Genomic DNA, 53,454 nt, shown 5'->3' with positions numbered 1-53,454 from the left:
CCCGCGCCCCGCCGGCCGGGGTCGCCTGCGGCTCGCCCGGCTCGGCTTCGCGCGACGCCGGCTCACGCGGCAGCAGGACGGCGACGGCGATCGCGACCGCGGCACCGAGGCCGGCGACGATCCACAGCACGGCGCGCCATTCGGTGCGGATGAGGAGGAAGCCGACGAGGGGCGGCAGCGCCGCCTTCCCGAGGTCGCCGGTGAAGTTGTAGGTGCCGAGCGGCCCGCGCGCGGCCTTTCCATACGCCCGGGCGATCACCGCCGAGGCGAGCGGATGCTGCGTGCTGCTGCCGGCCCCCGAGAGGGCGAGGGCGAGGCACAGGGTGACGAGGCCGCCCGACGCGCCGGCGAGAGCGTAGCCGGCCGCGCCGAGCAGCGTCCCGAGCACCAGCACGGTGCGCAGGCCGAGCCGGCGGGCGACGGCGGTGGCCGGCATCTGCAGCCCGGCCAGCGCGCCGACGTAGAGCGAGCGCAGCACGGCCAGCGCGACGTAGCCGAGGCCGAACTCCGCCTGCCACACCGGCAGCAGCACGTAGATCAGGTCGGTGTAGCCGTCGTGGAGCGCGTGGTTCAGGCCGACCACCGCGAGCGAGCGCCCCGCCTCCGCGACCTGAGCCGGCTCGGATGGGGCGGCGAGGTTCGGTGGGCGCGCGGAGCGGCTGTCCGTGTTGCTGGCCGTGTTCATGGCCGGCAGGATGCCGTCCTCGCCGCCGGCTGACAAACGCCTTATGTTGACGTGCGTGTGAGGAAAGCTGACGCGCATGCATCGCCGACTGCCGCCGCTTAATGCGCTCAAGGCGTTCGAGGCCGCCGGCCGGCACCAGAGCTTCACGCTGGCCGCGGCGGAACTCGGCGTGACGCACGGTGCCGTGAGCCGACACGTCCAGGCGCTCGAGGCCTGGCTCGGGACGCCGCTGTTCGAGCGCCACAACCGTCGCGTCGTCCTGACGGAAGCCGGGCGGGGCTACCTCGCCGAGATCGGGGCCGCCCTCGACCGCGTCGCGCTCGCGACCGCGCGGCAGATGGAGCGGGGGCAGGCGCGCGTGCTGCACGTGAACGCGCTCGCGACCTTCACGCTGCGCTGGCTGATCCCGCGCCTCTCGGCCTTCCAGCGCGGCAACCCGGCGATCGAGGTCCGGCTGACCACCTCGAACGTGCCGCTCGCCCACATCGTCGAGCCGTTCGACGTTGCGATCCGCGGCGGGCCGGACACGTGCCCCGGCTATGTCCGGCAGCGTTTCCTGACCGAGCGGCGCATCCCCGTCTGCAGCCCGGCGCTGCTGCAGCGCCTGCCGCTCCGCACGCCGGCGGACCTGGAGCGCCACACGCTGCTGCACGCGGCGACGCTGCCCGAGGTGTGGCCGCACTGGCTGCAGGCCGCCGGCGTGCCGGACCTCGGCCCGGCGCGCTCGGTGACGCTGGAGCACTTCTACCTCACGCTGCAAGCCGCCCTCGACGGGCTGGGCGTGGCGATGGGGCCGGAGCGGTTGATCGCCGACGACGTGGCGGCCGGCCGGCTGACGCTGCCCTTCGACGGCCCGGCGCTGCCGGCGCGCAGCTACCACGCCTACGTCCCGGAGGCCCGCGCCGAGGACCCGGCCGTGCGCGCCTTCTGCGACTGGCTTCCGAAGGCCGCCTGAGCCTCGCCGACGGAAGCCCACCGCATGCAACCGGACTGACGCTGGATACCGACGACGCGCATTAGCGGTTGCCATCCGGACGCGGCCTCGGGCATGGCGGGGCGACGACGATGAGCCGGCCTCCGGGGGCGGAGCCGGGCGGCGGGGTGGCGATGGCGATCAATCAGGAAGCAGTCGAGCGGCTCGCGGAAGCCTCCGCCCTGCGGGTGCTCGTCCAGACGGTCGCGGTGCTGGTGTTCGAGCAGAGCGGCCTGCCGCCGGACCGGGTGCGCGCGCTCGGGCGCAGCCTCAGCGCCGAGATGTCGGACATCGAGATCCCCGGCGCCGGCGGCCCCGACCTCGACGCCATCCGCCAGGCGAATGCGCAGGCGGTGGTGGCCGCCTTCGAGAGCGTCGCCGAGGCGATGCGGGACGGCGGCGCGGCGACCTCCGGCGCCTGACCGGTTCCGGACCGGCCGCGGCGCCTCCGGATCGGCGTCGGCGAGGATGCCGACGGCCACGTTGCGTGCGGTCCCGATCACGGCCGACGCCGCCGACGAAGCGGCTTCCCGCCGGCGTATCGCGACCCGGCACAGCCGGCACGATCGCCGCAGCGCGCGGCGCCGCCGGCCCTCAAGCCCCGGCCGGGTCCATCGCGCGGCGAACGAGCGCCCCCATTCAGCAGCAGCGCGCCGACGAAACATCGCGTCTCGCCGATGACGTTCCCCCGACCTGCGGAAGTGCGCGTCACGGACGATCTCGGCAGAGACAATTGCCTAGACATACTTTTTTGTATTATCTATATTTTATAAATTGAAATTCTATATCAGAATATGATGCTATTCTGAGTGCCGCATCACGAAGCTATTCAACCGATCGTCGACGATATTCGTCGGCTCCGACGATCGCGGATAAGTGATGCCTGCCATCGTCGCGGGATTCGGGCAAAACAGATAGCTCGTTTCGCATAGACAAAGGTCGATCGTTGCAACGGTAGAAAAGTCGGAAGCTACAACCGACTTACGATTGTTTCATGAGATGTGGCACGATTCAGTAACGTTCGGCATCCCCTCGCGCGGATACGCCGAGGGTCGCGGATCGAAACGTCGGGGATCTTGGATCAGCTCGATCCGTGTCCTCGAAGCGCCTCGCGACGGGGGCCGCCGCAGGTCTTTCGACGGGCGTTGCATGCAGCCGAAGAGATCGCGGCTCGGAGATCCCGATCCTCACGTCCTTCGCGGAATGATCGTCGGTGCGGTCGGGAGATAGGCCAGGGCAAGAACAGGGCACGATGAAGGGCAAGGCGAATTCGAGGTCGGGGATCTGGCGACCCAGGGGACGCATAGCCGAGTCGATCGGCTCCGCGACGAACGTCCGGGATTTCAACGATCGGGACATGGTCCCGGTGCAGTTCGAGATCGGGCGGTCGTCGGAGATCAAGATCGAGCTCGTCGGCAGCCAGAGCGATCTGCTCAGTTTCTGGGACGTGAGGTCCGTCGGTCCCTACAGCAGAAGGCCGAAATCCGCTTACGACATCGTGACCATCAACTTCACGTTGGGCGGGCATACGAATTACGTCTTCCAGGACGGTCGTGCCATGGGGGCGCCGACGACCGCGATCCTCGCCGATCATCAGGATCTGAGCGATGCGCAATCGTCGGACGGGTTCCACCTGTTCGGCTGCTCGATCTCGAAACGGGCGTTGACGACCATCAACGCGGCTCTGACCGGCGGCGAAGCGACCGGTTTCCCGCCCTTCGCCCGGGGCGCCGACATGGGGGCGCCCGGCATCAGAGCCTTGTACTGCGCGATGCGGCAGATCTATCGCCGATGTCTCGAGGTCGAGCCTTCGGGCGATCACACCCTGGCGCTGATGCAGGAGATCCTGGGGTATCAACTGCTTTCGGCCTGGCCGAGGCGGGCGGAGGCGATCGCCGACGTCCGGCGGCAGGCCCGGCCGTCGCGCCTGAGCCTCGCGAAGGACTACATTCAGACGTATCTCGCCACGCCCCTGGCGTTGAGCGACATCGCCGCGGCCGCCGGGCTGAGCGTCCGGGGGTTGCAGGACAACTTCCGCCGGTCGGTCGACCAGACGCCGTTCCAATACATCATCCAGCAGCGCCTGATGCGCGTCCACGAAGATCTCGTCGCGACTTCGAACATGAATCTCTCCGTCGGAGACATCGCAAGACGGTGGGGCTTCGTCCACATGAGCGATTTCGGACAGCGCTATCGCCGCATGTACGGGTGTGCACCGACCCAGACCCGTCGCGAGGCATCCGGTCGCCCCTGACCACCGACATCCCATCGCGGGCGAGGCGGTGATGCCGCGGTGGAACCCAGGATCACCCAATGTTCAACCAGAGGTATGGAAAGTCGAGGAAAGTATCAATTTTGCGATGCGTAGTATCATAAACGTGATCTCCTCGGCGGATCGTCATGTCGACGTCAATTCTGACAGGAGTATAAGCCGGTCTTAACTATTTATAGTCTAGGTTGTGCCTGGAATTCATCGCCTGCCTGTACGAATTCTCGCCCCGAAGGACGAGCACGCTGGGAAGCCGATGATTGGACGGGGGGACGGCATGTTGACATTTCGAAATCATCGCGCCTCGATCGCGGCGGATCTGCTGGACAAATCGCAGGCCGTGATCGAGTTCGACCCCGGCGGCAAGATCCTCACCGCCAACGCCAACTTCCTCGCGGTGATGGGATACGGCCTCGACGAGATCCAGGGGCGGCATCACAGCCTGTTCGTCCCGCCGTCATACGCGACCAGCGAGGCGTATCGGCAGTTCTGGGCGGATCTGGCGCAGGGCAAGTCGCAACAGGCCGCCTTCAGGCGCATCGCCAAGGGAGGCCGCGAGGTCTGGGTCCAGGCCTCCTACAACCCCGTGCTCGACCGCGCCGGCAAGACCGTCAGGATCGTGAAGTTCGCGACCGACGTCACCGCCCACAAGCAGGAAGCGCTGGAGCTCGAGGGTCAGATCGCCGCCCTGCACCGGTCGCAGGCCGTGATCGCCTTCGAGCCCGACGGCACGATCCTCACCGCCAACGCGAACTTCCTCGATGCCGTCGGCTACCGGCTCGACGAGGTGAAGGGCCAGCACCACAGCATGTTCGTCACCGAGGCGGATCGCGCCACGGCCGCCTACCAGGAGTTCTGGAAGGCGCTCGCCCGCGGGGAATACCAGTCCGCCGAGTACCTTCGGATCGGCAAGGGCGGACGCGAGGTCTGGATCCAGGCGACCTACAACCCCGTCACCGATGCGGAGGGGCGCACGGTCAAGGTCGTCAAGTTCGCGACCGACATCACCGAGCAGGTGCGCGAGCGGCAGCGCCGCGTCGAAGCGCAGCGGGCGATCGGCACGGATCTCGATGCGATCGGCGCGGCGACCGAGGACGTCATGCGCCAGACCTCGGAGGCCGCCACCACGGTGGCGCGCGTTTCCGGCGACATCCAGAGCGTGGCCTCGGGCGCGGAGGAGCTCTCGGCCTCGGTCGGCGAGATCAGCCAGCAGGTCAGCCACGCCGCCCAGATCGCCGGCCAGGCCGTCCACCAGACCGAGCGCACGGGCAACATCGTCGCCGGCCTGAGCAGCCAGGCCGCCCAGATCGGCGACGTCGTCGCGCTAATCCAGGGCATCGCCGCCCAGACCAACCTGCTCGCGCTGAACGCCACGATCGAGGCGGCGCGCGCCGGGGCGGCGGGCAAGGGCTTCGCCGTGGTCGCGGCCGAAGTGAAGGCGCTGGCCGAGCAGACCGGCAAGGCCACGGATCAGATCCGGGGCCAGATCGTCGCGACGCAGAACGCCACCCGCGATGCCGTCGACGCGATCGCCTCGATCCAGACCACGATCCAGACGCTCAACGACGTGTCGAACGCGATCGCGGCGGCGGTCGAGGAGCAGTCCGCGGTGACGCAGGAGATCTCGGGCAGCATGCAGACCGCCTCGCGCGGCGTGTCGGTGATCGCGTCGGGCATGGACATGATCGCCCAGGCCAGCGAGCGGGTGGATCACGCGACGCGGCAGGTCCGCGAAGCGTCGCGGGCACTGGGATGATCTCGAGCATGGATCTGCCGTTCCCGGCGCCAGACCTCGAGATGATGGGGGAGGTCTATCTGTAATCTGTCCAAGATGAGCGCGACAACGAAAATCCAACATGGACCGCCGTCATGGCCGAGCTTCTTCTGATCAGCGACGACCCGGCCCGCACGGCACGGCTGGCCCGGGACCTGCGAGACTTCGAGGGCTCGACCATCTACGACCTCTACGACGACAAGCCGTATCCGGGGCCGCCGCGACTGATCGTCAGCGACGTGAAGGCGCTGACCTCCGAGGCGCTTCAGCGCCTGCGCCAGGTGCTCGAGCGGGTTCGCGGCCAGCACGTGCCCTACGTCTGCCTGCTGCACGACGACGGCGGCCGCACGCGCGCGTACGCCGACCTCCTGGGCGCCTCCAGCCTGCTGAGCGCCGCCGCCGGCGCGGGTGCCCTGGTCGATACCCTGACGGGCCTGCTGGAGCGGGCGGCGCCGATACCGGCGGCGATGCAACGCTACGGCGAGATGGCCGAGCAGTTCCTGCGCAAGACCTTCGTGCCCGGCCGCTCGGTCACGCCGGCCGAGATCGAGGCCGGAACGAAGCTCGTGGCGAGCGCGGTGGAGGAGGTCGACATCCGCTCCTGGGTGCGCGCCGTCCGGCGCTTCGACGACGCCACCCACCGGCACTGCATGCTCGTGGCCGGGCTGTCGGCGGCCTTCGGCGGCATCCTCGGCCTGAAAGCGGCCGACCGCCATCACCTCGTCAAGGCGGCCCTGCTGCACGACGTCGGCAAGATGGAGATCGACCCCGCCATCCTGAACAAGCCGGGCAGGCTCGACGACGGGGAGATGGCCGTGATGCGCACCCACGCCGCGCTGGGATACGCCATGCTGGTGGGGCGCGGGTTCGACGACACCCTGCTCGCGGTCGTGCGCTCGCATCACGAGATGCTCGACGGCTCGGGCTATCCCGACGGGCTCGCCGGCCGCGCGATCCCGGATCTCGTCCGCCTCGTCACGATCTGCGACATCTTCGGCGCGCTGATCGAGCGCCGCCCCTATCGCGCGCCGATGCCGAACGCGAAGGCCTACGACATCCTGGTCGGGATGGGCGGACGGCTCGACACCGACCTCGTCCGCGCCTTCAGGCCGGTCGCGAACGCGTTCTGACGCCGACGCCGCGCGCGCGCTCGGCGCGCCGCCGCTCAATGTGCGGCGGGCGCGTCGTGGACGAGGTCGGCGAGCGGGACGCCGACCTTCGCCAGGGACAGGGGCGGCGTCCGGCCGCTCGGGAACGTCGTCTCCCACCCGCCGCCGAGCGCCCGCGACAGGGAGACGAAGTCGGTCGAGATCGCGGCGGTGGCCTGAGCCAGGTTGACCTCCGCCTGGAGCACGGTCTGCGACGCCTGCAGGACCGTGGTGAAGGTGTCGACGCCCTGCTCGTAGCGCGACCGCGACAGCGACAGCGCCTGGCGCGCATCGCCGACCTGCCTGGACAGGCGTGCCCGCCGGCCCTCGTCGGCGCGCAACGCGGCGAGCGCGTTGACGATGTCGTGCCAGCCCTGGAGCACGGCCTTCTGGTAGGCGATCGCCGCCTCCTGCTGCCGGGCGCGCTGGAGCACGAGGTTCGCCTTGAGCCGGCCGCCGTCGAAGAGCGGAATCGAGATCGACGGGCCGACGTTCATGTACTGCAGCGACGACACCCGGAAGATCTTGCCGGGATCGACCGCGTTGCCGGTCGGGCTGGCGCTCAAGGTCACGGTCGGGAAGAACTGCGCCTCGGCGACCCCGATCTCGGCCACGGCGGCGTGCAGGTTGGCTTCCGCGGCTCGGATGTCGGGACGGCGCAGGACGAGGGTCGACGGGATGCCGACCGGCACCCGCGGCGGCACCGGCGGGATCGCCCGGGCGGTGACCAGCTCCTGCGACAGGGCGAGCGGCGCCTCGCCGAGCAGGAGCGAGATCGCGTTGATCTGCTGGATCTCCTGCTGCTGCAGCCCGGGCAGCTGCGCCTTGATCGCCTCGACCTGCTGCGCCGCGCTGGCGATGTCGAGGCCGGTGACGAGGCCCTTCTGCTGGCGCACCCGCACCACGTCGAGGATCTGCTCGTTGACGCGGATGTTGGCGAGGTTGATCCGCATCTGCTCCTGGGTGCCGCGCAGCTGCACGTAGTTGCGGGCGAGGTCGGACTGGCTCGAGACCAGGATGTCGCGGCGCTGATCCGCGGACGCGTCGGCCTGGGCCTCCGCGGCCTCGACCGAGCGGCGGACCCGGCCCCAGAGATCGAGCTCCCACGATGCGTCGAGCCCGAGGGTGTAGCTCTCGAACCCGTTGGTCAGCGGTGCGGTCGGGTTAGCGCCCCCCGCCCCGCCGCCGGTCAGGCCGCCGAGGGAGCCGGACAGGAGGCCGATCGTCCCGTTCTGGCTGTACTGCATGCGGTAGGCGTTGCCGGTGCCGCCGATCGTCGGCAGCGTCGCGGCGTTCGCGGTGGTGAGCTGGGCCCGGCTCTCGAACAGGCGCGCGGTCGCGGTCTTCACGTCGAGGTTCTGCGCGGCCACGCGCTCCTCGAGCCGGGTCAGGATCGGATCGCGGAAGGCCTGCCACCAGGCGATGTCCGGCTCGGCCTGGCTGGTGCGCGCCGTCAGGCGCCGTGCCGCCCGGGCCGGGACGCCGGTGTCGAGGTAGTCGCTCGCGTCGGCGAGCGGCGTCGGCGGAACGGAGAAGTCGGGGCCGACCGTGCAGCCGGCCAGGCCGAGCATCGCGCCGAGCGCGAGGAGGGAGACCCGGCCCGACAGCGCAGCCGAGGCCTTCGCGCGGGACCGGCCTTCGAACATTCGGCGGGATGTCATGTCAGTGTCCTCCGCCCTCGGCCTTGGCGGTCCGGGCCGATATCAGGAAGCAGAGCGGCACGACGAGGAACGCCAGCAGCGCCACGTATTGGTACACGTTGCTGTAGGCCAGGATCTGAGCCTGCTTCGTGTAGGTCTGGTAGGTCTGCGCGACGGCCTGCTGGTGCACCACCGAGGCGGCACGCCCGAGCGAGCGCAGCGTCTGCTCGGTCTCCTGGATCAGCGTGGCGTAGCCCTGTCGCAGCGGCGTCATGAACGTCGAGAGGTGGGCTTGGTCGGCCTGCGTCCGCTCCGTGACCGCGGCGGTCGAGAGCGAGATCCCGACCGAGCCGAACACGTTGCGGAACATCGAGAACAGCGCCGACGCGTCGCTGCGGTACTTCTGCGGCAGCGTCAGGTAGGCGACGGTGGAGATCGGCACGAACAGGAAGGCGAGCGCCGCCGTCTGGAGCGTGCGCATCCAGACCAGGGTCCGGAAGTCGATGTCGGGCGCGATCAGGCTCGAATAGAACATCGCCGCGCCCATGAAGGCGAACCCGAACATGATCAGGTAGCGGGTCTGCACGACCTTCATCATCAGGCCGACGAGCGGGATCAGCACGATCACCGCCACGCCGCCCGGCGACAGGATGAAGCCGGAATCGAGCGCGGTGTAGCCCAGCACCTGCTGCGCGAATTGCGGGATCAGGACCGAGCCCGCGTAGAGCAGGGCGCCGACCGCGCCGATGAGCAGGCAGCCGACGGCGAAGTTCCGGTCCCGGAACACCATCAGGTCGACCACCGGCGCCTTGGCCGTCAGCAGCCAGCAGATGGCGCCGAAGATCCCGAGGAAGGCGACGACGGCCATGATCCGGATGAAGGACGAGCTGAACCAGGCGTTGACCTCGCCGCGGTCGATCATGATCTGCATGCAGCCGATGCCGACGACGATCAGGGCCAGGCCGACGTAGTCGAGCCCGCGCGCGCGCTTCTCGGCCGCGGCCGGCGGGTCCTGGACCAGGTAGGCGTTGACGAACAGCGTGAGGATGCCGACCGGCACGTTGATGAAGAAGATCCAGCGCCAGGTCGCGTGCTCGACGAGGTAGCCGCCGAGCGTCGGCCCGAGGACGGGCGCGACCACCGTCGCCACCGCCGTGACCCCGAAGGCCGCCCCGCGCTTGGCCGGCGGGAAGGTGTCGAGGATGATCGCCTGCTGGCTCGGCTGCAGGCCGCCGCCGAAGAAGCCCTGCATCAGCCGGAACAGGATGATCTGCCCGAGGCTCTGCGACAGCCCGCACAGGAACGAGGCCACCGTGAACATGCCGATGCAGATCAGGAAGTAGCGCTTCCTGCCGATCGTGTCGGAGAGCCAGCCGGCGATCGTGAGGACGATGCCGTTGGCGACGAGGTAGGCGGTGAGCGTGTAGGTCGCCTCGTCGTTCGAGGCGGCGAGCGAGCCCGCGATGTAGGGCAGGGCCACGTTGACGATGGTGGTGTCGAGCACTTCCATGAACGCCGCCAGCGTCACCGCGATGGCGATGAGCCAGGGGTTGTGGGCGGGTTTCCAGTCGTCCGAGGCCCCGCTCACTTCAGCATCACCGTCGGCACCACGCTGATGCCGAGCGGCAGCGGCTCCTCCTTCCTCAGGCCGGAATCGATCACGATCTTCACCGGCACGCGCTGGACGATCTTGATGAAGTTGCCGGTGGCGTTCTCGGCCGGGAAGGCGGAGAATTTCGAGCCCGACCCGCGCTGGATCGACTCGACGTGCCCCTGCAGGTCGAGGTCGGGATAGGCGTCGATCGCGATCCGCACCCGCTGCCCGGTCCGCATGCCGTCGAGCTCGGTCTCCTTGTAGTTGGCCGTCACCCAGACGTCGGTGGTGACCAGCGACATGACCTGCTGGCCGGCGGTGAGGTAGTCGCCGGCGTTGACGTTGCGCTTCGTCACCCAGCCGTCCTGCGGCGCCCGCACCACGCTCCATTCGATGTTCAGGTTGGCCTGCTCGACCTGCGCCCTGGCCTGCTCGGCCTGGCCCTTGATCTGGTCGACCTGCTGCTCGGACTGGCCGATGTTCTGCTGGACCGGCATCGCCTGGACGAGGCGGGCCTGGGCCTGCTCGACCTGCGCCTTGGCCTGCTGGTAGTTGGACGCGTTGGTCTCGACCTCCTGCTGCGTCGTGGCCAGCTTGGGCAGGCTCCTCTGCCGGTCGTAGTTGGCCTGCTGCAGGGCGAGGTTGGCCTTGGCCGAGTCGAGGTTCGCCTGCGCGAGCTGGAGGGCCGCGGGGAAGTTCTTCTTGGCGATCTCGACGCCGAGCCGCTGGCTGGCGATCTGGGCGTTGCTCGCGGCGAACTGGCCCTGGGCCTGCTCGCGGCTGTAGACGAACTGGCGCTGGTCGATGCGGAACAGCGTGTCGCCCTTGTGCACGAACTGGTTGTCCGTCACCTCGAGCGCGATCACCTGCCCGGCCACCTGCGGCGCGATCGTGACGATGTTGCCGTCGGTGTAGGCGTCGTCGGTGCTGATCGTCCCGCGGGTCGCGAGCCAGTAGGTCACGCCGCCCCCGGCGAGCAGCAGCAGGACCACCACGGCGATCCCGATGACCCAAGGCCGCCGCTTCCTGCGCGCGCGCTCGTCGGTTCCCTGGTCGTCCCCGTCCGATTTCTTGCCGCCGCGGTCGTCCCGGTCCTTCGCGTCGCCGCCCTTCCGATCATCGTCGTCCTGCCGATGGTCGTCTCGCCCATCGTGGTCTTGCCGATCGTCGTCGCCGTGCCGATCGTCGTCGCCTTGCCGCTCGCGGGCCTGCCAGCCCTCGGAGCGGTGGTCGCGCGCGTCGCGGCTGCGACGGGGATCTCCGTGATCCCGCTCGTCCGCGTACGGCTCCTCGTCCCTGCCGTCGCGGGGCCGATCCCGGACGACGCGCAACGCATCGCGGGCGGGGCGACGGCGGTCGTCGGCATCGCGGGCTGGCCCGCCCTGCCGGGGCGGCGAGCCGACGTCGAGCAGGTCGCGTCGACTCCGCGACGGCCTGGACAGGCCGGACGAGGTGCTTGCATCGACGTCACGCATGGAATGAATGCAAACCTTTCGTCCCACCGCACGTTCAGCGAGACGGCGTGGGCGATCGTCCGTACGGTGCGGCGAGTTATCCGAACCGAACGTTTCGTTTCTACCCTCAATCTGGATGGTGATGTCAAGCGAAACGAACGGTTCGGCTGATGGCTCTCGGATTCGTGTGCCGCGCGGATCGCGCCGTCGCGAGGAGATCGCCGCTGTGGCGGAGCGCGTGTTCCTTCAGCACGGGTTCTCGGACACCACGATGAAGATGGTGGCGAACGAGGCCGGGGCCTCGACCGAGACGCTCTATCGCCATTTCGGCTCGAAGGACGACCTGTTCATCGAGGTCGTGAGCAACCGGACGCGCGATCTCAGGCAGCGGATCGAGACCGATCTCGGGAGCAAGGGCCCGCTCCCGGCGGTGCTCCGGGCCTTCGGCACGAACCTCTACGGCGCGATGATCATGCCCGAGATGACGGCGCTCGCCCGCATCATCGTCGCCGAGGTCCAGCGCAACCCGGCCCTCGGCGAGGCGTTCTACGCGATGGCGCCGGGCCGCACGCAGCGGCACCTGACCGACTACCTCGAGGCGGCCCGGCTCGACGGCGCGTTCATCGGCGACGACCCGTTGCTCGCCGCGACCATGTTCATCGGGTTGATCATCGGGAAGGTGGTTCCGGTGTGCCTGTTCATCCCCCACAAGGACGACGGCAGCCGCGCCGACATGGAACGGCACGTGGACGAGGCCGTCCGCATCTTCCTCGCCGTGTATCAGGCGGCGCGCCCCGCAGCGTGACGTGGGCCGGCTTCGTAGGCCCCGCGCTCAGCGCAGGAACCGACGGCGCGCCGGGGCGGCGACGAGGATCGCCGCCGGGCCGAGGGCGGCCGCGAGCATCACCACGAAGCCCAGCGTGATCATCGCAAGACCGTCGCCGGACGAGCGCGGGTGCCGGAGAAGCGCGCCGGCGTCACGGGCGCGGCCGGACGTGGAGGAAGCTGCGCTCCCCCGTCGCCGCCTCGGTCACGTGCTGGATCGCGTCGAGGAGGTCCGCCATCCGCTTCGGCGCCGAGGCGGGCATCAGGCGGCCGGCATCCACGCGGCGGGTGTCGGTCCGGCCGGCGGCGATCTGCGCCTGGCTCAGGGCATCGAAGTCGCGGCTGGGGCGTCGCTTCATGGCGGTGTCTCTCCTCGGGACACCGTGGCCGGCGCGTGGTTGATGAAGCGTTAACGCGGCGCCGAGGTCCGGCCCCGCAGCCTCACGCCGGTCTCGCCGTGTCCTCGGGGGCGACGGCGAGCCGGAGGAAGCTGACGACGCTCGCGACGGCGGCGAAGGCGCCGCCGAGCCCCAGGGCGAGCGCCGGCCCGTGCGCATCCGCGATCGCGAAGCAGGCGGCGACGAGCGCGGCGCCCATGGTCTGGCCGAGGAGACGGGAGGTGGCGACGATGCCGCTTGCCCCGCCCGATCGCGCCGGCGGCGCGCTCGTCATGATGGCACGCAGGTTCGGCGCCTGGAAGAAGCCGAAGCCCGCGCCGCAGATCGCCATGCGCCAGCCGATGTCGAGGACGGTCGGGCTCGCCGGCAGGGCGGCGAGCAGCCCCATGCCGACGGCGAGTCCGGCGAGCCCGATCCCGCCGAGCAGGCCCGGCGGGTAGCGGTCCGAGAGGCGCCCGGCCAGGGGAGCCATCAGCGCGACCACGACGGGCCACGGCGTCATCAGGAAGCCGGTCTCGACCTGCGTGCGCCCGAGCGTGTGCTGGAACAGGAAGGGCAGCGAGACGAAGGCGAGCCCCTGCGCCGCGAACGAGCACACCGAGGTCGTGGCGGAGAGGGCGAACAGCGGGCGCCGGAGGAGGTCGGCGGCCAGCATCGGCGCAGGATGCCCTGCCTGCCGCCGCAGCAGCAGCAGGAAGCAGGCGACCGAGCCGGCGGCCTCCGCCAGGATGCGCCAGAGCGGCCCCTCGTGCGCGGCCTCGCCGAGGCCGAGCACGAGCAGGGCGAAGGCGGACGCGTTGAGCAGCGAGCCGACCCCATCGAAGCGGTGGCCGGAGCGGCCGGTCTCCGGCAGCGCGGTCCAGGCCAGCAGCAGGGCGGCGAGCCCGATCGGCACGTTGACGGCGAAGAGCCACGGCCACGGCGCCGCGACGAGGATCAGCGAGGCGACGGTCGGGCCGACCGCGAAGCCGACGCCGACCACGAAGGCGTTGAGGCCGACGCCGCGCCCGAGCTGGTGGGCCGGATAGATGAAGCGGATGAGGGCGATGTTGACCGCCATCAGGGCGCTCGCGCCGACGCCCTGGAGCACGCGGGCCGCGACGAGCGTCGGCAGCGACCAGGCCAGCGCGCAGACGAGCGAGGCGCCGGTGAACAGGATCAGCCCGCCGACGTAGATCCGCTGCTGGCCGACGATCTCGCCCAGCGCCGCGATCGGCAGCAGCGTCGCCACCACCGCGAGCTGGTACGCGTTGACGATCCACACCGAGGCGCCGGGATCGACCCCGAGATCGGCGGCGATGGTCGGCAGCGCGGTGTTGGCGATGGCGGTGTCGAGCGTCGCCAGCGCGACGCCGGTGAGCACCGCCACCATCGCCCGCCCGCGCTGGGCCGGAGGCAGGCCGTGATGGGTCGGCGTGCTCGACGGTGCGGGCGGAGGGGACATCGTGGGCTGGGGCTCGCGGCGGCAACGCGTGCTGCATGCGGCCATGGCGGGGATGCTGGCAAGTGCGCCGGCAAGCGCAACCACACGGTGTTGCTACGCTCCGGGTGCATATCTCAATCGGGCCGACCGCGCCGTCGGTGAACCGGCGGCCGCCATCGACCCTACGCGGCTCTCCGGCCAGGCTTGGCGAGATCGCCTCCGCCCGGCCGTCGTGCCGGCCGACCGCGTCGTCGGAGGCTCAGCAGAACAACCGCCGGCCTTCGCGCCGGCCGAACACCCGGTAATGCGCCGCGCCCGAATCCACCTGCCCGCGGCTCACCGCGCGGCGAACGTCGGGGTTGCAGCGAAGGTACTCGGCCTCGTCGAACCCGAAGCGGCCGCCGCCGCGGCCGCGGTCGTCGTAACCCCGGTCGCGATCGCGGTAGCGGTCGTCACGGCCGCCATACCCGGATTCGCGCTCGCCGTAGCCGTAGTCCCGGCCGCCGTAGGGCTGGGACAAGGCCGGCGCGACCGATCCGGCGATCGTCAGGCCCACCACCATCACCGTGCAAAGCGTCTTCATCGATCCACTCCCGTCGCTGGCACTTGCAACGGCGTGCGAAGGCTTTGGTTCACATCGGCTCGGAGCACGCTGCGCCTGGGACTTCGCGACCCGCGGCATGTTGCATCGCCTGCCGAACGTCGAGGACCGACCGGTCCGATGTCGCGTTGCCCCCGCATCACCCCTTCGGATCGCGAGGAAGATCGACATGGCACAACCTACCTTTCCCGACAGGCCGGGCCACGGCGCCAACAGCGTCGAGCATCGCATCGGCCAGGACGTGGACGGCGTCGACCAGCTCAGCAGCGTCGTCCTGATGGGCCTCGCGATCGGCGGCGCGGCGCTGGCGCTGATCCTGGTGCACTTCCTGATCGGCTGAGGCGGGTCGGCTCGCACCTTCTCAACCGGAAGGCGAGGAACGATCGGATCGTGGCCGTGGTTTCACGCCGTGGCACCGACCCGGTGCGGCAGCAAGGACCCGGCACCGATGACCAAGACCCGTTTCACAGCCTCTGCGATCGCGGCCGCGGCCTTCGGCGCCGTCCTGATGTCGGCCGGCGCCGTCTCCGCCGCGACGCCGGCGCCCGCGCCGAGCCTCGTCCAGCCCGAGGCCCCGACCGTGCAGGTGCGGATGACGCGCCGCTCGATGATGCGCCACCACACCATGCGGCGCCACATGATGCGCCGTGGCGGCGGACGGACGATCAGCACGAAGCTCGGTGCCAGGACGCGCTGAAGGCGCCTTTGAAGACGCGACGATCGAGGGGCCCGTCCGGGGAGATCCGGGCCGGCTTTCTCGTGTGGAACGGAGACGGCGCAAGCTGGTTCTTCAGCAGAGTTTGGTAATCCACCGGAGGAAACACATTGTCTTTCAAGTCGATCACGCTCGCGTCCGCGTTCGTCCTGACCATGGGCACCGCCGCCTTCGCCCAGGGCGGAGCCTCCAACGGCGGCCCCGGCAGCCCGGGCGCCGGGCCGTCGGCCGGCGGCACGATCAGTGAGGGGTCGGCCGCGAGCCAGTCGTCCACCACCACCGGTACCGTCCCGAACGCAGGCACCACCGCGCCGAGCGCCACCACGGCGCCCGTCGCGCCCGGTGCCGCCGGCAACGGCGCGGGCCCGAGCGCGGGCGGCACCGTCAACAGCGGCAGCGCCCCGACCGCGAAGTAGCCTTCGCGACGACGGCACGTCGTTCAGCCCGCCCGGTTCGCCGCGGCGGGCTTCTTCGTGCGCTCGCCCGCCCTGCCGGCATCGCGCCCAAGGGCGGGGCGATGCGATCCCGCGTCCTCGCCGTGTCTCGCGCGCGACGGCGCCGTTTGACGACACCCGCGCCGACCGGACCGGTGGACGCGCTGGAGATCCCCGTGCCGCACAGACAGCCGCTTCACCTCTGGATCGTGCGCCACGGCGAGAGCGCCGGCAACGTCGCCCGCGATGCGGCGCAGGCCTCGGGCGCGGCGCGGATCGACATCCCCGAACGCGACGTGGACGTGCCGCTGAGCCCGCTCGGCCACCGGCAGGCCGAGGCGCTCGGCCGCTGGTTCGCCAGCCTGCCCGAGGACCAGCGTCCGAACCTCGTCCTGGCCTCGCCCTACCGCCGCGCGGTCGAGACCGTCGAGGGGATCCGCGCCGCCGGTGCGCTGGCCGCGGACACCCCGCCGCTCCTCGTCGACGAGCGCCTGCGCGAGAAGGAGTTCGGGATCCTCGACCGGCTTACGCGCGCCGGAATCGAGCAGCTGCACCCGGAGCAGGCGGCGCTGCGCAGCGACCTCGGCAAGTTCTACCACCGGCCGCCCGGCGGCGAGAGCTGGTGCGACGTCATCCTGCGCCTGCGCGGCGCGCTTGACACGATGGCCCTGCACTACGAAGGCCAGCGCATCCTCCTCGTCGCCCACCAGGTGGTCGTCCTGTGCCTGCGCTACCTCCTGGAGAACATGACTGAGGGGGAGATCCTGGCGATCGACGCCGAGGGCGACATCGCCAATTGCGGGGTCACCGAGTACGTCCCCTCGGCGCGCGCCACACCCGGTGGTGCCCTCGACCTGATCCGCTACAACTTCGTCGCACCCCTTGAGGCACAGGGCGCCACCGTTACCTCCGAACCCGACACCAAGAGCTGAGCGACCGTCAGACCCTTGGGGCAAGGACCGGAGGGAAGCCATGAGCGCCGTCACACCGCTGACCGAGCACGTGCTCCGCGGCATGGCCCCTCCCGATCCGGACGGCGACAGCAAGGATGGGCGCGGCTGCGTCCTGATCGTCGCGGGCTGCACGGCGCTGCCGGGCGCCGTCCTGCTCGGCGCCAACGCGGCGATGCGCGTCGGGGCGGGAAAGCTGCAGATCGGCGTCTGCCGCGACCTCGCGATCCCGATCGGGATCGCCGTGCCGGAAGCCCTGGTGATCGGCCTGGCACAGACCGAGGCCGGCGGCATCGGGCGCGCCTGCGCCGACGATCTCGCGCAGCGGGCCGGCGCGAGCGACGCGATCCTGTGCGGGCCGGGGATGAGCGAGGACGCGGACACGGAAGCCGTGGTCGCCGCGCTCGTCCGTGGGGCGGACACGGCAGCCATCGTCCTGGATGCCGGGGCGCTCACCGCGTTGCGCGCCGATCCGGACCTGACGCGCCGCCTGCCCAAGCCGGCGATCATCACCCCGCACGCCGGCGAGATGGCCAAGCTGCTGGACATCGACCGGGAGGCCGTCGAGGCCGACCCGCTGGCGGCGGCCCGCCGGGCCACCGAGCGCTTCGGGACGATCACGGTGATGAAGGGCGGCCGGACGCAGGTCGTCTCCCCCGACGGCCGCGCCTGGTGCTACGAGATGGGGCATGTCGGGCTGGCGATCTCGGGATCGGGCGACACGCTGGCGGGCCTCATCGTCGGCCTGCTCGCGCGCGGAACCCAGCCCGAAGCCGCGGCGCTGTGGAGCGTCTACGCCCACGGCGAGGCGGGCCGCCGGCTGGCGCGCCGCTACGGCGGGATCGGCTTCCTCGCCCGCGAGCTTCCGGCGGAGGTGCCGTGCATCCTCGCCGAGGTGATGACTTAAGCCGCGGCACCGCCGCCGCCCCACGCATACGGGAGAACCATCGATGTCGGAGCCGCCGGACGACAACCTGGACCACTACGCGCTCGGCTTCTACGCGCCGGGCAAGAACCTCCGCCGCGAAGACTGCCCCTATGCCGAGGGCATGGCGGCCCACGACCAATGGCTGGCCGGGTACGACGCGGCGGTCCGCGGCGACAGGCTGGACGATCGTCCCGCGTGACGCGCCTGTACGGATCGCCGTAGTTCGGGCGGCGGTTTGCTTTTCGGGCCCGAAGCGTCTCGACGCAGGGCATCGGTCCGAACGATCGCCTCCGACCGGCGCACGGCTCCGGCGGGAATCGTTCGAAGCCGGAGGGATGGCCTGTCTGGCGTTGCGATCGCGCCGCGACGCCGAAGACGGACCTCGATCCGGCGGCGTCGAGTTCGAGGGGCTACCAGGGCACGACCTCCCCGGCATGGTCGAGGAAGACGCAGCCGGATCCCCCGAGGCGACCTTCCAGGACGGCCACCATGCCCCGCGCGCTGGTCTCGACGTCGAGCGTCGCCCGCCGGCCGCCGAGATCCGTGCGGACCCAGCCCGGATGCATCAGCACGACGCCCCAATCGGCCTTGGCGTGCTGCCCGGCGAAGGAGCGGGCCAGGGTGTTGAGCGCCGCCTTGCTCGCCCGGTAGCTGCTCCAGCCGCCGCCGCGGTTCAGCGACACCGAGCCGAGCTTCGACGTCATCAGGACGACGAGACCGCCCGGTGCGACGCGCTTGTGGAAGGCCTCCGCGAAACGGATCGGGCTGAGGGCGTTCGTCTCGAACACCGCCGTCGCGACCGCGCGCGGCATCGCCGCGGCCGGCGTGCCGGCCTGCGTCGCGACGCCCGCGACCACGAAGACGAGATCGAAGGCTGGAGCCTCCGCCAGCCGCGTGCGCAGGGCGGTCACCGCCGCATCGTCGTCGATGTCAACGCCCGTCTCGATCCGCAGCGTGCCGGCGCTCGCGAGCTCGGACAGGGCGGCCGACGGCCGGCGCACGGTGGCCGTCACCGCCCAGCCGCGCTCGAGGAACCGGGCGACGAGACCGAGGCCGAGCCCGCGGGAGGCGCCGACGATCAGCGCACGGCGCGCACTCATCGCGCGCCTGCCCGGGCGCCCCGGAAGGACGTCGCCGGGCATGGCGAAGCGGGGCTTGGCCCGTCGCTTGCGCGGGCACCGGAACGGGCGGGGCGGGACAGGGGCATCGCCTCAAGATAGCCCCCGCGGACGGCCCGTCGAGAAACCGGTTTGTCGCGTGCGATCCGGAGCGGATGGCGCCGGCTCGCGTTGACCCCACGACCCCGCCATTCAGGACAGCCACGATGCATGCGACACGACTCGCGGAGACCGAGGCGACTCTCGCCCAGACCGATCGGGTCTGGCGAACCGAGGTGAGCCGCCTCTACGGTCCCGAGGGCGTCCTCCGTTTCGGCTACGGCCCGGAAGGGCGCGGCGCCGACGGCTCGCCCGTCCGGCGTGCCTACGAGGCGCGGCGTGCCGCGGTGGCGTCCTGGCGCCACGAGCGGCGGCCGCCGGGCTAGGTCCGGCAGCCCGGCCATGTCGCCTGCGATGGCCTCGATCCTCGGCCTGTGGTCGGCCTACTGGGCGGCGATGTTCGCCCAGATCGCCCACCTGCGTTCCCTCGACGACGGTGTCGGCGCGATAACGTGCGGCCGGGTCGCGCGAAGCCTCCTCGTCGTCGGCGTCGCGTTCTTCCTGGTCGCGAAGGGCGGCTAGAACGTGCGCTGCTCCGGTCGAAAGGACGGCGTCAGGCGTCGTCTTCCGGGGCGAAGACCTCGCCGACCTCCGCCAGGCGGACGTTGGCCGCGTCGGTCGGGAGATGCAGCAGCCCGCGGTACTCCGCGAGCAGGCGACGCATCTCCCGGTCGGCGGCAGGGGCGTCGGCCGACACCGGCGAGGTCGTATCGCAGCGGTCGACGAGCTCCGCCGTCCTCCGGTCGACGGCAGCCCGATCGGATGGGCTCAGCCCGGCGAGCCCGTCGAACCCGAGATCGCGGGCGACGAGGGCCGCGATCTCCTCCCGCTTCGTGTCCAGGTCCGACATCGCCGCCTCCCCGAGCCTGCTTCCGGCTCTCCGTCGCCGCATTCCGCGTCCGGAGCGACAACCGTGCCGCCGGCGGTCGCCCGCGCGGCCCGCTAGGTGAAACGCTGCGCCGAGATCGGGTCGCTGGCGGGGAAGGTCTCCTCGAGCCCTTCGTCGAGCAGCCGCTCCCGGCGCTGCGCGGGGCCGTCCACCCCGTTGCGTCCGGCCGGGATCGAGGCCGTCGCTGGGTTCACGCCCCGGCTCGCGCCGCCGGTCGCGCCGCGGCGGCCGCCGGCTCGACCGAGGAAGCCCGCCTGCCACAGAAGGTAGCCGAGGCCGACCGCCAGGGTGCAGACGATGACCCGGAGGTCGAACTCGCTCCGCGGTGCCGGTGCCGGACGGTCGCGGCCCTGCAGCATCCAGCGCTTGGCTTGAACGAACGTCTGGCCCGCATCGCGGACCTCGCCCTCGGACAGCAACGCCCGCGCTGCCGGGATCAACTCGTGCTTGTGGCGGTGAAGGTACTGGTCGACGAGGAAGGTCGCGTCCTCGAAGGCATCCAGCCACCCCTCGGAGCCCGTCCGACGCTGTCGCGCCAGGTCCGCGAGCTGGCTCATGAACGCCCGGTGCTGCTCGTCCAGCGCATCAACCAGCGTCCGCGTCTGCGCGCGCCGGCCGAGGGGGGCGTAGAGGCTGACGGAGACCGCCTCGGCATGTGCTTCGAGGCGATCGATGAGCTCGCCGAGAAGGCGCTCGCGGCTCCGCACGGCACCCGGCCCCTGCGATGCCTTCGGCGCATCGTGGATGAGTTGCTCGATGTTCGCGTGGTCGCGCCCGATGAGCTGCCAGACATCCATGATGGTACTCCTTACCGTTGTACCTGCTAACCGCCCCGCCCACCGGCCGTTCCTCCATCCGCCCGTGCTCGGGGCGCAGCGTGCGCAACGAATCGCCGGGGCGGGCCGCGTGAATGAACCGCCGGTGCACTGCCGCATTGGGGGAGGCAGGAGCACCCCATGCCGATCGACGACACGCACGAGCCTCAGACCGTCAACCTCTCGACGCCGGACGCGGCCGCCTACTGGGCGCGCAAGCTCCAGGTGCCGGTGGAGACGCTCGGGGCGGCTGTGGAGGCCGTCGGCCACGACGCCGAGAAGGTCGCGGCGCATCTCGGCCTTCCCTGGCCGTACGAGGCCAGCGGCATCGTCTGACGCGACGCTTCGCCGGCCCATCGGGCCGGTGGGCGATCGAGCACCGTTCCGACCGTGCCTGTCGGGACACGCCGCGCGACGACGTGGGCCGGGCGGCGCAACCCGGACGCATCCCGCAACGTTCTGGCACCGGACCCGGGTCAACCGGGTGCCTCAGGAGAAGACGATGTTGGTACGTTTTGGAGTCGGCTTTGCGCTCGCGACGTTTGCGGCGACCGCAGCGATCGCCGCTCCGGTGTCGCAGGAAGACAAGGCCGCGATGCAGCTGCTCTGCGCCGGCGACTTCGCGACCTTCTGCACCGGCCTGCCGCTCGAGGACGGCCCCGAGACGCGCGCTTGCTTCAACAGGAACATGTCGAAGCTCTCGCCCGGGTGCCGCAACGCGATCGAGGCCTACAAGAAGAAGGGTTGAGGCCCGCCCCACCGGCGCCCCGAGCCGCGTCGCGCGGCCGGTTCCCGCCCGGCGGTAGGCATGGAGCTCCGCGAGGCGGAATCCGGCTCTCGTCGCTCGGCCTTCCGGCGGCAAGCGTGCGCCGATCCGGACCGCACCCCGAGGCCGCGCTCACCCCAGGGTGATCGCGCCGTCGCTCTGGTCGATCGTTGCGACGCGCGGGCCGCGAATGTCCAGATCCCGCTGTTCCCAGGCCGATAGGGCGGCGTTGACGGCTTCGACGATCGCGCCCGGGGAGCCGCCCATCTGCGGGCGGATCGCCTCGACCAGCCGGGTGACGATCGTCTGCTCCTCCAAAGGGTGAGCCGGCATGGTCGCCTGGCGGCAGTACGCCGCATAGACGTTCTCCGCGATGGCGCGGGCCGCGCGGTCGGGATCGGGCGTCTCGCTCATTCCAGAAAAGCCTTTCGCGTCGGGGTGCTCGGAAGACGCTGTTTCGCGCGTCGCCCGCTTCGTTGGGTGCAGCTTCGGCAGGCCCGCGGTCAGGGGGACGGCTCCTGCAAGGGCTTGCCCTTGTCGACCACGTAGACCGACAGGACCTTGATCGTCCTGTCGCAGACCACCGTGTAGCCCGCGTGCGGCACGCCGCGCGGGTTGATCCCGCGCTCGCCGGCCGGCCGTTGCTTCGGTTCCTTGCCGGACATCTGCACCGTGCCGCCCTCGATCACGTAGAACGACTCCTCGCCGTGGTGGACGTGGCGGGGCGAGGTCGCACCCGGCGGAAACTCCACCAGCTGCATGATGATCTCGCGCGTGTCGTCGCCGGAGACCGGCGCGCGGCCGAGCTCGGTCCGCATGATCTCGTGCACCACCGTCTCCTGCGCCATCGCCGAGCCCCCGAAACCGACTCCACCGGCCGTGCAGGCCAGCGCGAGCCCGCCGCTTGCGTACCATCGCGTCATCGCCTCGCTCCGTTCCTACGGTGCCACCGCATCCCCATCGAAGCCGTGGGCGTCGAAGATCCGGCGCACGAGGCCCGACCGCTTCGCCTCCGCAAGCCACGCCGTCACCGAGGCGAGCGCCGCCGGCCGGCCCTTCGGCACCGCGACGGCGACCTGCGTCCGCTGGAAGCCGCCGGTGACGATCCGCGAGCCGGGGACCTGCGCCACGATCGGCTGCAGCGTGTCTCGCGACAGGGCGAAGGCGTCGGCCGCTCCGGTTCGCATCCGATCGATCGCCTCGGCCACGGAAGAGACGGCCACCGGCCGGGTCCGCGTCAGCGTGCGGCCCGAGGCGCGGATCGTCGTGGTCCCGTCGATCGCCACCACCTTGAGATCCGGCCGGTCGACCTGCGCGACGTCGACGATGCCCGACGCGCCGGTCACTAGGTAGGTGCTCTCGAGGTCGTAGTAGCCCGGCCCGAAATCGAGCACCTGCCGACGCGCCGCATCGACGGGCATGAAGCTCACGTCGATCGTCTCGGCCTGGAGGGCCGCTGCCGCAGCGCCCGAGTTCGGGAAGAGGGTCACGGCCAGCGGCAGGCCCACCTGTCGCGCAAGGTCTGCGCCGAGATCCGCGGTGACGCCCTCGGGCGTCCCGTCCGGCGAGCGGGCGACGAAGACGAGGCCGGCGGACGGCGCCTCGACGAGGCCGACCCGGAGCGTGCCGGTCGGCGCCAGCCCGGCCTTCGCGGCGGTCTCCTGCACAAGCCCGGGAAGCGTCATGGCGGCGAGGATGGCGAGCGCGGCCGGCAATCCCTGGGCGAGCGGCATGGGTGGCGTTCCCGGAGTGGTTTCTTGCCGTCCGCTGTACACCGTCGTCGAAGCGGGTCCCATGCGGGCGGAGCGGGAACCGCCGACGAACGTTGCGCCATGACACGCGGTCGGAGCGAGCCTATGGAAGTCAGCGATCTGAAGAACCCGCCCTTCGTGGTGCTCACCTACCGAGACGGGCACGTCGTCGTCGAGGAGGATGCCGCCACCGAGGTGGCCGCCCGCCTGCGCTTCGCATCGGCGGTCGACCTGTGCGAGACGCGGGACGATGCGCATGCCCACCGGGTCGAGCTGCGATCGGGCGAGGCCGTGATCGACACTTGGCCGAAGGCGGAGCGTCCCTAGGGCGACCGGCGCTCGCCGACGCAGGAAACCCGGATCGCGCGAGCGTCCCGGGGTTCCTGCGTCGTGCGCCGATCGAGAGGGCCGGTCGCTCAGCGGTGGTGACGCCGGTGATGGCGCCGCATCATCCGCATCCCGCCCATGCGGGGGCGCATCATCCCGCCGGTGCGCGCGCCGGCGTGCATTCCGCCCATGCGACCGTTGCCGGTCGCCGCCGCGTTGCGATCGAGGCCATCGCCCGGTGACGCCATGCCGGCGGTGTTGGCGCCGAGCAAGAGGCCGAGCGCCACCGTTGCGCCGAGGATGAGCTTGTTCATTCTGTAGAGCCTTACACGGCGCTGCGCCGTGACGTCAGAACAGGGATCGGCAGTCCTGGTTCCAGAGATAGGATCGTCGCACGTCGGGATCGCTCGGTTTCTGCAATATTACATCCGATACCCACGCGTTTCGTTCGAACGGCACTTGACGAGATAGGCGAGCCCGCAGAGCCATAGCTTTTCCGGAAAAGGAGTGCCGCCTTGGAAGATCAGCTCGAATATCAGCCCAATACCCCCGTCGGTCTCACGGCCGACATCGTCGCGGCCTATGTCTCGGGCAATCATGTCCAGGTGGCTGAGCTGCCGACGCTGATCGCCAACGTGCACGCGATGCTGTCCGAACTTCGCAACGGCAAGCCGGCCGAGCCCGCGGGCCCGGAGAAGCCGACGGCGGCTCAGATCCGCAAGTCGGTCACGCCCGACGCGCTGGTCTCCTTCCTCGACGGCAAGCCCTACAAGACGCTGAAGCGCCATCTGAACGGGAACGGCCTGTCGTTCGAGGAGTACAGGACCCGCTACGGCCTGCCGGCGGACTACCCGTCGACCTCGGCGAACTACTCCGCCACGCGCTCGGCGTTGGCGCGCTCGCTCGGCCTCGGTCAGCAGCGGCGGAAGCAGCCCGCGGCCGCCGCAGCGGTCGAGGCGACCGCCGAGGCTCCGAAGGCGCGCGGACGCAAGCCCAAAGCCGCCGAGTCACCCAAGGCCGTAGAGGCGTCCCAGGCCGAAGGAGCGCCGCCGTCGGCTCCGAAGACGCGTGGCCGCAAAGGCAACGCCAAGACGGTCGCCGAGCCGGCCTGACGCCGTTCGACGCCCCGTCCCGTGGGTGGATCGGGACGGGGCCGGATCGCCCGGCGAGAGCGTGCTACTCCGCCTTGCGGTGCCCGCGCCCGTGCTGCGCCTTGCCGGCGCCGGCCGCGGCTGCAGCCTCCTTCTCGGCCTTCCCGACCGTCGCCGAGCTGGTGGCGGCGTCGCTCGTCGCACCGGCCGGCGCGTTCGAGGCTGCGGATTTCGGCTGCCCCTTGCCCTCCGTCGGCGCCTCCGCCTTGCCGCCTTCGAGAACCTCGGGGTGGCCGGCCCCCGCCTCGGCGCTTCCGGCCCGCTGCACCTCGGCCGCCCGCTCGGCCTGCGCGCTCGTCGTCTCGTGCTGCTGACCGTCGCCGGACCGACCCTTGGCTGGGTTCGACATCATCACATCCTCTCTCGTGGTCACGCGGCAACCGCCCGCATCGATCACGGTTCGGGCGCCGCCGAAGCGTGCGACGAAACGCCGAGCCGCGTCATCCGCTCTGGACATCGGCCGCCGGCCCGGGGGGGCGAGCGCGTGCAGGCCGCGACCGTCGCGAGGACGGGCGAGCGGATGGTCCGCACCGGGACGAGGCGGTCGCGGACGAGAGGGGGAGCCGATCGGATCAGCGTTGCGGCATGCGCCTGATCGAGCCGACGTTCTCGGGGGAGAGGTCCGCCTCGAAGGCGCCGTGATGGTGGACGGCGACCTGCCTCGGCTCGGCCGGGCGCGTCTTTTCGGACGACGCGTCGCCCTCCGGACGATCCGGCGTGACCGATCCGAGCCGGAAGGAGGGCCGATCCTGCAGGTTCCAGGCCTTGGCCGGCTTCTGGTCTCCGCAGCCCTCGCACACGGAGACCAGCCACGATTGCCACAGGCCGTTGGTCTTCTCCTGCACCGATTCCGCTCGCTCGCGATGGGCCGAAGCGAGAGAGAAGGTATCGAGGTCGCCCTGCTTGCTGGGTTCGGGCAACTTGCGAAGCCGCTCGAGCTTCGTATTCCAGGTTTCGCCCCCGGTCCTGGGGGGAACGTTCGTCGTCACCGTGTCGAGCGTGCTGCGATCCGGCTCGCACCCGATACAGATGTTCCGGATCATGCCGTCCTCGACGTCGCCGGGTGATCTCGATCGGTCCGATACCGAGCCCGCATCACGGCTCGGCGGTTTGGTCTGCCCGACGGCGGTCGTGGTCACCGCCTTCTCGTTGACGGGCGGGATCGCACCGGTCCGGATGTCGCCGGTCTGAGCGGTCGCCGTCGCCGCGGGAAGGATACACAGCACAAGGGTGGATAGGATCATGCGCTTTGCTGTCATGGCTGCCTCCATGACAAGTCAATCTTCTGCGCTGTCGCTGGTTCGAGGCCATTCGGCAGCGAAAAACAGAAACTATTTCTTCCGTTCCGATCGGCTCTCGAGAATGTCCACGAACGGCTTCGAGATCACGTGTCGGCCCGCCGCATCGTAGATCTCGACCGTCCAGGCCGACCAATCGCGCCGCGCGCTGCCGAGCATCAGGTCGATCGCGACCCGCTCGGCGTGGAGGCGCATGAGCGCCCAGGTCGGCAGCCGCCTGCCCTGGAGATCGGCCACGAGGTCGAAGCCGTTCGTGCAGTGGAAACGGTAAAGCGGTGTCGGCATTGGCCTTCTACCCCGCCCTCCACAGCATCTCACCGTTCCGTGGCCCACCGTGCTCGCCATGGTTGAACCGTCGGCCCGCTTGCTGTTTGTTCCTTGTATGTTCTTGGACAACTCGGAGCCGCGATGCACCCCCAGCCCCACCAACCGCCTGTGGAGATCCGGCTCACCGAGGCCGAGACGATCGCGCTGGCCTACCGGAGGGCCGCCCGCGGCGATGCCTGGATCGCGCTGGTGCAGGTGGTCGAGGACGCGCTCGCAGACCTGGCCGAGGCCGAGCGCCGGTCGCTGCGGCGGGACCGGCTGGTCTCGCGCGGCTACGTCCGCGGGCAGCTCTGACGGAGCGCGGCCACGGCCATCGCGGGCGCCGGATCATCAGGCGGCCGTGGGCGGGCCGGACGGCACGTCTCGGCCGTGCGGGCTTTCCTTCGCCCCGCGATGAGGCCGACGGCGATCCCTTCTCCCGCCCGCTGGCGATCGATCGGCGGCTTTCTCGGGAGCACGGTCGGCGTACGCGAGCCGACACCCGCGCACCGTGCGGCGCGGCCGAGGGTCGCTCCGCGCCGGGCGATCGGAACGGCCGTTTCGACCCGGGGTTTGCTCCCCACGTCCCGAGGCTGCGGCGCAGGCTTCGCGCCGGCCGACCGATTGGAGCACCCATGTCGAACAAGCACCCGAAGACCGATACGCCGACCGATGCCGACCTGAAGGGCAATCCGGGGATCGGCCAGTCCCGAGGCCTGACGGGTCACGACATCGAGGACATTGAGGCGGACTCGACGGTGGAGGGCGACACGGCCAACGAGACGAAGCTCGACGGCGGGATCGATCCGAACCACCAGGGCCGGACCAACAAGTAAGGGGCTTGCGTTCGCGGGGCGCAGGACATGCGCCCCGCCCATGACCGCCCGCGCATCAGCGCCGAATTTCCGGCCGGCGGCATGGGCGATGGCACGATCGGCATGGGCCGATCCGCGAGCCGGGGCGCACCGGTCCATGACCACGCTGCCGAGAGCGATCCGTCGCCTCCGCCGCGGCCCAAGCCGGCACCCAAGCCGACCGGGAACGAGACCGTCCCGACAAGGTGGTGTTCGGGGATGTCGATCGGGCAGGGGGAGCTTGGCTCGCCCGCGTGCCGCCCATCCGAAAAAGCGCGCCCGGGGGACAGCGCCCTACCGGTCGATCTCAGTGCTCATCGGAGGCGTGGATTGATGGTGCTGCGAGGGGGGATCGAACCCACGACCTCCTCATTACCAAAAGTGTCGCACCCGGATCATGAGGGTCTACAGAGGTATATGCCGGCGGTACTAGGCCCCTGTTATAGGTGAGCTTTTCGGGATAACTTGGTTTACGTGGCGATGCTGGAGTTTTGCTGCTCGGTGCTGCCCATGTGCTGTCCAAGGAGCGCTAGGCGATGAAAGTGAAGCTCACTGACGCGCTCGCCGCTCGGGTAGTTCTGCCGGAAGGGGTGAAGGATGGAGTCGTCTGGGACGCCGATATCATCGGCTTCGGACTGCGCATCCGCCCCGGCGGAAAAACGTGGATCTTGAGCTACCGGCCTGCTGGTACAGGCCGAAGCGCCAACACGAAGAAAATGAAGCTGGCGACGCTCAGCGCCGTCGCCAAGGTCGCCGACGCCCGGAAGCTCGCTTTGATCGCCCTCGGGCAGATCGCGCGCGGTGCCGATCCGCTTGGAGATCGCGCGCAGCACCGAGCCAAGGACCGCGCCCGGTTGGGCGAGCTGCTCGACCGCTACGACGCGAACCTGGAGCGCCGGCAGTACGTGAACCGCAAGTCGGTGATGAGCGCATTGCGCGGCAGGCTCGCCGCCCTTCTGTCTCGCGATGTCACGACGATCACGGGTGCCGAGTACGCGAAGATCATCGAGGGCATCAGGGCCAAGGGCCTGGCCGGCGCCGCGGATATGTTCCGCACCCTCTGCCGGGCATTCCTGACGTGGTGCGTGTCGGACGCCAAGGTTCTCGCCGTCAATCCTTTGGCCGGTCACCGGAAGGAACGTGCAACGCGCGCCGACAAGGTCTCGAAGGTGATGAAGGGGCGGGCGCTGTCCGATGCCGAGCTTCTTCGGATCTGGCGTGCTGCCGACCCCCGGACCACGATCGGCAGGTTGATCCGCTTCCTGATCCTGACCGGATGCCGCCGGGGAGAAGGAGCCGGCGTCACCTGGCAAATGGTCGACGAGGTCACTGGCGTACTCGATCTCCCTGCCATCTTCACGAAGCAGGGGAGGGGGCACAAGGCGCCGATTGCTCCGCAGCTGCGCGTGATCCTCGACCTATGCGAACGCGACGCCCGGTCCGAACTGGTCTTCCCGTCGGTGAAGACGGGGAGGGCGATGAACGGTTGGACGAAGCTCGTCGACGGCATGCGCAAAGCGTCCGGCGTCGATTTCGGCCTGCATGATCTCCGGCGCACCTTCCGGACCGGCCTTTCCAAGCTCGGCATCGACGCCGACACCGCGGAGATCTCGATCGGCCACGCCCGCGAGGATCTCGAGGCGATCTACAACCGGGACGATGCGATCCCGAAGCTGCGCTTCGCCTTCGCGGCCTGGGCGGATCACGTCACCGCTCTGGACGAAGGCTCGCATGAATTAAGCGCTGCCGCATGAAGCTCCTGAATGAGGCCGAGGTGCGCGCCGCGCTCGAAGACCCGCACTGGCCGCGGCGTCTGTGCGGGAATGCGGAGCAGGAAGTGGAGCACGAGATGGGGCTGGCGTTCATTCGCCATGCGGCGGTCGAGCGTGGCGAAGATCCGGATGCAGTGCTCGAAGCCGTGCGGTCCGAGACGCCCCTTGCCCGGACCGTTCGCGGGCTCCTTGGCATCCTCTCCGACCTCCCGCATCGGAATGGCCCGCCATCGAAGGCGGTCGATCGGATCAGCGAGTACTTCGTCATCGAACGCATACGAGCCCAAGGGCTGAAAGGCGACGAGGTGTTCGAGGCGGCGCTTGCGCAGCTTTTGGCCGCCGCATGACGGTCGACAGCCTCAAACGAGCTTACTACCGCACCAAGAAGCAGATGATCGTTCCTCAGGGCCTGAAGCGCGTTCGCGTCACATGCGAGGTGGCAAAACCCGCTTGAGGTTTTGCCACTGGATTCCACGGTCCGCGACAAGGCACGGTTCTCTCAGGAGTTCTTCAGGTGCCGGGACGGGGCAAGCCGATCATGAACCATCGCGGAAGGATGGAACGACCGAGCCTCTGATGTCGCCTTGGGCACATTCGAGATTGGCTAGCAGTGATTACCCGCCGAAAGCGTCGCGGGCAGGCAACGTCTTCCCAGCGTATGTATGTCAGAGCAGACCAGTATCTGTATGTCAAAATGCGCTTAATTTTGCCCCATGCGGGCAAATCGCAAAAACTATACCGTCATGAACTTGACGATTGCTTAGAATCCATATATGGTTCGGTTGCTGCAATCCCTGCGAACCTGATGAAACGGCGAACCTGAAGCAGCTCTAGCCGATCCATCCGCATCAGCGAGACGCGCTTTCATGCCGCTCGCCCGGGAGAGCCCTCATGTCTGCAAGCGTTGCTTCGAACGCTGCCTCCGTTCGCCCCGTGCCCGACCTCGGGAAGCTGCCAGGCGAGACGCTCATCACGCGGCGCCAGCTATCCGAGATCAGCAGCTTCGCTCTGATCACCCTGAAGGTCTGGGCAAAGAACGGTCGTGGTCCGCGGATCACCGTCGTGGAGGGCCGGCCACGGTATCGGGTCCGTGATGTTCGGGAGTGGATGGGGGCGGCCTGAGAGCCGGTCTTCCGGATGCACCCCGGCCCGGTGTTCCCAGCGACCGGTTTCCCTTGGATCCATCGTGACGAGCGCTGCTCTCACGAAAACGACCGGTGCCTCGGCAAAGGCGACCGGTCGGAAAAGGCTTTACATGTCAGAGGGTAACGTACCAGAGCCGCGCGCGTTCGACAACGCGTCGGAGGCTCCTGCCGACATCGCGGAAACGATTGCTACGAGCACACCTGCCGCCTCGACGCCGGTGTGGCCGAATGCGGATCGGGACACGCTCGGGCGGTTCATCGCATCCGTCTTCAAGGGCATCGAGACGGGGCAGGGCCACATCATGTTCCGCTCTGTCGAGCACCGCGGCAAGGAACGTCCGCTTGGTCACTGGCATCCATTCGGAGACGGTCTGCTCTCCGCGGCGGCCAAGGCTGCTGCGGCGACCGCAGCGAGACGAGGCGACGAGGTTGCGGTGTTCTGCCCCCCGCCATGCGTGTTCGGAGATGTCACGTTCCAAGGCCGGCGGCGCGCGTACGAGGATAACGTCATCGCGTGCGGGGTCATCGCAATTGAACTCGACGAGCAGCCACGGGAGACGCTGGCGAAGGCGAAACACATTCTCGGCGAACCGACGTTGGTGCTGCGGTCCGGAGGTGTTTGGGGCGGTCCTGACGGCCCCGAGGACAAGCTGCATGCCTACTGGCGGCTCACGGTGCCCGCCACGACGAAGGAAGATCTCCGTCGGCTCAAGATGGTCAGGTACGGTCTTCTGCGGCTCTGCGGCGGCGATGGTACGGCTGTTCCGCTCAGTCACCCGATGCGCTGGGCTGGATCATGGCACACAAAGGACGTGCCCCGGCTCAGCACTATCGTGAGTGAGACGGAAAACGAGATCGCCCTTTCGGCTGCGGAAGACCTCGTTGCGACCGCGGCCGACATCGCCGGTGTGGACCTTAGCAAGGCCCCGCCCGGGCGGCGCAGCCGCGAAGAGGGCTTCAAGACAGGCGTCGCCTTGGGGAAGATCCATCTCGACGCCCTAGCCGCGGCGGTACCCAACCCACCGGTGCAAGCGTGGGACATGTGGAACAACCGCGGCCTGGCCTTCTTCGATGCCTCGCACGGTTCGCCGGAAGGGCTGGAGGCCTTCCACCTCTACAGTGCGAAGAGCGATCTCTATGACCCGGACTACACGGATCTCCGTTGGGAGCATTACGAACGGCACCCGCCATCCGATCTCTCAGCCGGGTCATTGGTTCACTTCGCGAAAGAGGCAGCCTCGGACTTCAAGCTACCCTTCGACATTGAGGCACACTTCGACGCCGAGGCGGCGGCCGCGCAGCCCCAGGCGCCGGCTCCCGTAGCGATGCCGGAGGTGGCCACGCCGTCGGTCTGGTTCAGCCCACCCTCATGGACCGGGCAGGTGATCAAGCCGCGAGAATGGGAGGTCGAGAACTGGATCCCGCGTCGGCAGGTGACGCTGCTCTATGGCGACGGTGGCATCGGAAAGACGCTGCTCGCACAGCAACTTGCCACTGCGATGGCCGCAGGAATCCCCTGGCTCGGCCAAGTCACGCGCCCCGGCCGCGTGCTGTGCGTCTTCTGCGAGGACGACCCGGACGAACTCCACCGCCGACAAGCCGACATCAACCGGGCGCTCGGCCTGACGAACGGAGATCTCGCGAACATGCTGATCACGTCGCGCACGAGCGAGGACAACGTCCTGGCTACCTGGGGGCGGGACGGTCGCATGGAGCTGCGGCCGCTCTGGTATGAGATCCGCGACCGTGCCTTGGCCTTCTGCGCCGACGCCATCATCCTCGATCCGCTTTCGGACATCTATGCCGGAAGCGAGATCGACCGCGGCCAGGTCACTACCTTCGTGAAGGGCTGTCTCGGTCGCCTTGCGCACGAGATCGGGGGCTCTGTCGTCGTCCTCGCCCACCCTTCCCAGTCCGGCATGTCATCGGGCCAGGGGACGTCCGGATCGAGCGCCTGGAGCAATGCGGTCCGGTCTCGGCTCTATCTGAGCACCCTTTCGGACAAGGCCCGCGAGCTCACGAACATGAAGCTCAACTACGGGCCGAAGGGGTCGAAGCTGAAGCTGGAGTGGCACCAGGGAGCGTTCCGGGTCACGTCTGGCACCACCCCGGCTGGCGTGCAGGCCGGTATGGGCTCGATCCTCAGTATCGACGACGCGAACGAGCAGGCTGTCGCCAGGGCCCTGAACGAATGCCGTGGGCAGCAGATGACCCTAGCAACGACCAGCAAGTACAACGCTCCGAAGCTCCTGAAGCGGACGGCTCCCGAGACCTTGGCCGCGCTCAAGCCGGAGGAGGTGACACTGGCGCTGGATCGGCTTGTAGGGCGGGGTGAGGTGGAGGTGGCGTCACTCGGCAAGGATCCGCACAGTCGCGACCGTCCCACGCTGGTCTTCATCGGTAAGGCCGCTGTCGAGGGGCAGAGCAAGGGTGCTTCTGCCGGTTCTGGTTAGCGTTCTGACATACGCAGACCGAGCAAAACGGGCCGCAAACTTCCACCCCCGATCCCGCAAACTTCCCCCTGCTTTCCGCAGGCTACCCTGCTAAGTCATTGAAATCATTGCCGCAAACTTAGTTTGCGAACTCGGCTCCGCAAACTCCCGCGAACTACCCGCAAACTCCAGGATTGCTGTTACATTTTAGGCGGTCCAAGCCATTGATTTAAAACGACTTTTACGGGTTTGCATAAACGCACCGCAAACTCCCGCAAACTCGGTCCCGCAAACTTCATCCCTTACGGGGGAGCCATGGCCTTCGGGCCAATGGCCCCCACCGCCGGATTTTGGGGCGCGAGACGGACACCCCGGAAAAGCACCACCAAGGCCGACGGACAGACGGAACAGGTCAGAACCTCCGCGGAGGCTGACATACGAACTGGCCAGCGCCATCGCGTAGCCGAGGTCATGGAAGGCGTCCGGCTCTCGGCGAACGCTAGGTGCGGAGCAAGGTCGAGCGCTTGAAGCTCCCGAGGCCGAGAACACGGTCGATCACGACCTACCCTCTCCCGCTGAGGGGGAGGGCCTGCCGAACCGGACATTTTCGGCTGACCCGCACAAGCGTCGGGATCAGCCCCGACGCGGCTTGGTCTAGGCTTTGCAGCCATGCCAAATAGAATTGTCTCGATAATATCAAGTCGTACGGTTTGTCCGCCAAGTTGTCAGTTTTGTCCGTTTTTTATATCCAAAGTAAAAATACGAATATCCGTTGACGAGGATCGTCCAGAGCCTTATGTGATCGCTAAGGCTTGTAACCCTGCCGCTCATCGAAGCTTCCTGCGTGTTCAGAGACCGCATGTTTATGCCTTGGGCAAAAGCCAAAAGACATGCGCGGTCAATGATGACGGTGTTCTAAGCCCAGTATCGAAAAGATCATTTTAGAATACGACCCTTGGAGCCATCATCATGCCGAAAAATAAGTTGGAAGACGATTTTCATGATCTGGGAGGCATCAGTATGATCGCTGATTTGTTCGTCCCTCGGTTCAAGATCATCGAGTTTAACGCAGAGGACTTCCAGGGCCCGGAGGTCACGTGGCTCGATGTCTTGTTGGAGGCCTCGGCGATGTGGAAGTTCGTCGCCGAGATCAACTCCCCGGAGCTTCTGTGGCTTCAGGAAGACCATTCCTGCACGGTCACGAACATCAACTGCGAAGGGTGGTTCATGGCGCAGGTTCAGGGGCCGCGCCCCTTCATCGTGGCGGCCGCCGCTGCCGCCGAGGCTCTCGGCGCCATGCGCGCGCCAGCCTGACAACCTCGACCACTCGTCGAGATGCCAAGGGGCGCCTTCACCGGCGCCCCTTTCGCGTTTCAGGTCTCAGATCGTGCTCCATTCCGGTACACCCCCCAACCCCGCCGCTGTGACGGTCGACTAACCGAGCACCAGCATCCTGCTTGGTGAGCCGCGTCGCGTATCGGCTCACCGCCGGTGTGATAGTCGACCTCCCCCGCCAGCCCGTGATCGGATCGGGCGGCGGGGCCGAGCCGGTTATGGACGCGCGGAAACGGTTGGCGTTCGTCACCCATTTTGCAGGTCCGCTAAGGGTGGGAAGCGGACCTCGGCATCATGATCTCACACGGGCGGGCACGGATTGCAGGCAGCGCACATCGGTGCGATAGCCCGGCCTGGGTGTGCGGTCCGAACCTCGGACTGGCAGGTTTCAGCGTTGGTCGGGCCGCCAGCGGTGGAGACCTGTGCTCTTGTCGCTAACCTCTCGTCCTACATCAGCCCTGCGCAACTTGCTGACCGGAGAAGCCGGCGGCGGTCTCATCCTCATGGTGAGCGCGGCTCTTGCTCTCGTTATCGCAAACTCGCCCGCTGCACCCACCTACTTCGCGGCATTGAAGGCGTACCTCGGCCCCCTCTCCGTCCTGCACTGGATCAACGACGCTCTGATGGCGGTGTTCTTCCTGCTGGTTGGATTGGAGATCAAACGCGAAATGCTCGACGGACGCCTGCGCACGTGGCCTGACCGCATCTTGCCCGGCGTAGCTGCCTTCGGCGGTATGGCTGCTCCTGCGCTGGTCTACGTGGCCGTCAACTGGCACTCACCAGAAACCCTGCGTGGCTGGGCAATTCCAGCCGCGACCGACATTGCCTTTGCTCTCGGCGTGCTGGCCTTGCTCGGTTCGCGAGTGCCGGTTTCGCTCAAGGTGTTCCTGACCGCGCTGGCGATCATCGATGACCTCGGCGCGGTCCTCATCATCGCGGCGTTCTACACCGCCGACCTATCTCTGCCGATGCTCAGCGGTGCGGCAGCCACCTTTGCCGTGCTGTTCGCGATGAACAAGGCCGGGGTCAGCCGCCTGCTGCCTTACCTGCTTATCGGCGCGATACTGTGGCTGTTCGTGCTCAAGTCCGGCATCCACGCGACCGTGGCGGGCGTGCTGCTGGCCTTCACGATCCCACTGCGTCTGAGCATCGGCAAACCGGATGATCCGACCTCGCCGCTGCACAAGCTGGAACACGCACTGCACCCATGGTCCGCGTACCTTGTGCTGCCGGTATTCGGGTTCGCCAACGCGGGCGTGTCGCTAGCTGGGTTCGATCCCAAGATGCTGCTTGATCCAGTCACACTCGGCGTGGCCCTGGGTCTGTTCCTCGGCAAGCAGATTGGTGTGTTCGGGTTCGTCTTGGCAACGGTGAAGCTGGGACTGGCGCAGCGTCCGGCGCATGCATCATGGCCCCAGGTTTACGGGGTCGCGCTGCTCTGCGGGGTCGGCTTCACGATGAGCCTATTCATCGGATTGCTCGCGTTCGCCAATGCCCCCGAGCTTGAGGCTGAGACCAAGATCGGCGTGCTCGTGGGCTCGATCGGTTGCATGCTCTTGGGAGCACTCGTCCTCCGGTTTGCACCTCCACGCCCCCTCCTCAAAGGTCGGCACTGAAGGTCTGCAGAGGGTCGGAAGCGGACGGTGCGGGCCGATACCAAGCGTCTGAAGACGAAGCCTGACCGAGACGGCTTTGGCCGGGGCTTCTTTCGCGTTTCAGAGCCCCCAGGTGGCGAGGGCGCCTTCACCCGCTGCCGGGTCTGCCTTGATCCGCAAGATAGCCTGCCGCGAGAGGCCAGTCATGCGCGCGATTTCGGAAGTGCCAGCCTCGGCGCCGAGCATGTCGCGCACCGTGGCAAACTGCTGCCGGCTGTAGGAGGGCTTGCGACCCTTGTAGGCCCGTTCCGCCTCGTCAGCCTTGGCGTAGGCGATGCCGGCCGCCTGAGCCTCCTTGGTGGCCTCGGCCTGGGCTTGGGACATCGCGGCCATGAAGCCGATCAGCGCGTCCCTAACGGCTTGCTGCATCGGGTCCTTGGTAGCCCCATCGAAGGTGAGGCCGTTGATGACGGTGCGGACGATGACCCCCCGCCGCATCAGCTCGCGGATCGTCTCGGTCACGTCGGCATAGTTGCGGCCGAGGCGATCGACCCAACGCACAACCAGCGTGTCGCCGGCCCGGAGCATGTCGAACAGACGCCGACCTTCGGGGCGATCCGCGAGGCGCGTGCTTACACCGGACACGCCATGGTCTGCCACCACCTCGTCGAGCTCGAAGCCCGCGGCCTCGGCCTGTGTCCGCTGATGCTGAAGGTTCTGCTCGGTGGTTGAGACGCGGGCGTAGAGGACGGTTTTCATGATGCGGACTGTCCGTTAGGAACCTGTCCGCATAAGAGGATGTCCGTTGATCTAAGTCAATCCTAACGGACAGGGTTTCTGGTGGTCATCGCCGTGTACGCTGCGGCATACCCTAACGGACACACTTAGGCATGCCGCTGGCGCATGCGGCGGCCTCTGAGGGCGGTTCGAGGCTCGTAGAGGCTGGCTACGTCCGGCGCGGCCGCAGCTGCACCACGTTGCCGCTGACCTCGCGTACCGGGGCCTGAGTGGCCGGCACTATCGCGGGGCGACGCGGCTCCCCTACGGCCACGGCCTGGGCCGGATGAAGTTCCTCGGCGAGGATGCGGGCGCTGGCCTGCGCTTCGGCCAGCACACCTTCCAGGGTGGGGCTGACCGGGCGGCCGCGGCGGACGGCCTCGATCTCTTCGGCCATGACGTCGAGGGAGGCGGCGAGCAACGTCGCGCGCATGTCGAGCGGGAGGTGCATGAGCTGTGATCCGTCGGGGGTGATGCGGGGCAGTGTGCACTTGAGCCACGCCCGCACCAAGCGGCGAACGGCCGGGTGCGGGGATGGCCGGCATCCACCCCCCGGGTACTCCGAACGCGCGCGGAAAAACTGCGGGAGACCCTCATAGGAAAATCCGATACCGAAATACTAATCTGATATACAAATGGAAGTCATAGCGAGCGAATATCAGTGACTTAAGGCGCTTGAATCAGTCGGAAATTAATAGGAGCTCGGATCTATCATTTCTCTTTGCGCGATAGGCAGGAGACTGTACTATCGCTGCATCTGATCTGAAGATGCGAGGCCCGCCATGGCCGATACGGATTGCCTTTTTGTGGACGGCGACGACGAAGAGCCGCCGGCCTACGTCGAGTTCCACTCCAGTATCCTTTTCATTCTTCAGATGCTGGATCAGGCGTGTCGTAACCAGCACCCGGCCTGGTGTCTAAGCAACGCAATGGAGAGCATTGCGAACAGGGCATACGGGCAGCACGGAGCGCCGCTTCAGCTCGACGAAGAGGACCGCGACGTACTCCTGCGCACTCTCACGCGGACGAAGGCGCTGATGCCGGTGTTCATGCCGGACTACTCGCCCGAGCAATTCGTCGTCGGGATCAACGCCGCAATGACGCAAGTCGTGATGTGGTCCGAGACCACTGAGCAGCAGGCTCTTCGGCATCCCCATACGAAGGCTGATGCTCGCGACCTGGCTCGCGCCCTGCGCAATGACATGCACACCTGGTGTCTCGCCGAACGCGTACGCGAGCGTCGACACGAGCGCCGCGGCGCGATGATCGCCGAGATGCTGTCCCTGAACATCGCATTGGGGTCCGTCTAATGGTTGAGGCGAACCCCTTCGACCGCTTCGACCCGCTGCCGGTCTCGCCGCTGGCCAAGGTCGCGCCAGCGGCCCTGTCTATGGTCCCCGGCGGGTTCCAGGCGATGGCGCAGTCGGCGGCCAAGGAGCCTAACCCCTTCGACCAGTTCGACGAGCCCGTGCCGGCACCCAACCCTTTCGAGCAATTTCAGAAGGCACCCGCCGCCGAGCAGCCGCTGCCGCCGGGAGTTTCGCCGGACAACCCGTTCCTACGCTTCCACCAGCAACCCGCCGCGACCGCGCCGGTGGCGGCGAAGGAGCCGAACCCTTTCGACCAGTTCGACGAGCCGGCACCGGGCGCCCCACCCGCTAAGCCGCAGCTCGACGCGGCCGGGGACGTCGGCGGCGGCATCGTGCACGGCCTGGTCAACGCTGCTACCGGCTTCTTCGGCGGGGTGGGAGCGCTCCAGCAGGCCGAGCGCGGCGCTGCTGGCAACGCGCTGGAGAGCCGCGGCTACCCCGGCGCCGCGGCGATGGTCCGTAGCGTACCGACACTGCCGAGCGGCGCCGATCTGAACGGCATGATCGAGCGCGTGATGGGGCCGCTGTACCGCAAGCCCGAGACGACGGCCGGGCAGTACGCCAGCACCATCGCCGAGTTCGCCCCCGGGGCCGCTATCGGCCCGGGCGGGCTCATCCGCAAGATCATGGAGGCCGCCGTCCCGGGCGTCGCGTCCGAGACGGCAGGTCGGGTTGCGCCGGCGGGATACGAGGGCTCGGCTCGGCTGGCCGGCGGTCTCGCGGGCAATCTCGGCACCGCCGCCGCAGCAGCGCGCGCAACGGGTGCCGACCGCGCCATCGTGGCGGCCACGCGCGGCATGGAGCCCGGCATGCTCCGTACCGGCCAACCCGTGCTCGATACGGGACGGGGAATCGGCGTGCCGCTTTCTGGGCCGGAAGGCATACAGTTCGCGACGAACAACGGCACCAAGCTCGGCGAGCTTCAGCGCGTCGTCGAAGGTTCTACCGGCGGCGGTCCGACCATGGCGGCCTTCTACGCCAACCGGCCGGACCAGATGCGCGCCGCGGCGACGAACGCCTTCGATACCATCGCGCCGCAGAGCATGGCCCCGTCGACCCTCGGGCCCCGCACCGCGGCGGCGGCTGATACCGCGATCAACGACGTGCGGCAGGTCATCAACGCGCAGACACGGCCGGATTATGCCCGGGCCGAGGCCCATCTCGTCGACCCGGCCGACTTCGCACCGATGCGGACACCAGCCTTCGACGCATCCCTCGGCCGGTTGCGCGCCGATCCCGTCCTCGGGCCCGAGATCGCGCACCTTCCCGACAACAGCGGCCGCGTGATCGATCTTGTGACCAAGGACATGGGCGCGCGTTCGCAGGCCCTGTCCGCGAGCGGCGAAGGCTTCAACCCGCTCCTGGCCGAGCGCTACGCGTCCGGCTCGGCCGATGCGCGCGACATCCTCCGCGATCCGGCGCGTGGAGGCGTCCAGGCCTACGACGACGCCCTCAGCGCGCAGGCGCAGGCCAGGGCGCAGAACCTTGATCCTCTGACCCAAGGCCCCCTCGGCCAGATTGCCGGCCGTGGCGGCGGCCGCGGCACGCTGTCCGGCACGCAGGCCGTCGGCGACGCGATCCTGCCGGCAACTGCCGAACGCGGCCAAGCCGGAGAGTTGGCCGACGCCACACGCCGCGTCGGTGCGCTCGACCCGGAGGCGATCGCTCAGCTGGTCCGGCAGCGGATGGCCGACCAGTACGACGCCAGCGCAACCGCGCTCATCGGCGGCGGCAATCACAGCGGAGGTGCCAAGTTCGCGAAGGACATGGCCGGCACGCCGCAGAAGCAGGCGAACATCGACGCGGTGCTCAGCGCTCTGCCGAACAGCCCAGCCGCGCCGCAGGCCGTGAACACGCTGTTCCACACGCTCCGCGCCACGGGCCGACGCCTGCCGCCGGGCTCGAACACCGCGGCGGACCGCGCCATGCAGGACGCCCTGTCGGAACAGAACACCTTGGGCGAGGCTGTCACGGCGATGCGGACGCAGGGCCGATCCCTGTTCGCCAACGTCGGCGGCAAGGCGCGGCAGGCGGCTCTTGGCCGGCAGACCGGACGACTGGCCGACTTGTTCGTGGCGCCGGACAGCGCCGATCGCATCGCCGACATCGTCCAGCGCGGCGTCGAGCCCGTCTACGCGAACGCGCTGCTGCGGCAAAGCCTTCAGACTTCGGGAGCTATGGGCCAGCGATGACATACACACTTCATCAGCTCGCCGCCGGCAGCTACGACCTGGCCCTCGACGGGGTGATCGTCGGCGGTGTGGTTCGCGAGACCACAGCAGGAGGTGCTCCTACCGGGTGGTGCGCGGAGCTGCTGGAGGATCTTCCGGCTGGGACACGCCCAAGGCCCTTCGATTGCGTCGAGCACCGATTTCCGACGCTGGAAGCGGCGACAGCATGGCTTGGCGGTTCGCCGGTCCTGAGCGCGTTCGAGGACGCATAAAGGGCGAACTACCTGAGGGCCTCCGCCGAAGGCGCGTTCACGTCCGGCCACCTCTGGATGGCGGCCCTGTACGGTGCGATCGCAGTGCTGGTTCTGGTGGCTCAGCTGTGAGACTTGCCGGCGTCTCACGATCCCCCCATCCAGGGGATGACGCCCCGAGCTCGACGCACTGATCCGGAATATCTGAACACGCTCATGGATTCCATGGCGGCCCCCCTTTTCATGGCTGGAGAATACCGCCGGAAAAAAGCGAGTTATTAGGCGAGAGAAACTTTCAGGCATTTCACCTCGTAGCCGCTACACCAAGGGAATGCTGTCTCTATAATAAGGACTCTCGATGCGTATAATCTGTGCAATTTCATGCATTGTTTTTGGCGTGTCGACGCCAGCTTTCAGCCAAGGGAAACTTCAGCCGCGGCCAGCCACACCACCGACCTCGAGTTTGAGTAGCGATGAAAAGGCTGCGGAAGTCCGCCGCGCAATCCAGGAAGGACAAGCGCGACAGAGAGCGACTGACGCTCGCAACGAGCGGGTATGGCGTCGCTGGGACTATGCCGTGTGCATCGGATGCGGGCCGATGCCGAAAAAGCTTCGCATTGTATACACAACGCCGGCTCGGGTACTTGCCGGTTTTATCGCCGCAGACGATGATGAAATCCGGTGCGGACGTAGAATTTAAGGGTATTTGTCACCTCAGCCCGCCCGGCACCAGCCGCGGCGGGCTTTTTCGTGCCCGCACCCTACCGCGCGGCCTCCCACACCGGTGCGCCGACCGGCCGCCCCGGCCGGTCCCGCCGGAAGGTCTGGTTCCCGTACCGGATCCAGGTATCGCCGATCGCCTCGACGCGGCGCGCGTTGATCATCAGTCCGCCGCAATTTTCACGATGGATCACACCGACTAGATCCGTAGCGATCTGTCTGATACGGAAGGTGTTTAATATTGCCCCAATTATTCGCCTTGATGTCTTGTGCTGTTTTATTATAGCCAGTCAGCTTAGTGCGGCTTTGATGTATAGGCGACGCTGTAAATGCATGAAATAAGAAAAATTGACCCCCTTGAGATTCAGGCTTCGAACGCGTTAGGTTCCCAGTTCGGTATCAGCGGGCAAATACACGATAACGATTTTATGTACTGGTTTAACCACGATAATAATTCAAATATTGATGGGTATAATGCTTCTATTGATTATATGCATAGCGGAAGAGCCCTGGCGCATTTTCTCAAAGATCATCTTTGTGTGCATCCGCCATCCAACAACGAATTTTCGTTGCTAGATTTCGCATCTGGGTATGGGCGCGTCTCACGCTGGATGAACGAGGCTATGCCAAATGCACAAGTTTATGCCAGCGATATCCATCAAGATGCCGTTAATTTTATGAGATCAATAGGTATTAATGCTTTCAAATCAAGCTCGAAGCCGAACGAATTTAATTCACCTTGTCATTTTGATGTCATATTTTCCGTATCGTTCTTCACGCATCTGCCGAAATCCACCTGGGGCCGGTGGCTAAAGAGTTTGGAAGAGTATCTTAATCCCGGAGGTCTTCTTATCTTCACGACGCACGGCGATCCCATTTGGCACGCGTTGGGGTCTCCTGCCGTTGACAAGGAAGGTTTCTATTTCAGACCCGAGAGCGAACAGAAGGATCTCGACGTCACTGAGTACGGCGCCACGTACACATCGCTCGAATTCGTGCTCACACGTGCGCGTGAGGTCGGTCTGCGTGTCGAAGGTGTCAGGTCACCCGGCACTGGGCTGCACGACATTGTTACGCTTCGAAAAGTGGATCGCTCCACGTTCCCGCCGGCCTATTCCCGAACAGCCCCGTTGCGTTCATTGAAAAGAAAATTTCTGAAGCGGGTGTTGCGATAAATCGGTGGTCAATCCCACTCTATGAATCAGGCACTCCTCACATCGGTGAACGGCTTCGACAGCACGTGCCGGCCCGACGCCTCGTAGATCTCCACCGTCCAGGCCGACCAATCGCGCCGCGCGCTGCCGAGCATCAGGTCGAGCGCGACCCGCTCCGCGTGCGCGCGCATCAGCGCCCAAGTCGGCAGCCGCTTGCCCTGCAGGTCTCCTACGAGGTCGTGTCCGTCGGTGCCGTGGAAGCGGTAAAGCGGCGTCGGCATTGGCTTTCTACCCCGCCCTCCACACCATCTCACCGCTTGGCGCGTGGCCGTGGTCGCCATGGTTGAACCATCGTAACGCATGCTGTTTGTTCCTGATCCGTTCTTGCCGGACCAGGAGCTGCGATGCATCCCCCGCCTCTCGACGCGCCTGTGGAGATCCGACCGCCATCTCGCCGCGGCTCTCGCGATCGCGGAGCCAGCGCGTAGGTGGACACCCTCGGAGATATTGCAGGCGATCGCATCGTGGTGGAGTGCCTGTCGTGCCGCCGGCGAGGCGTCTACGCGACTGACGGCCTTGTGGCGCGGTTCGGACCCACGATGCAGCAGCTCGATGCGCTTCGGCACCTGTCGGGCTCGTGCCGGCACCAGCGCCGCCCCGGGTCGCCGCCCGCGCGCAAATACGAGAGCGCGTGTCAGGCCCGGCTCATCCTGCCGCCGCCAAAGAAGCAAATTGTCCCGACGCCGATCCAGCGCGGCCTGAACGTCGAGGCCTGGACGACGTCGGGCTCGATCGAGTGGCACCTGGCAACGGTGTGGAGCTTCGAGCTCGGCCACCTCGTACTCGACGCGGCGGCGAAGCTCTACCCGGCGCAGGAGCTCACGCTGCGTCAGGCCTGCCGGGTCATTGCGAAGCGCGAGAAGCCGGAGTGAGGTTTGCCCCGCTCACGCCACCCGCGCCAGACTTCCGCCGTAAGCAGCAGCAGGCCCCCTGAGCCGATTGGGTAGGGCTGCAAGCGGGACGGTTCATACAACCGATAATTGTACGCCTCAAGGTCGAGGCCGGGGCTTGCAAGAGGTGCCTTAACCCAAGTGCGATGAGCAAAATTGCACCGTCTCGTCCCTCACGGCGTCCCATTGCAGCCGGGTTGAGCCCGTTAAGCAATTCTAAGTAGATCGCATCCATCAACGATTTCGCGCAGAAGTTGTGTTTTGGGAGCGCGGGCGCATAATCGTGCGACGGCAGGCCGACCTGCCGCGACCGTTCAGGGTGATCGACGACCGAAGACATCCTGTGCCCGGCGACAGGACGTTTGGACACGCACCGACAAGACAGCATTCGGAAGGAGACGAACCGTGCAGACCACGACGGACCCCATCGATCTCGCCGCCAAGATCCTCACGAGCTACGTCGCCCACAACCCGGTACCGGCCACGGGGCTGCCGGATCTGATCCGCATGGTCCACGGCTCGATCACCGCCCTGGCGACCCCGCATAAGCCGGTGCTGGCGAAGCCGACCGCTGCGGAAATCCGCAAGTCGATCTCACCGGACGCCATCATCAGCTTTGAGGACGGCAAGCCCTACAAGGCGCTGCGCCGGCACCTGACGCTGCGCGGACTGTCGGCCGAGGCCTACCGTGCCAAGTGGGGCCTCCCGGTCGACTATCCCCTTGTCTCGCCCAGCTACAGCGCGCGCCGCTCCCTGATCTCCCGCACCATCGGGCAGAACCAGCGCCTGCGCTTTCAGCAAGCGGCGGAGTGACCCGAACGCCTGCTCGACGGTCCCCGCCGACATCGCGCTGGCCTCGTCGACAGGCGGACCTGGAGTACAGAGTTCGATGCGCACGCCGCGCTACGCGAACGTCGGCGAGCTGCCGATCGCGCAGACCGGTTGATGGAGCGCCTGTGCAATCTTCGGGGGCGCCGACTCGTTGGTCGCGTGTCCGCCGTGTAACCGGCGCGGCACCTACGACCTAGCGCGTCTCCGGCAGCGGTTCCAGGATCTCGCAACTCGACGTGCCGAGATACCTGTCGGGTTCATCGAAGCACCAGCAATACTTGGGATCGCCGCCGGCCCGGAAGTACGAGAGCGTGTGTCAGGCGCGGAACATCCGGCGAACCTTGCGCACGGCACGGGCTGAGCGAAACCACAGAGTCCTCTCCATACGCTGCTGTATTTGGAGGGCTGCGTGCAGTCGTGCGCCAAGATCGTTTCGCTCGGCCTGAGCTGCCGCACGCTCGTGCGCGAGCATCCTCTCCTCGTGCCTCAGTGCGGCGACGATACGATCACGTTCGGCTGAGAGGTGGGCGTGCTCCGTCTCCGCACGGGCTAAGCGCTCGCCAGAAACGACCCGTTCGGCCTCGGCTGCAGCGCGCTCCTGCGCGAGCACTTCCTCCGCGTTCCTCAGTGCCCCGGCGATGCGATCACGGTCGGCAGCGAGTGCTTCCCGCTCCGCGGCTACGGCGTGGACCCGGTTCTCACGTTCCTCGATCCCACGCAGGCCGAGGGCGTCAATCCGACTGCTCCAGTCGCGCAAAGCATTGAACTGCTTTGTCGTGCGCGCTTCCTCGTAGAGGGTGTGCAGGGCGAAGCTCCGGAACTCGGCCCGATCAATCTTGCTCGCAAGCTGGGCGAGACGCAGGGGCAGCGGCTCGTCGGGATGGGCGATTTCCTCCGGTTCGAACAGTTCGGAGAACAACACCTCGCCCATCTCCTTAAACCGGCGCAGGACCATGGAGTGCTCGAAGGTCGAGCGCAGGCGCGCCTCCTGGCTCGGTGCGCTGGTATTGGCCATGCCGTCGCGGATACGGAACGCCGTCAGGCTGTCAGGCAAGACGTGGATATTCTGCCCGGCCATCAGCATCCGGATCCACATGTCGAAATCTTGTAAGTTCGTCAGCCGCGGATCGTAGGGGCCGGCGGCCTCGTAGGCCTCCCGGCGGATCATCGCGGTAGGCGCGCAGAGAGTGTTGCCTTGGAAGAATAAGAATCGCAGCCATGTCCGGCGGGAGAAATCGGTGAAACGCAGCGGCACGGTGAAATCGTTGTAGGCCTGCGTCGGTAAGCCGTTCTCATCCACCGCTCTGGGCATCCCGAACACCGCGGCGACGTCCGGATGCGCATCGAGGAAGCCAACTTGCCGCCGGAGGCGACCCGGCAGCGCCCAATCGTCGGAGTTAAGGATTGCTAGGTAGCGCCCCCGCGCCCGCGCAACGGTGGCATTCATTGCCGTCGATATGCCCTGATTCTCGCGCCGGCATTCGAGGCGAATACGCGGATCGGTGAAGCCGCGCAGGATTTCGGCGGTCCCATCGGTTGAGCCGTCGTCGGTGACGACGATCTCGAAATCCTGGAAGGATTGGGCGAGCACACTCTCGATCGTCTGCCGGACATAGGGCGCGTGCTGGTATGATTTTATCAGCACCGACACAGTCGGTACGGCCCCCGGCGCCGCTGGCACGAGGCGCGGCAAAGGCGCCGAATTGGCCCGCCGCATCCCCTGCTCCTCCCACCATAGAGGCCGGATGGCGAGGGATCCCGCATCAGCGTCGGCAAGATCGATGCTCTCACGCTCCATCTCGTCCCAGAAAACGCGCAGACGCTCGCGTCCCCATAGGTAGTGCTGGCCGAAGCCCTCCGCGCGGTCCGTTTGCCCAAGCCGTTTGGCCTGGATCGCCTCTCGTGTTGCGTTTCGCTCGAAGCCGAGATGCTTGTAGTGCCAGAGCTGGAGGGTGTCGTGCGGGGGCAGGACGAGGTCGCCCTCCGGCGTTGCCGCATGCCGCCCAGGCCCGAAGCCAGTCTCGTGAAGTGCTTCGGGCTTGAAGATGCTGAGCTTGTTGAAGGCGAGGCGCGGGCGCCCGCGCGTGACGCGCTCCACGAGTAAGCCCGCATCATCAAGCATCTCGATGTGGTTTAGGTCGAAGCCCAGCGCCGGAAGCAGAGTGACGCCCCGGTCGGCCTCCTCAGCGAGGTAGTCGGCCATGGCGCGGCCGGGCACGTGTAGGTGCTCGTCGATGGCCGTAACAACGATCCAGTCGGCCCTATGACGACTCTCCTTCCAGGCCTCGTTCTGCATTGCCCGGTGAGAAAGCACGAAGGAATCGGGATCCGTGCGGGGAAAGTCGCGCAATTCTACCTTGGGGTGGGCGCGCAGGATCTCGCGCGAGCCGTCCGTCGAGCCGTCGTCGTAGATCACGTAGCGCTCGACGAAGGGATCGTAGTGCCGAAAAAAGAAGCCGAGCATATCGGCTTCGTCCCAGCATAGTGTGTAGAGGTGGACGACAGGCCGAGTCATAAAATGGCAAGCCCTCTATAGCCGCCGATGTTCTGGCGGACGATCCGAGCCGGGTTGCCAAGCGCAAGGCAGCCATCCGGTACATCCTTCGTCACCACCGAGCCCGCACCAACGACGGCGTTCGCTCCGATGGCCACCTCCGGTAAGATCGTCGCCCCTGCGCCGACGAAGGCGCCCGTGCCAAGGCTAACATGGCCGGCGAGTACGGCGCCGGGCCCAACCGAAACGTATTCGCCGCTTCGGACATGGTGGCCGAGGCTTGCCCCACGATTGATGAAGACGAAAGCGCCGAACACGCTGCCGGAGCCGAGGCTGCACCCGGCGTTGACGTAGGAGCCTGGCCCCATCTCCAGATGACGTGGGGCGGCGACGCTCGGGTCGATCAGGGTTAGCGGTCGGCTGAGGCCGTGCCGAGCGGCCTCTCGAGCGGCCGCCTGCCGGTGGCCAGGCGTGAACAGGGGCACGAGGAAAGGCAGGTCCCGTTCCTCGACGGAGAGGTCGGAAGGCACAAGAATCCGAGCGCCCTCCGGCAGATGGGCCGGGCCGGGATGATTGGCGATGCCAGCGACAAGGGACAGGTTTGCCCGGTACAGGCTCTCCTCGACATCGACCACGATCGGCGAACCGATCCCGTACAGGATCACTCCGCGCAATGAAGGAGTCCTCGGATCGCCAAAGCCACGCGCCCCTCGTGGTTCGACGCAACCTCGGGCTGGATCGGCAGGCTAAGGAGACTGTCCGCCAGCGCATCTGTAATAGACAGGGGAGTGCGAGCGCCCTCGGCGAAGGCCGGGTGGCGGTGCAGACCCGGCGCGTAATGAACTGCCGTGCCGATCCCCGCCGCGTCTAGGCGGCGTTTCAACCTGTCCCGGTCGGGAACGGTCACCGCGAACTGATGATAAACACTTCCGGCGTGCTCGGGCGGCATGCCAATCCCCATCCCCGCAAGCAGCGCCCGGTAGCGAGCTGCGCTTGCCCTTCGCTCAGCATTGGCTTCCGCTAGATGTGGCAGCAGAGCGAGGAGGATCGCCGCCTGGATCTCATCGAGACGGGAGTTGAAGCCGATCCCGCCGCTCACCCGCTCACCCGCTGCGAAGCCATAACAGCGTAGGCGCCTTAAGCGGTCGGCTATAGCCGGGTCCGCCGTAACCACGGCACCACCGTCACCGACCCCGCCGAGGTTCTTGGTTGGGTAGAAGGAATAAGCCGCTGCGTGACCAAAACTGCCGAGCGCTCTCCCGTCGAGGGTGCCGCCGTGGCTCTGGGCACAATCCTCCACCACCGCGAGGCGGTGTTTATCCGCCAGCACCATCAGTGCGTGCATGTCGGCCGGGTGGCCGAACAGGTGGACCGGCACTAGGGCGACAGTGCGGGGACCGATAACCCGCTCCGCAGCTACCGGGTCGATGCAGCGAGTGGCAGCATCGACCTCGACGAAGACCGGGACGGCACCGCAATGCAGGATCGCCTGGGCGGTGCCGGCGAAGGTCAGCGAGGGCAACAGCACCTCATCGCCGAGCCCGACCCCCAACGCCCGCAGAGCCAGCGCCAGCGCATCCGTGCCGGAGGCGACGCCAATGCAGTGCTCGACACCCGCCGTCACGGCGAAGGCGGCCTCGAAATTAGCGACTGCTTCCCCCAGGATGTAAGACGGGCCGGAGAGGACGTGGGCAATGCTCGCGTCGATTTCCTCTCGGAACCGAGCGATCCGGAGCGGCGGCGCCGCCTGTGGGATCATGCCGGACACACGAGCCGCTTCACGATCATGCGCGGGCGGTCGAAATGGCGCGTGTCCTCGTAGCGCTCGGACGCGCAGACGACGAGCGCGGTACCCGGCGCGAAATCCTTCAACACAATGAGGATGCCCGCACGGATCCATAGGGCTTCGTCGAAACTGTCGAGGCGCACGGAGCTACGAGTGCGGCCGTTGTCGATCTCGATCGTCACTGCGCCGCTGATGACGCTGATCAGCTCATCACAGGAATTAGCATGACCACCCCTGTCCTGCCCCGGACGGTCCGACATAATAACAAAGACGCGTTTGGGGCAGAAAGGAACGTTGCCAAATTCTTCGAAGGAAACGAGATTTCCCCTGGCATCACTGTGCACGACCTGCGGCACAAGGTCGGCGCCTTCGATGATCTCCCTATAGATCATGTTTTCTTAATCTCGAGATCTGATTTTTTTAGATTAATCGATCATAAGATCGTGTGCAATTGCCAGATTATCCTAGGATTTGTCGGGATAATTTGCCGGGCGGACCGAAGAAGCGGCAAGTCTTAGATACCTCTCGAGCAAACATGGTTTCTTGAACGGGACAGGTCTGACTGCCGGCGATGCCAGGTCCGGGGCGGTCCGACAGAAGGTGTCAGCGATAGATGACTGTGCGGCATAAGCAGAATGCTTCGATGCCAACGCCTGGACGAGTGGCTAAGCACCTTAGCGACCGCAATGAGCGCCACGCGTTTCCGCTCAGTCGCGAGCTCAAGCGATGCGCCGTTCAATATCGTGCCCAACCGCGCTGAAGTCGCCCCAGCGTTTCCGGACGGCCTGCCACTCGTCGAGCTGCGAGAGCGGAAGCCGAACCTCCACCACGAGGTCATCGTCGAGCAGACCCGGGACGATGTCGGTCGTCGCGTCCGGGAACGCCGCTAGGATGGCCGCACGAATGCTGTCGATGCGATCAGCCCGATCGGCCGTGGGCTCGATGAGGATGTGCTTGATAACCCGGATCATGCCCGCTGATGGCACAACGGGTGGCCGCCGGTCAGCGGGGCCAGATGCCCTATTGCAGGGGCAGAGCTACCGCGGAGGATTAGTCGCCGCTTTCGCGTCGAGCGACGATGGCCACCGAAGCTCAAGTGGAAGTATCGGCGTGGCAGGGTGACGCAGGACGAGGTCATCAGGCAGACGAAATTGGTGCTGCCCACGCGCTGCCCACGCGAAAAGAGCACCACGAACGGCGCCCCCAAAATGGAGCTAAAGCTTTGTGCTGAAACGCAGATTAATGGTGCTGCGAGGGGGGATCGAACCCACGACCTCCTCATTACCAATGAGGTGCTCTACCACTGAGCTACCGCAGCAACGGCGATCCGGGGCCCGCGAGGGGGCGTCTCCGTCCGACCGAGAGGGGCTTTAAGGGATCGACGGCGGCTTGGCAATCGCGCTTGGCGGTCCCGAGGGCGCAATCGACCGGGTGGGTCACGTTTTGGGGCGGCCGTCGCGCTTCAGCGCCGCGCGGATGATCGCGGCTAAGCCCGGCTCGGTCACCGCCTCGGCGGCGTCCGCGGGGGTGAACCAGCGCTGCTCGCGCTGGTGCTGCTCCGGCCAGGTCTTGCGGTGCTTGCGCACCTCGAGCGGAAACACCTTCACCTGGCACAGCACCGCGTCGCGGTTCTTCAGGCGCTTCTGGTAGAGGTAGAAGCCGAGCGGCCGCTTGCCGATCTGGCCGATCACGCCGGCCTCCTCGTAGGCCTCGCGGGCCGCCGCCTCGAAGGGCTTGCGCCCCTTCATCGGCCACCCCTTCGGGATCACCCAGCGCCGGCTCTCGCGGGAGGTGACGAGGAGCACGCTGTAGCTGCCGTCGGGCTCGCGCCGGAACGGCAGCGCGCCAACCTGCGGCCGCGCCTCGCGCTCGTCGTCGAGCGGCATCGTCGTCATGCGCGTCGGCGCCATGCGGGCGCTCCGATGCGGTTCCAGCGCTCCGAGGCGTGCGGCCCGATCGCGGAGGGAACGATGCGGTGTGCTGGGCCGGAACGGAACTGGAACAGTGGTGGGGCCTCTCGGAGGAAAAGTTATCCGGCAAATAATCGATCGGACCTGCCCTGGGAAGCGGGCGTACCGCCGATTGCAGCCGTCTTCACCACCAAAGGTTGGTCGTTTCGTGGGTCAAACGCACCGAAGCGCAGAACGGTGCCGCGCGTCGGAGCCTACCACAGGATGTATCTTGCCGTGGCGATATGGCCGTTCGATGAAGCCCGACGCCATGCCCGTGTCGCACCCGCCGGCCGCCCGGCGGGGCCGGGCGGCGCGGGAACGATCAGCCGAAGCGACGGGCCTTGGCCTCGGCGTCCTCGCGTGCCGTTGCGGGCGAACCGGTTGCAGGCGGACCGGCGGGACGCGGCTGCGGCAGCACCACGGGGCTCGCAGCGCCGGCCGGCATCGGCCCGGGTTCGGCGACGGCAGGCTTGTCGGCCTCGGCCGGCACTCGCGCAACGCTCGCCGGCGTGATGCCGGCCGGGATGGTGTTCGTCGGCTTGGGCCCGGCGGCGGGAGCGGGCGCCATCGTGCTCGCGGCCGCGGGGGCGGCGTGGGGCGCCGCGAGCGCGACCGTGTCGGTGCCCGGCGCCGGCGTCTCGAACGGCTCCTGGCCGGCGAGCAGGTTCGGCGGCGCCTGCCAGACGAAGGCGTCGATGCGGCCGGAGACCGGCGAGATCGGCTCCCAGGTCGGCGAGGCGACGCCGTCGGCGATCCAGACGGGATCGCGCGGGGCATGCGCGGCGCGGGCGAGCCATTCGCGGGCGCGGCCCGAGCCGGCGCCGTGCTCAGTCTCCTCGATCCGTGCCATCATCAGGCAGGTGCGCACGCTCGGGCCGTCGTCGAGCAGGGGCTGGATCGCCTCGCGGGCCTTCTCGAAGTCGCGGGCGTCGAACGCGGCCTGCGCCAGGGCGAGGCGCGCCTCGGGGGCCCAGGACGAGAGCTTGGCCAGCGTCTCGGCCCGCGCCAGGCGGTCCCGCACGGAATCGCCGGTGCGCAGGTTAAGGTAGACCTTGGCGAGGTCCGGGTGCGGGTTGGCCTTCCACGCGGCCTCGACGATCTTGGCCGCCTTCTTCAGATCGCCGCGGCGGGCGAGCAGGCGCCCGGCGATGCTGGCGGCGGGAACGAGATCGGGCGCGAGCTTGACCGCCTGGAGCGCGCGCTCGGTCGCCGCCTCCGGCTCGCCGGCCTCGCGCACCTGCGCCATCGCGGTGAGCAGGACGGCACGCTGGCGCCGCGCCTCCGCCTTGTCGATCAGCCCGAGGGAGCCGCGGCGCTCGACGATCTCGAGCGCGCCGCCCCAGTCGCCGTCGGCGCATTGCGCCTCCAGCACGGCGTCGTTCGCCCAGGTGACGCTGGGAGCGAGGCGTGCGGCCTCCGCCGCGTAGGCGCGGGCGGAGACGTCGTCCTCGCGTCGGCGCGCTTCGACGAACAGGCCGCGCAGGCCGAGCACCCGCGTCTCGGGGTCGTCGACCATGCGCTGGAACGCGCTCTCGGCCGCCTGCCGGTCGCCGGAGATCTGCGCCGCCTGAGCCTTGAGCAGCAGGGTCAGCGGTTCCGCGCCGAGCAGGCGCTCGGCGTCGCCCGCATGGCGGCGGGCGGCGAGGGGATCGCCCGACCCGACCGCGACCATGCCGCGCGACAGGGCGGTGAAGCCCTTGGCCCGGCGGCGCTCGCGCGAGCCGTTCACCAGGGTGTCCGGCAGGGTGATGATGCCGCGGACCACGGCCCAGACGAGGCCGAGCGCGATCGCCGCGATGCCGACGCCGATGAGGGCGATGGCGAGGCTCGTGGCCACCTCGTAGCCGTTCCACACGATGGTGACCGACCCGGGTCGGTCGGCGATCCACACCGCCCCGAAGGCGGCGACGGCAAGCAGGGCCAGGAAGGCGAGAGCGCGCCACATGAGGTCGGGTACTCCTGTCAGCCGCGAGGACGGCGTCGCGTCGCGACGAGGATGTGGGCGGGGGCGATGGCCGCCCCCGCAGGATGGCGTGTCTCTGCGATCACCTCAGGGGGGCGATCACGGCTTGGCGGTCGGCGCGGTCGTCGGCAGGCCCTTGAACGCGTCGGAGAGCAGCGCCTGGGCCGCCTGGGCCGCCTGGGCCCGCGCCTTCAGCGTCGCGCCGAAATCGCCGGTCTGCGCCTTCAGATCCTGCGGCATCGCCTCGTAGGCCTGCGACGCCTCGATCAACGCGCCGCGGTCTAGGGCCGCCTGTACCTTCGCCGTCGGATCGCTGGCGGCAGCCTCCTCGGCGGCCGGCGGCGCATCGACCTTGCGGACCTGCACGATCGAGTCCGCGATGCTGAGGAAGCGGCTCTTGAGGTCGCCGTTGGCGGCGACCTCCTTGGCGGCGGCGGCCTTGCGCGCGGCGGCGACCTTGTCGGCGATCGGGCGGAACGCGGCGGCGAGCTGGTCCGCGGTCGGCGCGCCCTTGTCGGCGAACGGCGCCAGGGCGTCGACGCGGCTCGCGTCGCCGGTCTCGAGCTTGCGCAGGGTCGCCAGCGGCTCGGCATACGGGACGCCGGCCTCCAGCGCGGCGGCGATCCGGTCGGCGGTGACGACCTTCAACGCGGCCTGAACGGTGCTGGCCTCGGCCCGAAGCGCCACCGCCTTGTCCAGGGTGGCGATCTTGTCGGCCTGATCCTGCAGGCGCCGGTCGAGGGCCTTGGTCGCCGACTCGGCCGTACTCCTGCCGGCCTCGGCCGCCTCGCGGCTCGCCTGCGTCGCCGTCTGCACCGCCTCGGTCGCGGCCTTCACCCGCTCGTCGAGGGTCTTCTGCAGGGCGTCGAGGCGTTGGCCGAGGGCCTGGTCGGCCTCGGCGTTCGCCTTGGTGCGTGCCTCGACCTCGCCTTGGAGCGTGGCGAGCTTCGGCGCGAGGTCGACGGCCGGGGCGCGCGCCGCCTTGTCGGGCGCCTTGTCCTCGAGCGCCTTCACGCGCCCGTCGAGGGCGGCGATCTGCTTGGGGTCGCCGCCGGCCTGGGCCACCCCGAGGCGGGAATCGCCAGCCTGGTCGCGGCCCGGCTCCTCCTGCAGGGCGGAGACGCGCTGGTCCAGGCTGTCGAGCCGGGCGGCGATGTCGGCCGGAAGAGCGGCCTGGGCGGCCGGCGCCGGGGTCGTGCCCTGGCCCTCGGCGGGCGCGGCCGTCGCGCCGGAGGCACGGTCGAGCGCCTGCCTGGCCGCGGCCTCCGCCGCCTTCACCGCGTCGGGCAGCGGCTTCAGCGTCGCCTCGTTGGCGGCGACGCGCTTGTCGAGGGCGGCGACCGCGTCGCGCGGGCTCAACGATGCCATGCGCTGGTCGAGGCCGGTGAGCTGGCCGGAGATGCGCTGGTCGAGGGCGTTCAGGCGGGCGTCGTCGCCGGCATTGCCGAGGATGCCGGCGCGCTCCACCGCGAAGAGCAGGCCGGCGCCGATCACGCCGCCGAGAAGGCCGGCGGTCGCCACCGAGCCGAAGCCCGGCCCGCGGGCGGCGGGCGCCTCGGCCGGGCCGACCC

General features: G+C 68.1%; 60 protein-coding genes and 1 tRNA gene. 31 read left to right on the top strand and 30 right to left on the bottom strand.

All coding sequences use genetic code 11. The features are described from left to right. Window positions 1-685, bottom strand: a 685-nt coding sequence (locus FV227_RS11635; protein ID WP_147858974.1) for an MFS transporter, incomplete at its 3' end; no start/stop codon positions are given. A gap of 76 nt (window positions 686-761) precedes the next feature. Here FV227_RS11635 and gcvA point away from each other — a divergent pair. From gcvA to FV227_RS11610, 5 genes are all read left to right on the top strand, one after another. After that, window positions 762-1,640 carry a transcriptional regulator GcvA gene (gene gcvA, locus FV227_RS11630; RefSeq protein ID WP_147729599.1) on the top strand — a complete coding sequence of 293 codons (879 nt, stop codon included), beginning with the start codon at window positions 762-764 and terminating at the stop codon, window positions 1,638-1,640. A 110-nt stretch (window positions 1,641-1,750) separates the two neighbouring features. After that, window positions 1,751-2,080, top strand: a complete 330-nt coding sequence (locus tag FV227_RS11625) for a hypothetical protein (RefSeq protein WP_147729600.1) — start codon at window positions 1,751-1,753, stop codon at window positions 2,078-2,080. Between the two features lie 830 nt (window positions 2,081-2,910). Beyond that, on the top strand, window positions 2,911-3,912 hold the full coding sequence (locus FV227_RS11620) for a helix-turn-helix domain-containing protein (RefSeq protein WP_147727093.1): 1,002 nt from the start codon (window positions 2,911-2,913) through the stop codon (window positions 3,910-3,912). 292 nt (window positions 3,913-4,204) lie between these two features. Further along, window positions 4,205-5,683 (top strand): PAS domain-containing methyl-accepting chemotaxis protein, encoded by a 1,479-nt coding sequence (locus FV227_RS11615; protein ID WP_147727094.1) that lies wholly within the window; start codon window positions 4,205-4,207, stop codon window positions 5,681-5,683. Window positions 5,684-5,796: 113 nt separating this feature from the next. Continuing rightward, window positions 5,797-6,831, top strand: coding sequence for an HD domain-containing phosphohydrolase (locus FV227_RS11610; RefSeq protein ID WP_147727095.1), 1,035 nt, complete (start codon window positions 5,797-5,799; stop codon window positions 6,829-6,831). Window positions 6,832-6,866: 35 nt separating this feature from the next. On the opposite strand, the gene FV227_RS11605 is transcribed toward FV227_RS11610, so the two are convergent. Genes FV227_RS11605 through FV227_RS11595 form a run of 3 tightly spaced genes read right to left on the bottom strand, consistent with a single transcriptional unit; the run spans window position 6,867 to window position 11,078 of the window. Then, the gene (locus tag FV227_RS11605; RefSeq protein WP_246686507.1) at window positions 6,867-8,510 is read right to left on the bottom strand and encodes an efflux transporter outer membrane subunit; all 1,644 of its coding nucleotides are present in this window, start codon (window positions 8,508-8,510) and stop codon (window positions 6,867-6,869) included. 1 nt (window position 8,511) lies between these two features. Then, on the bottom strand, window positions 8,512-10,077 hold the full coding sequence (locus FV227_RS11600) for a DHA2 family efflux MFS transporter permease subunit (RefSeq protein ID WP_147858973.1): 1,566 nt from the start codon (window positions 10,075-10,077) through the stop codon (window positions 8,512-8,514). Beyond that, window positions 10,074-11,078, bottom strand: coding sequence for an HlyD family secretion protein (locus tag FV227_RS11595; protein ID WP_246686506.1), 1,005 nt, complete (start codon window positions 11,076-11,078; stop codon window positions 10,074-10,076). The genes FV227_RS11600 and FV227_RS11595 overlap by 4 nt, the downstream gene beginning before the upstream one ends. Window positions 11,079-11,216: 138 nt before the next feature. On the opposite strand from FV227_RS11595, the gene FV227_RS28985 reads away from it, so the two are divergent. Together FV227_RS28985 and FV227_RS11590 are read left to right on the top strand one after the other, a co-directional pair. Further along, on the top strand, window positions 11,217-11,708 hold the full coding sequence (locus tag FV227_RS28985; RefSeq protein WP_187274773.1) for a hypothetical protein: 492 nt from the start codon (window positions 11,217-11,219) through the stop codon (window positions 11,706-11,708). A gap of 55 nt (window positions 11,709-11,763) precedes the next feature. After that, window positions 11,764-12,342 (top strand): TetR/AcrR family transcriptional regulator, encoded by a 579-nt coding sequence (locus FV227_RS11590; protein ID WP_187274772.1) that lies wholly within the window; start codon window positions 11,764-11,766, stop codon window positions 12,340-12,342. A 172-nt stretch (window positions 12,343-12,514) separates the two neighbouring features. Here the strand turns inward: FV227_RS11590 and FV227_RS11585 are convergent, their stop codons facing one another. The 3 genes from FV227_RS11585 to FV227_RS11575 all read right to left on the bottom strand — a co-directional run bounded on the left by FV227_RS11585 (window position 12,515) and on the right by FV227_RS11575 (window position 14,766). Beyond that, on the bottom strand, window positions 12,515-12,721 hold the full coding sequence (locus FV227_RS11585) for a hypothetical protein (protein ID WP_147727098.1): 207 nt from the start codon (window positions 12,719-12,721) through the stop codon (window positions 12,515-12,517). A gap of 82 nt (window positions 12,722-12,803) precedes the next feature. Further along, window positions 12,804-14,204, bottom strand: coding sequence for an MFS transporter (locus tag FV227_RS11580; protein ID WP_147858971.1), 1,401 nt, complete (start codon window positions 14,202-14,204; stop codon window positions 12,804-12,806). A 238-nt stretch (window positions 14,205-14,442) separates the two neighbouring features. Further along, entirely contained in the window at window positions 14,443-14,766 is a 324-nt protein-coding gene (locus FV227_RS11575; RefSeq protein WP_147858970.1) for a hypothetical protein, read from the bottom strand. Between the two features lie 187 nt (window positions 14,767-14,953). Between FV227_RS11575 and FV227_RS28980 the strand changes: the two genes are divergently transcribed. The 6 genes from FV227_RS28980 to FV227_RS11550 all read left to right on the top strand — a co-directional run bounded on the left by FV227_RS28980 (window position 14,954) and on the right by FV227_RS11550 (window position 18,010). Further along, window positions 14,954-15,124 (top strand): hypothetical protein, encoded by a 171-nt coding sequence (locus FV227_RS28980; RefSeq protein WP_187274771.1) that lies wholly within the window; start codon window positions 14,954-14,956, stop codon window positions 15,122-15,124. 108 nt (window positions 15,125-15,232) lie between these two features. Further along, window positions 15,233-15,481, top strand: a complete 249-nt coding sequence (locus FV227_RS11570; protein ID WP_147841898.1) for a hypothetical protein — start codon at window positions 15,233-15,235, stop codon at window positions 15,479-15,481. A gap of 128 nt (window positions 15,482-15,609) precedes the next feature. Next, window positions 15,610-15,915 (top strand): hypothetical protein, encoded by a 306-nt coding sequence (locus FV227_RS11565; protein ID WP_147858969.1) that lies wholly within the window; start codon window positions 15,610-15,612, stop codon window positions 15,913-15,915. Between the two features lie 194 nt (window positions 15,916-16,109). Beyond that, window positions 16,110-16,865 (top strand): histidine phosphatase family protein, encoded by a 756-nt coding sequence (locus FV227_RS11560; protein ID WP_147858968.1) that lies wholly within the window; start codon window positions 16,110-16,112, stop codon window positions 16,863-16,865. Between the two features lie 40 nt (window positions 16,866-16,905). Then, window positions 16,906-17,790 (top strand): NAD(P)H-hydrate dehydratase, encoded by an 885-nt coding sequence (locus tag FV227_RS11555; protein ID WP_147858967.1) that lies wholly within the window; start codon window positions 16,906-16,908, stop codon window positions 17,788-17,790. Between the two features lie 43 nt (window positions 17,791-17,833). Further along, a complete protein-coding gene (locus FV227_RS11550; RefSeq protein ID WP_147729007.1) occupies window positions 17,834-18,010 on the top strand; it encodes a ribosome modulation factor in 177 nt (58 codons plus the stop codon). 211 nt (window positions 18,011-18,221) lie between these two features. Here the strand turns inward: FV227_RS11550 and FV227_RS11545 are convergent, their stop codons facing one another. After that, entirely contained in the window at window positions 18,222-18,911 is a 690-nt protein-coding gene (locus tag FV227_RS11545) for an SDR family NAD(P)-dependent oxidoreductase (RefSeq protein ID WP_147729006.1), read from the bottom strand. 224 nt (window positions 18,912-19,135) lie between these two features. Between FV227_RS11545 and FV227_RS11540 the strand changes: the two genes are divergently transcribed. Both FV227_RS11540 and FV227_RS11535 read left to right on the top strand, forming a co-directional pair. Next, entirely contained in the window at window positions 19,136-19,354 is a 219-nt protein-coding gene (locus FV227_RS11540) for a hypothetical protein (protein WP_147729005.1), read from the top strand. Between the two features lie 16 nt (window positions 19,355-19,370). Continuing rightward, window positions 19,371-19,550, top strand: coding sequence for a hypothetical protein (locus FV227_RS11535; RefSeq protein ID WP_147729004.1), 180 nt, complete (start codon window positions 19,371-19,373; stop codon window positions 19,548-19,550). A gap of 31 nt (window positions 19,551-19,581) precedes the next feature. Here FV227_RS11535 and FV227_RS11530 read toward each other — a convergent pair whose 3' ends face one another. Continuing rightward, the gene (locus FV227_RS11530; RefSeq protein ID WP_147729003.1) at window positions 19,582-19,878 is read right to left on the bottom strand and encodes a hypothetical protein; all 297 of its coding nucleotides are present in this window, start codon (window positions 19,876-19,878) and stop codon (window positions 19,582-19,584) included. A 92-nt stretch (window positions 19,879-19,970) separates the two neighbouring features. After that, on the bottom strand, window positions 19,971-20,714 hold the full coding sequence (locus FV227_RS11525; protein WP_147858966.1) for a hemerythrin domain-containing protein: 744 nt from the start codon (window positions 20,712-20,714) through the stop codon (window positions 19,971-19,973). 159 nt (window positions 20,715-20,873) lie between these two features. Between FV227_RS11525 and FV227_RS11520 the strand changes: the two genes are divergently transcribed. Then, window positions 20,874-21,068: a DUF3606 domain-containing protein gene (locus FV227_RS11520; RefSeq protein WP_147728722.1), complete on the top strand. Its 195-nt coding sequence runs from the start codon at window positions 20,874-20,876 to the stop codon at window positions 21,066-21,068. A gap of 148 nt (window positions 21,069-21,216) precedes the next feature. Further along, on the top strand, window positions 21,217-21,480 hold the full coding sequence (locus FV227_RS11515) for a hypothetical protein (RefSeq protein WP_243934143.1): 264 nt from the start codon (window positions 21,217-21,219) through the stop codon (window positions 21,478-21,480). A 150-nt stretch (window positions 21,481-21,630) separates the two neighbouring features. Here the strand turns inward: FV227_RS11515 and FV227_RS11510 are convergent, their stop codons facing one another. From FV227_RS11510 to FV227_RS11500, 3 genes are all read right to left on the bottom strand, one after another. Continuing rightward, window positions 21,631-21,912 (bottom strand): hypothetical protein, encoded by a 282-nt coding sequence (locus FV227_RS11510; protein ID WP_147728720.1) that lies wholly within the window; start codon window positions 21,910-21,912, stop codon window positions 21,631-21,633. An 89-nt stretch (window positions 21,913-22,001) separates the two neighbouring features. Continuing rightward, on the bottom strand, window positions 22,002-22,421 hold the full coding sequence (locus FV227_RS11505; RefSeq protein WP_147858965.1) for a cupin domain-containing protein: 420 nt from the start codon (window positions 22,419-22,421) through the stop codon (window positions 22,002-22,004). A gap of 15 nt (window positions 22,422-22,436) precedes the next feature. Beyond that, a complete protein-coding gene (locus tag FV227_RS11500) occupies window positions 22,437-23,231 on the bottom strand; it encodes a transporter substrate-binding domain-containing protein (RefSeq protein WP_246686505.1) in 795 nt (264 codons plus the stop codon). Between the two features lie 123 nt (window positions 23,232-23,354). Between FV227_RS11500 and FV227_RS11495 the strand changes: the two genes are divergently transcribed. Then, complete coding sequence (locus tag FV227_RS11495; RefSeq protein WP_147728718.1) at window positions 23,355-23,576, top strand: hypothetical protein; 222 nt, start codon at window positions 23,355-23,357, stop codon at window positions 23,574-23,576. Window positions 23,577-23,665: 89 nt separating this feature from the next. Here the strand turns inward: FV227_RS11495 and FV227_RS11490 are convergent, their stop codons facing one another. After that, window positions 23,666-23,890: a hypothetical protein gene (locus FV227_RS11490; protein ID WP_147728717.1), complete on the bottom strand. Its 225-nt coding sequence runs from the start codon at window positions 23,888-23,890 to the stop codon at window positions 23,666-23,668. A 201-nt stretch (window positions 23,891-24,091) separates the two neighbouring features. Here FV227_RS11490 and FV227_RS11485 point away from each other — a divergent pair, with 201 nt between their 5' ends. Next, window positions 24,092-24,688 carry a MucR family transcriptional regulator gene (locus FV227_RS11485; RefSeq protein WP_147728716.1) on the top strand — a complete coding sequence of 199 codons (597 nt, stop codon included), beginning with the start codon at window positions 24,092-24,094 and terminating at the stop codon, window positions 24,686-24,688. Window positions 24,689-24,752: 64 nt separating this feature from the next. Here FV227_RS11485 and FV227_RS11480 read toward each other — a convergent pair whose 3' ends face one another. From FV227_RS11480 to FV227_RS11470, 3 genes are all read right to left on the bottom strand, one after another. After that, window positions 24,753-25,079 (bottom strand): hypothetical protein, encoded by a 327-nt coding sequence (locus FV227_RS11480; RefSeq protein ID WP_243932627.1) that lies wholly within the window; start codon window positions 25,077-25,079, stop codon window positions 24,753-24,755. A 220-nt stretch (window positions 25,080-25,299) separates the two neighbouring features. Then, on the bottom strand, window positions 25,300-25,998 hold the full coding sequence (locus tag FV227_RS11475; protein WP_147858964.1) for a hypothetical protein: 699 nt from the start codon (window positions 25,996-25,998) through the stop codon (window positions 25,300-25,302). 60 nt (window positions 25,999-26,058) lie between these two features. Then, a complete protein-coding gene (locus FV227_RS11470; protein WP_147729059.1) occupies window positions 26,059-26,310 on the bottom strand; it encodes a hypothetical protein in 252 nt (83 codons plus the stop codon). Between the two features lie 123 nt (window positions 26,311-26,433). Between FV227_RS11470 and FV227_RS11465 the strand changes: the two genes are divergently transcribed. The 7 genes from FV227_RS11465 (at window position 26,434) to nhaA (ending at window position 35,485) form a co-directional block, all read left to right on the top strand. Next, the gene (locus tag FV227_RS11465; protein ID WP_147729058.1) at window positions 26,434-26,646 is read left to right on the top strand and encodes a hypothetical protein; all 213 of its coding nucleotides are present in this window, start codon (window positions 26,434-26,436) and stop codon (window positions 26,644-26,646) included. 320 nt (window positions 26,647-26,966) lie between these two features. Next, window positions 26,967-27,167 (top strand): hypothetical protein, encoded by a 201-nt coding sequence (locus tag FV227_RS11460; protein ID WP_147729057.1) that lies wholly within the window; start codon window positions 26,967-26,969, stop codon window positions 27,165-27,167. 554 nt (window positions 27,168-27,721) lie between these two features. Then, window positions 27,722-28,939 (top strand): integrase arm-type DNA-binding domain-containing protein, encoded by a 1,218-nt coding sequence (locus FV227_RS11455; protein WP_147858963.1) that lies wholly within the window; start codon window positions 27,722-27,724, stop codon window positions 28,937-28,939. Beyond that, window positions 28,936-29,304 carry a hypothetical protein gene (locus FV227_RS11450; protein WP_147858962.1) on the top strand — a complete coding sequence of 123 codons (369 nt, stop codon included), beginning with the start codon at window positions 28,936-28,938 and terminating at the stop codon, window positions 29,302-29,304. The genes FV227_RS11455 and FV227_RS11450 overlap by 4 nt, the downstream gene beginning before the upstream one ends. A gap of 908 nt (window positions 29,305-30,212) precedes the next feature. Further along, entirely contained in the window at window positions 30,213-32,555 is a 2,343-nt protein-coding gene (locus tag FV227_RS11445; protein WP_147858961.1) for an AAA family ATPase, read from the top strand. A 948-nt stretch (window positions 32,556-33,503) separates the two neighbouring features. Continuing rightward, entirely contained in the window at window positions 33,504-33,848 is a 345-nt protein-coding gene (locus FV227_RS11440; RefSeq protein WP_147858960.1) for a hypothetical protein, read from the top strand. 449 nt (window positions 33,849-34,297) lie between these two features. After that, entirely contained in the window at window positions 34,298-35,485 is a 1,188-nt protein-coding gene (gene nhaA, locus FV227_RS11435; RefSeq protein ID WP_147858959.1) for a Na+/H+ antiporter NhaA, read from the top strand. A 99-nt stretch (window positions 35,486-35,584) separates the two neighbouring features. Here nhaA and FV227_RS11430 read toward each other — a convergent pair whose 3' ends face one another. Both FV227_RS11430 and FV227_RS11425 read right to left on the bottom strand, forming a co-directional pair. Beyond that, entirely contained in the window at window positions 35,585-36,223 is a 639-nt protein-coding gene (locus FV227_RS11430) for a recombinase family protein (RefSeq protein ID WP_147858958.1), read from the bottom strand. 187 nt (window positions 36,224-36,410) lie between these two features. Then, on the bottom strand, window positions 36,411-36,692 hold the full coding sequence (locus FV227_RS11425; protein ID WP_147858957.1) for a hypothetical protein: 282 nt from the start codon (window positions 36,690-36,692) through the stop codon (window positions 36,411-36,413). A gap of 331 nt (window positions 36,693-37,023) precedes the next feature. Between FV227_RS11425 and FV227_RS11420 the strand changes: the two genes are divergently transcribed. Both FV227_RS11420 and FV227_RS11415 read left to right on the top strand, forming a co-directional pair. Beyond that, a complete protein-coding gene (locus FV227_RS11420; RefSeq protein ID WP_147858956.1) occupies window positions 37,024-37,551 on the top strand; it encodes a hypothetical protein in 528 nt (175 codons plus the stop codon). After that, entirely contained in the window at window positions 37,551-39,803 is a 2,253-nt protein-coding gene (locus tag FV227_RS11415; protein WP_147858955.1) for a hypothetical protein, read from the top strand. The genes FV227_RS11420 and FV227_RS11415 overlap by 1 nt, the downstream gene beginning before the upstream one ends. 991 nt (window positions 39,804-40,794) lie before the next feature. On the opposite strand, the gene FV227_RS28975 is transcribed toward FV227_RS11415, so the two are convergent. Next, window positions 40,795-40,947, bottom strand: coding sequence for a hypothetical protein (locus FV227_RS28975; RefSeq protein ID WP_187274769.1), 153 nt, complete (start codon window positions 40,945-40,947; stop codon window positions 40,795-40,797). A 135-nt stretch (window positions 40,948-41,082) separates the two neighbouring features. On the opposite strand from FV227_RS28975, the gene FV227_RS11405 reads away from it, so the two are divergent. Further along, a complete protein-coding gene (locus FV227_RS11405) occupies window positions 41,083-41,928 on the top strand; it encodes a class I SAM-dependent methyltransferase (RefSeq protein WP_147858953.1) in 846 nt (281 codons plus the stop codon). A gap of 26 nt (window positions 41,929-41,954) precedes the next feature. Here the strand turns inward: FV227_RS11405 and FV227_RS11400 are convergent, their stop codons facing one another. Further along, window positions 41,955-42,188 (bottom strand): hypothetical protein, encoded by a 234-nt coding sequence (locus tag FV227_RS11400; RefSeq protein ID WP_147858952.1) that lies wholly within the window; start codon window positions 42,186-42,188, stop codon window positions 41,955-41,957. A 207-nt stretch (window positions 42,189-42,395) separates the two neighbouring features. Between FV227_RS11400 and FV227_RS11395 the strand changes: the two genes are divergently transcribed. Next, window positions 42,396-42,839 carry a hypothetical protein gene (locus FV227_RS11395; protein ID WP_147858951.1) on the top strand — a complete coding sequence of 148 codons (444 nt, stop codon included), beginning with the start codon at window positions 42,396-42,398 and terminating at the stop codon, window positions 42,837-42,839. A 423-nt stretch (window positions 42,840-43,262) separates the two neighbouring features. Continuing rightward, window positions 43,263-43,670: a MucR family transcriptional regulator gene (locus tag FV227_RS11390; protein ID WP_147858950.1), complete on the top strand. Its 408-nt coding sequence runs from the start codon at window positions 43,263-43,265 to the stop codon at window positions 43,668-43,670. 334 nt (window positions 43,671-44,004) lie between these two features. Here FV227_RS11390 and FV227_RS11385 read toward each other — a convergent pair whose 3' ends face one another. The 9 genes from FV227_RS11385 to FV227_RS28970 form a co-directional block, all read right to left on the bottom strand. Continuing rightward, window positions 44,005-46,152, bottom strand: coding sequence for a glycosyltransferase (locus FV227_RS11385; RefSeq protein ID WP_187274768.1), 2,148 nt, complete (start codon window positions 46,150-46,152; stop codon window positions 44,005-44,007). 47 nt (window positions 46,153-46,199) lie between these two features. Then, entirely contained in the window at window positions 46,200-46,847 is a 648-nt protein-coding gene (locus FV227_RS11380) for a DapH/DapD/GlmU-related protein (RefSeq protein WP_246686627.1), read from the bottom strand. Further along, a complete protein-coding gene (locus tag FV227_RS11375; protein ID WP_147858975.1) occupies window positions 46,844-47,941 on the bottom strand; it encodes a DegT/DnrJ/EryC1/StrS family aminotransferase in 1,098 nt (365 codons plus the stop codon). The genes FV227_RS11380 and FV227_RS11375 overlap by 4 nt, the downstream gene beginning before the upstream one ends. Further along, window positions 47,938-48,360, bottom strand: a complete 423-nt coding sequence (locus tag FV227_RS11370; protein WP_147858947.1) for an FdtA/QdtA family cupin domain-containing protein — start codon at window positions 48,358-48,360, stop codon at window positions 47,938-47,940. The genes FV227_RS11375 and FV227_RS11370 overlap by 4 nt, the downstream gene beginning before the upstream one ends. 327 nt (window positions 48,361-48,687) lie before the next feature. Next, window positions 48,688-48,939, bottom strand: coding sequence for a hypothetical protein (locus FV227_RS11365; protein ID WP_147858946.1), 252 nt, complete (start codon window positions 48,937-48,939; stop codon window positions 48,688-48,690). Window positions 48,940-49,211: 272 nt separating this feature from the next. Beyond that, a tRNA-Thr gene (locus FV227_RS11360) sits at window positions 49,212-49,286 on the bottom strand. 118 nt (window positions 49,287-49,404) lie between these two features. Then, window positions 49,405-49,863 carry an NUDIX hydrolase gene (locus FV227_RS11355; protein ID WP_147729062.1) on the bottom strand — a complete coding sequence of 153 codons (459 nt, stop codon included), beginning with the start codon at window positions 49,861-49,863 and terminating at the stop codon, window positions 49,405-49,407. 379 nt (window positions 49,864-50,242) lie between these two features. Next, window positions 50,243-51,865 carry a heme biosynthesis HemY N-terminal domain-containing protein gene (locus FV227_RS11350; protein WP_147858945.1) on the bottom strand — a complete coding sequence of 541 codons (1,623 nt, stop codon included), beginning with the start codon at window positions 51,863-51,865 and terminating at the stop codon, window positions 50,243-50,245. Between the two features lie 117 nt (window positions 51,866-51,982). Beyond that, a partial coding sequence (locus tag FV227_RS28970) for a translation initiation factor 2 (RefSeq protein ID WP_187274767.1) occupies window positions 51,983-53,454 on the bottom strand: 1,472 nt, incomplete at its 5' end.

It is taken from the genome of Methylobacterium sp. WL119, assembly GCF_008039875.1.
In the GTDB taxonomy this organism is placed as follows: domain Bacteria; phylum Pseudomonadota; class Alphaproteobacteria; order Rhizobiales; family Beijerinckiaceae; genus Methylobacterium.
Note: the sequence above shows the minus strand (reverse complement) of the source record. Positions and strands in the feature narration are given on the sequence as shown.

What these genes read in the sequence shown, in the direction of transcription:
- gcvA (WP_147729599.1), top strand. Translation starts at nt 762, where the DNA reads ATGCATCGCCGACTGCCGCCGCTTAATGCGCTCAAGGCGTTCGAGGCC.
- FV227_RS11625 (WP_147729600.1), top strand. Translation starts at nt 1,751, where the DNA reads ATGAGCCGGCCTCCGGGGGCGGAGCCGGGCGGCGGGGTGGCGATGGCG.
- FV227_RS11620 (WP_147727093.1), top strand. Translation starts at nt 2,911, where the DNA reads ATGAAGGGCAAGGCGAATTCGAGGTCGGGGATCTGGCGACCCAGGGGA.
- FV227_RS11615 (WP_147727094.1), top strand. Translation starts at nt 4,205, where the DNA reads ATGTTGACATTTCGAAATCATCGCGCCTCGATCGCGGCGGATCTGCTG.
- FV227_RS11610 (WP_147727095.1), top strand. Translation starts at nt 5,797, where the DNA reads ATGGCCGAGCTTCTTCTGATCAGCGACGACCCGGCCCGCACGGCACGG.
- FV227_RS11605 (WP_246686507.1), bottom strand. Translation starts at nt 8,510, where the DNA reads ATGACATCCCGCCGAATGTTCGAAGGCCGGTCCCGCGCGAAGGCCTCG.
- FV227_RS28985 (WP_187274773.1), top strand. Translation starts at nt 11,217, where the DNA reads ATGGTCGTCTCGCCCATCGTGGTCTTGCCGATCGTCGTCGCCGTGCCG.
- FV227_RS11585 (WP_147727098.1), bottom strand. Translation starts at nt 12,721, where the DNA reads ATGAAGCGACGCCCCAGCCGCGACTTCGATGCCCTGAGCCAGGCGCAG.
- FV227_RS11580 (WP_147858971.1), bottom strand. Translation starts at nt 14,204, where the DNA reads ATGTCCCCTCCGCCCGCACCGTCGAGCACGCCGACCCATCACGGCCTG.
- FV227_RS11575 (WP_147858970.1), bottom strand. Translation starts at nt 14,766, where the DNA reads ATGAAGACGCTTTGCACGGTGATGGTGGTGGGCCTGACGATCGCCGGA.
- FV227_RS28980 (WP_187274771.1), top strand. Translation starts at nt 14,954, where the DNA reads ATGGCACAACCTACCTTTCCCGACAGGCCGGGCCACGGCGCCAACAGC.
- FV227_RS11570 (WP_147841898.1), top strand. Translation starts at nt 15,233, where the DNA reads ATGACCAAGACCCGTTTCACAGCCTCTGCGATCGCGGCCGCGGCCTTC.
- FV227_RS11555 (WP_147858967.1), top strand. Translation starts at nt 16,906, where the DNA reads ATGAGCGCCGTCACACCGCTGACCGAGCACGTGCTCCGCGGCATGGCC.
- FV227_RS11550 (WP_147729007.1), top strand. Translation starts at nt 17,834, where the DNA reads ATGTCGGAGCCGCCGGACGACAACCTGGACCACTACGCGCTCGGCTTC.
- FV227_RS11545 (WP_147729006.1), bottom strand. Translation starts at nt 18,911, where the DNA reads ATGAGTGCGCGCCGTGCGCTGATCGTCGGCGCCTCCCGCGGGCTCGGC.
- FV227_RS11540 (WP_147729005.1), top strand. Translation starts at nt 19,136, where the DNA reads ATGCATGCGACACGACTCGCGGAGACCGAGGCGACTCTCGCCCAGACC.
- FV227_RS11535 (WP_147729004.1), top strand. Translation starts at nt 19,371, where the DNA reads ATGTCGCCTGCGATGGCCTCGATCCTCGGCCTGTGGTCGGCCTACTGG.
- FV227_RS11530 (WP_147729003.1), bottom strand. Translation starts at nt 19,878, where the DNA reads ATGTCGGACCTGGACACGAAGCGGGAGGAGATCGCGGCCCTCGTCGCC.
- FV227_RS11525 (WP_147858966.1), bottom strand. Translation starts at nt 20,714, where the DNA reads ATGGATGTCTGGCAGCTCATCGGGCGCGACCACGCGAACATCGAGCAA.
- FV227_RS11520 (WP_147728722.1), top strand. Translation starts at nt 20,874, where the DNA reads ATGCCGATCGACGACACGCACGAGCCTCAGACCGTCAACCTCTCGACG.
- FV227_RS11510 (WP_147728720.1), bottom strand. Translation starts at nt 21,912, where the DNA reads ATGAGCGAGACGCCCGATCCCGACCGCGCGGCCCGCGCCATCGCGGAG.
- FV227_RS11505 (WP_147858965.1), bottom strand. Translation starts at nt 22,421, where the DNA reads ATGACGCGATGGTACGCAAGCGGCGGGCTCGCGCTGGCCTGCACGGCC.
- FV227_RS11500 (WP_246686505.1), bottom strand. Translation starts at nt 23,231, where the DNA reads ATGCCGCTCGCCCAGGGATTGCCGGCCGCGCTCGCCATCCTCGCCGCC.
- FV227_RS11495 (WP_147728718.1), top strand. Translation starts at nt 23,355, where the DNA reads ATGGAAGTCAGCGATCTGAAGAACCCGCCCTTCGTGGTGCTCACCTAC.
- FV227_RS11490 (WP_147728717.1), bottom strand. Translation starts at nt 23,890, where the DNA reads ATGAACAAGCTCATCCTCGGCGCAACGGTGGCGCTCGGCCTCTTGCTC.
- FV227_RS11480 (WP_243932627.1), bottom strand. Translation starts at nt 25,079, where the DNA reads ATGATGTCGAACCCAGCCAAGGGTCGGTCCGGCGACGGTCAGCAGCAC.
- FV227_RS11475 (WP_147858964.1), bottom strand. Translation starts at nt 25,998, where the DNA reads ATGGAGGCAGCCATGACAGCAAAGCGCATGATCCTATCCACCCTTGTG.
- FV227_RS11470 (WP_147729059.1), bottom strand. Translation starts at nt 26,310, where the DNA reads ATGCCGACACCGCTTTACCGTTTCCACTGCACGAACGGCTTCGACCTC.
- FV227_RS11465 (WP_147729058.1), top strand. Translation starts at nt 26,434, where the DNA reads ATGCACCCCCAGCCCCACCAACCGCCTGTGGAGATCCGGCTCACCGAG.
- FV227_RS11460 (WP_147729057.1), top strand. Translation starts at nt 26,967, where the DNA reads ATGTCGAACAAGCACCCGAAGACCGATACGCCGACCGATGCCGACCTG.
- FV227_RS11455 (WP_147858963.1), top strand. Translation starts at nt 27,722, where the DNA reads ATGAAAGTGAAGCTCACTGACGCGCTCGCCGCTCGGGTAGTTCTGCCG.
- FV227_RS11450 (WP_147858962.1), top strand. Translation starts at nt 28,936, where the DNA reads ATGAAGCTCCTGAATGAGGCCGAGGTGCGCGCCGCGCTCGAAGACCCG.
- FV227_RS11445 (WP_147858961.1), top strand. Translation starts at nt 30,213, where the DNA reads ATGTCAGAGGGTAACGTACCAGAGCCGCGCGCGTTCGACAACGCGTCG.
- FV227_RS11440 (WP_147858960.1), top strand. Translation starts at nt 33,504, where the DNA reads ATGCCGAAAAATAAGTTGGAAGACGATTTTCATGATCTGGGAGGCATC.
- FV227_RS11430 (WP_147858958.1), bottom strand. Translation starts at nt 36,223, where the DNA reads ATGAAAACCGTCCTCTACGCCCGCGTCTCAACCACCGAGCAGAACCTT.
- FV227_RS11425 (WP_147858957.1), bottom strand. Translation starts at nt 36,692, where the DNA reads ATGCACCTCCCGCTCGACATGCGCGCGACGTTGCTCGCCGCCTCCCTC.
- FV227_RS11420 (WP_147858956.1), top strand. Translation starts at nt 37,024, where the DNA reads ATGGCCGATACGGATTGCCTTTTTGTGGACGGCGACGACGAAGAGCCG.
- FV227_RS11415 (WP_147858955.1), top strand. Translation starts at nt 37,551, where the DNA reads ATGGTTGAGGCGAACCCCTTCGACCGCTTCGACCCGCTGCCGGTCTCG.
- FV227_RS11405 (WP_147858953.1), top strand. Translation starts at nt 41,083, where the DNA reads ATGCATGAAATAAGAAAAATTGACCCCCTTGAGATTCAGGCTTCGAAC.
- FV227_RS11400 (WP_147858952.1), bottom strand. Translation starts at nt 42,188, where the DNA reads ATGCCGACGCCGCTTTACCGCTTCCACGGCACCGACGGACACGACCTC.
- FV227_RS11385 (WP_187274768.1), bottom strand. Translation starts at nt 46,152, where the DNA reads ATGCTCGGCTTCTTTTTTCGGCACTACGATCCCTTCGTCGAGCGCTAC.
- FV227_RS11375 (WP_147858975.1), bottom strand. Translation starts at nt 47,941, where the DNA reads ATGATCCCACAGGCGGCGCCGCCGCTCCGGATCGCTCGGTTCCGAGAG.
- FV227_RS11370 (WP_147858947.1), bottom strand. Translation starts at nt 48,360, where the DNA reads ATGATCTATAGGGAGATCATCGAAGGCGCCGACCTTGTGCCGCAGGTC.
- FV227_RS11365 (WP_147858946.1), bottom strand. Translation starts at nt 48,939, where the DNA reads ATGATCCGGGTTATCAAGCACATCCTCATCGAGCCCACGGCCGATCGG.
- FV227_RS11355 (WP_147729062.1), bottom strand. Translation starts at nt 49,863, where the DNA reads ATGACGACGATGCCGCTCGACGACGAGCGCGAGGCGCGGCCGCAGGTT.
- FV227_RS11350 (WP_147858945.1), bottom strand. Translation starts at nt 51,865, where the DNA reads ATGTGGCGCGCTCTCGCCTTCCTGGCCCTGCTTGCCGTCGCCGCCTTC.